We start from the raw sequence: 54,885 nt of genomic DNA, 5'->3' as shown, positions 1-54,885 counted from the left end.
TTTTTCGCCGCGGGCGTGACCGTCACCGGAGGGATCGGTCAGATGCTGACGAACCCCGCCGCCATCGGCGTTATCGCCGGCCTCGTGCTCGGCAAGTTCATCGGCATCTATGGCGGCGTCGTCTTCTTCGCTCGCTTCACACCGCTGAAGCCCGGCGGCGGTGTCAATGTTGCAGATCTGCTCGGAGTCAGCTTCCTGGCAGGTATCGGCTTTACCGTCTCCCTGCTTATTTCCGAGCTCTCCTTCCCCGGCGACCCGGCCGTCGATGCCGCGAAGTTCGGCGTCATGGTTGCCTCGCTCCTGGCGGGCATGCTTGGTGCGTTCTTCCTGACGCGCCGTCGCAAGCAGCTGAGCCGCGGCGGTGATTCGGGCCGTGGCAAGCCGCATACGACGGGACGATTCGGACGCCATACGGGCCGGGTGCGCCGGAAGGCGGCCGCGATCCGCACCCGCAAGCGCCGTGCCCCCCGATTTAGCTAGCCGATCATCAGTTCGCACGCGGGCTCGGAAGTGACTGGGGTTACAAATTCTATTGCCAATTGCTTGAGTTGACCCTCATACTGGTGCGAAGCGGGTCATACGGTGTGGCTGGCTGTAAGACAGGGGGACTCACGAAGAGGTTTTTTGCTGCGATAGTGGGGGCGCTACTTGCGTTCGTTCCGGCTGCGGTTCACGCCAAGGAAATTGATCCGGCTGGTCCAATCCACTGTGCACCGATGTCTGTCGCTCCTCTTGCGGAGACATCATCAAGTAGTCGGCCAGAGGCTGAGCTCCAATGCGGGACGAGCAAGATACCCGCTCGGTTGATGGTGGGTGGAAAGGTCAACCTCAAGGTGTTCACCGTGAAGATCAAAAACGGATGGCGTGAGCCTAAGGGCCAAGGTTGGTGGATCGAACGAGATCGTGGCGGCCATGCAGAGAAGTACTGGAAACTGAAGAAGCCCCACAATCAAGGAAAAGTCGTCGCGTCGCTCTACCCTGATGGCAGAATTTTCACAGGCAAGATGAGGCCTGAGGTCCGGTAGCTTGGAGGGCTAGTGCAATGGTAGAGATTATCGCTACGTCGTGGCCAGTGTGCGAGGAGGATAGTGGTGCGCCTCGGCGTCGGCCGCTGTTCACTCATCCAGCTGGGTATTTCATGGTGGAGCTGGACGAGCATACTCCGATCGGGCCGCGATACTGGCACAGCTACGGAGTAGCGCATGAGTGGCTGGAATGTGAGGCGATGGGGTCGCCTTATCAGATCAGTTATGACTTACCCGGTGACCAGGGCTGGAAACTCCTGGTGACCCATGATGACGAGCCGTGGAGCGAAGAGCGTGTGGTGGGCCAGTGCCACGTCACGCGTGGTGGCGAGATCGTATTGTTCGACTCGAACAAGGATTGTGTCGCGGGGCGTTACGCCGAAACGGTGATGCGTAAGCTCGCTGAGCCCACCGATGTGGCGACGTTTCGTGGTGACCAGCCAATGGTCCTTGCGGGGCCGTTTGGTTTGACGTCCTTCCACGTGCCGTTGGAGGGCACGGTCTTCCGTGTCCTGGAAAAGTCGCCGATTGAATTCGATGACGGGTCTACTCGGGCCCGACGCGCCATGGTGGTGCGTGATGACATGCCGAGCTACTGGGAGGGGCTCCTGGTGTGGGGCGCTGCGGGGCAGCCGCCGAAGCTATGGCCGGATGGCTCCCACCCTCTGCTCGATGAGCCGGTGACCTCCCACCCGTTGCTCGCGGCGCTCGCGGATATCTTGGTGCCGACGCCCTAGGCTCCGGGCTCGAGCTCGCCGCCGGATTCGCGCAGGTAGCACTGGGCGCACAGCGATTCGTAGGTGACGTCGACCCCGTCGATGGCGACCTGGGAGCCGGAAAAGACGAAATCCTCGCCGATTCGTCGGCCGTTGAACATGGCTTTGCGGCCGCAGCGGCAGATCGTCTTGAGTTCTTCTAGGCTGTGCGCGATCTCGAGCAGGCGGCGGGCACCCGGGAAGGCGCGCGTCTGGAAGTCGGTGCGAATGCCGTAGGCGAGGACGGGAACGTTATCAAGGATCGCAATGCGCAAGAAATCGTCGATTTGCTCCGGGGTGAAGAACTGGGCCTCGTCGACAAGGACACACGCGAGCGGCGCGATGTCGACGTGCGGGACGAGGGTATCGGGTGCGTCGCCGGCGGCGAGGGCGGAGATGATCTCGCGGGCGTTGTCGTCGGGGCCGAGAAGGAAATCCACGGGGCGGGCGACCCCGAGACGGGAGACGATCGTGTCCTCGCCCTTGGTGTCGATGCGGGGCTTGCCGAGCAGGACGCGCTGGCCACGTTCCTCGTAGTTGTAGGCGGCCTGCAGCAGGGCAGTGGATTTGCCGGAGTTCATCGCTCCATAGCGAAAATACAGCTTGGCCACGGGCGTCCTTTGGATCGTGAGGGTGGGGCGTCGGCCCCAGTGTACCGGCGTGGGCGATAATGGGGCATGACCTTAGCGACGCTGCGACCGCTTCAGCTCCAGGATGCCGGCGATGTCCTCGCCGCGTTCTCATCCGCGCCCGATATGGCGCGGCAAGGCGATGTTCGCGATGAGGCGAGCGCGGCGGCATATACGCGGTGGGCGAGTGGTGTCGATTCCGCGACGCGCGCCTTCGGGATCGTCGTAGTGGACCACGTCGTGGGCTGCGTGGGGATCAGCATCGACCGCGTGAACCTCGTCGGCTGGGTCTGGTACTGGATGCACGCCGAGCACCGCGGCAAGGGACTGACCTCGCGCGCCACGACGACCGTCGCCAACTGGGCGCTTGGCGAGGGCGGGCTCGAACGCCTGGAGCTTGGCCACCGCGCGAACAATCCTGCCTCGGGCCGGGTGGCGCTCGTGGCCGGCTTCACGTGGGAGGGGGTCGAGCGCGGCAAATTCCTCATCGACGGCGAGCGCCTCGACGTGCGCACCTACGGCCGGCTGCACGATGACCCGGTTCCCACGTGTGAGACGCTCGCGGCGGATACCTCGACCTGGCCGCCCCTGATCGGGGAGCACAGCTGAGATGGATCCGCGCGTCAGCGACGCCTTCACGGCAACTCCTCGCCAGGGGTTCCTGCCCGAGCGATCGCGTGCGCACGCCACCTGGGATATGCCCATCCCGATCGGGCACGGGCAGACGAACTCGCAGCCGCGCACCGTTGCCGACATGCTCAACTTGCTCGAGGTCCCACCCGGTGCCCGGGTCCTTGATGTGGGGGCCGGCAGCGGGTGGTCGACGGCGCTGCTCGCTCACCTCGTTGGGCCGGTCGGACTCGTCATCGGCACCGAACGCGTCACCGAGCTCGCCGAGTTCGGCAGCGCAAACCTAGCGGCGATGAATCGGCCGTGGGCGAGGATTCGCCTTGCTGAGCCGGGCGTACTCGGCGCTCCGCAGGAGGCGCCCTTTGATCGTATCCTCGTGTCGGCCTCAGCTCGTGAGCTGCCGAGCCAGCTCATCGACCAGCTCGCGCCCGGCGGCATCATGGTGATCCCGGTGGGCACGACGATGGTGCGGGTGCGACGCGATGACGACGGCGAGATCGCGATTAGCGAGCACGGTGCCTACACCTTCGTGCCCTTGCTGTAGGCCGAAAGCGCCTGGCCGGTGAGGGTCTCGGCGGCCGCGAGCTCACGCGGCGTGCCGGTGAAGACGATCTCGCCGCCGTCATGTCCGGCGCCGGGGCCGACGTCGATGAGGTGATCGGCCTGCGCCATGACAGCGAGGTTGTGTTCGATCACGACGATGGTGTGTCCGGCCGCAACCAGCCGGTGGAGCATCTCGATCAAATGCGCGGTGTCGGCCAGGTGCAGGCCCGAGGTTGGCTCGTCGAGCACGTAGATAGCGGCTTCGGGACCGAGCTGCGTCGCCAGCTTGATCCGCTGTCGCTCACCGCCCGACAGCGTCGAGAGCGGCTGGCCCAGGCGCAGGTAACCGAGGCCCACGTCGATGAGGGTAGCGAGGATCTTCTTCGGCTTGCCGCTCGTGAAAACCTCCGCGGCGCGCTCCACCGTCATGTTTAGGACGTCGGCGATCGTGTGCCCGTCGAGGCGATAGGTCAATACTTCTGGCTGGAAGCGCCGGCCCTCGCATTCGGGGCACGTCGTCGCGACGCCCGCCATCATGGCGAGGTCGGTGTAGATGACGCCTTGGCCGCTGCAGGTGGGGCAGGCGCCCGCCGAGTTTGGCGAGAAGAGCGCGGGTTTGACGCCGTTAGCCTTCGCAAACATCGTCCGGATGGGATCGAGCAGGCCGGTATATGTCGCGGGGTTGGAGCGCCGCGAGCCCTTGATTGCGGACTGGTCGACGACGAGAACGTCCTCGCGGGCCGCGAGCGAGCCGTGGATGAGGGAGGACTTCCCGCTGCCGGCGACGCCCGTGACGACGGTGAGCACGCCGAGCGGGATATCGACGTCGACGTCCTTCAAATTGTTCGTCGCGGCGCCACGAATCTCGATGACGCCATTCGGCTTCCGAACCTCCGTGCGCAGCGGGCTGCGGGTAGCCAGCGAGCGGGCCGTGATGGTGTCCGTTGCCGTCAGTTCGGCGAAGCTGCCCTCGAACGTCACCTTGCCGCCCGCGCTGCCGGCGCCGGGTCCGATGTCGATGAGGTGGTCGGCGATCTCCATCACCTCGGGCTTGTGTTCGACGACGAGGACGGTGTTGCCCTTGTCGCGCAGCCCCAGCAGCAGCGAGTTCATCCGAGCAATGTCGTGGGGGTGCAGTCCGACGGTTGGCTCGTCAAAGACGTAGATGATGTCCGTTAGCGCCGAGCCGAGGTGCCGGATCATCTTCACCCGCTGGGCCTCACCACCCGAGAGCGTGCCTGACTCGCGGTCGAGACTGAGGTATCCCAGGCCGACATCGACCATCGCCGCGAGGATCGCCGAAAGCCCGGTGAGCACGGGAGCGATCTTGGGCTCGGCCAGCTGATCGGCCCAGACCTTAAGTGCATCGACCTGCATCGCGCACAGCTCGGGCAGCGTCGCGCCCGCAACGGTCGCGGTGCGCGCGGCCTCGTTCAGCCGGGTGCCGCCACACTCGGGGCAAGGCGTAAACGATGCGGCCCGCTCGATGAACGCTCGCACGTGCGCCTGCTTGACCTCGGTTTCCTTGTCCAAAAAGACGCGACGAATCTTCGGGATGAGGCCCTCGTACGTCGTGTTGATCCCGGTGCGGAGCTTGATCTTCTCCGGCTCGCCGTACATGAAGTAGTCGTACTGCTCGGCGGTGAAATCCTTGATCGGGGTATCCGGGTCGAGCTTCGGGGACTCACCGTAGTAGACCCAGTACCAGGTCCCGGGCCCGAAGTTCGGGGCGAGAATCGCGCCCTCATTGAGCGTCTTGTCCCGATCGATGATCGCCTCGAGGTTGATATCGGAGACGCGCCCCAGGCCCTCACAATTCGGGCACATCCCGCCGATGATTTCGAAGTCCTTGCGCTCGGCCTTCGCCTTGCCCTTGTTCACCTTCAAAGCGCCGTGACCGGTCGCGGAAGCGACGTTGAAGGAAAAGGCCGTCGCGGGCCCGACGTGCGGGGTTGAAAGGCGAGAAAAGATCAGCCGCAGCATGTGCAGGGCATCCGTCGCGGTCCCGACGGTGGAGCGGGCATTAGCGCCGAGCCGCTCCTGATCGACGGCGATCGCCGCCGAGAGGATTTGCAGGTCGTCGACATCCGGGCGAGCAGGGGCTTGCATGAAGCCTTGGACGAACGCCGGATAGGTCTCGTTGATGAGCCGCTGGGATTCGGCCGCGATCGTGCCGAAGACGAGCGATGACTTGCCCGAGCCCGAGACGCCCGTGACGACGGTCAGGCGGCGTTTGGGCAGATCAACGTCGATATCTTTCAGGTTATTGACTCGGGCGCCTCGCACTTTGATGAGGTCGTGGCTATCGGCTGCGTGCATGGGGGTCTCCACTTCATTCGCTCCGGCTAGGTAACTGTACTCTGCCGTCAGCCCCGGGGGCGGGCGGCCAACTAGGCTGAACCAATGGACTCCTCCCAGGTGCGTGAGCGCCTCGCCCGCTCGAGGCTCGGGCCCATTGTTGACGAGCTTGGTTTCGATACCGAGGACGTCGCCGAGCTATTCGCGGCCCTTGCAGGCATCCTTTCGGACGACGCGGAAGTGAGCAGGATCGGGCAGGCAGCGGGGGCGCTTCATCGAGCCGTCGGCCTGGAGACGGAGCCAGCGCCACTACCCGCGGGAGGCCTCACCGCACTTGTTGCGCACCTCGTCGCAATCGAAGCGCCGCGCGCGTTTCATAGGTCTCGCGGGATCACTTCGGCGCGGTCGAGCGAGGCGCTCGCGGACCTGGCGCAGCAGGTGCGCGTGCACCGCAGAACGTTCGGTGAACTCGGTTTGCATACGCTGCCGTGGACCTCGCTGCTCTATACCGGGAGGCTGTACACGCTTGGGCGGCTCCAGTTCGACCTGCACCGCGGCCCCGATGGCCGCTGGCGCCTTGGCACGCACATCCCAGCGACCGGGCCGCTGCTACCTGAGGCTGTCAACGACTCGTTTGCTGAAGCGAGCGAGTTTTTTCCTCGTCACTTTCCTGATCTTGCGCGCGGCAATCCCGAGTTTGCTCGCACCTTTTGGTGTGACTCCTGGCTGCTAAACCCCGCACTTGAGGAGATCACTCCAGGATCCAACCTCGCTCACTTTGCGCGGCGCTGGCGGATCACTGAGAGTGTCGAGGATGTCGACGGGGTGGTGTTCTTTGTCTTCGATCGCCGTCCGCCCTACGACCTGGAGGACCTGCCTTCAACGACCCGACTCGAACGAGCCATTCGCGAACGGTTACTCGATGGGCGCGGGTGGCATCGAGGGATCGGGACCTACACGCCCAACCCTTGAGCGCGCCGTCACCGCGCGACGTCGCTCGAGCTAGCCCGAAAAAGGAGGGTCTGCGTGTCGTAGTACGCGGTGCTCAGGCCAATTTCTCGCATCCCGGCGCGCTTGGCGACCGCTTGCGAGGCCACATTGTCCGGATGGGTGACCGCTACGACCTCGTCTAGTCCCGCAGCGAAGAGGGCTGTGATCACGGCCCTGGCAGCTTCGCTCATGTACCCGTTCCCGCCGTGGCGCTCCATGACGCGCCAGCCGATTTCCGTTTCTGAAGGCGCTGCGCCACCGGAAGGCGGAATGGGTTTGACCAGGATCATTCCCACGGGTTCGGTCGTGCCGCCCCGGTCCCGGCGCTCAATCAGCCAGTAGCCGTGCCGGGGATCCTCATGTCCGGACATGAATCGCTGGAGGTGTCGCTTTGCAGCGGCCTCGTCAGGAGTGATGGCGGATGGGATGAACTGGGCGAGCAGCCGATGCTGATGCAGCTTAAGAACCGTCGCGAGATCTCGCGGTTCGAACTCTCGTAGTCGCAGCTGCGTAGTCTGAAGTGAAATCACATTGCCGGGGTGAGAACTAACCACAGGTCACGCCGGTGGCGTGAACCGGGCAGTATCCGAACGGGTTTTTCTTCAAGTAGTGCTGGTGTTCTTCTTCGGCCAGCCAATACTCGTGGGCGCCGGGTTCTTCGACCGTCGTCGTGATCGGCCCGTATCCGGCCTCGGCTAGGCGCGGCTCATAATCGGCGATGAGCTGGCGAGCAGTTGCGGCCTGCTCCGTCGTCGTCGGGAACACAACCGAGCGGTACTGGCTGCCAACGTCATTGCCCTGACGATCGCCCTGAGTCGGATCGTGGTTTTCCAAGAACACCTTGAGGATGTCAGCGACATCGATCTGCTCCGGGTCGTAGGTCACCCACACGGTCTCTGCGTGCCCGGTGCTGCCGCTACATACCTGGCGGTAGGACGGATGGGAAGCGTCGCCGCCCATGTAACCGACGGTCGTCTCGCTTACCCCGTCGAGGGAATCGAGGAGTTTTTGGGCGCCCCAAAAGCAACCGAGGGCGAGACCAATAGATTCCTGGGAGGCTGGAGAATTCGACATAGCGTGATCGTAACTCAGCATGTCAATCCGACTGAAGAGGGAGCGATACGCCGCTGGCGTAGCGCGAAGGAGTGAAATCTTGCTGCGCGCCCTGATTTGCGGCGCCGCAAGTCAATGAGCTGAGTGGCGCGCCGTAAACTACAGTCGTATCCAGTACCGATTATTCGTCGAAAGCGATGCTCACCATGTCACCTGCGACCCCGAATTGGATTCGCACGATCGCCCGCACCTCGAAAATGAAGATGGTGGAGTCGGCTGAGCGAGTGCGCGTGGCTGGCAACGCCAATCGTTTTCCGGAAGAGGCACTCGTCTCCGTCAATGCGAAAACCGATGACGATCCCGACGCCGTAGTTCCCTGGAGCGTACGGGCGGCAGCTGAGTGGTCATGGCGCCTGCTGATCATCGTGACGGGGCTCGCTGTCCTCGTCTACGCGCTGTACTGGATGCAGATCATCGTCGTTCCGCTGCTGGTCGCGACCCTGATCGCGGTCTTGCTCGAACCCATCAACCAGTGGCTTCGTCGCTACCTGCGTTTCCCGCGCGCCCTTGCTGCACTCACGACCGTCGTCGGTACCCTTGCGGCGATCGCCGCGCTGCTGACCTTCGCTGGCCAGGCACTCGTCGACGGTTTCGCGGATATCGCGGATTCCGCCGCCGCAGGTTTTGACCGGTTGCTCACGTGGCTGTCCGAAGGGCCGCTGCATATCGATGCGACCAAGATCAACGAGTTCCAGGCGGAGCTGGTCTCCAAGGTTCAGGACAACGCGACCGCCCTGGCTTCCGGCGCTCTGAGCATTACCTCCTCGCTCGGCCAGGTCCTGTCCGGCGCACTCATCGCGATTTTCTGCCTGTTCTTCTTCCTGATGGAAGGCCGACGGATCTGGCTGTGGTGCGTCCGCCTGCTGCCGGTCAGCGCTCGCGAGCGCACGCACGAAGCCGCGATTCGCGGCTGGCTATCGCTTCGCGGCTACGCCCGCACCCAGATCCTGGTGGCGGCTGTCGATGCGATCGGTATTGGCGTCGGTGCCTGGCTGCTGGGTGTCCCGCTGTACCTCCCGCTCGGTGTGCTCGTCTTCCTCGGCTCCTTCGTGCCGATTGTTGGTGCCCTTGTCACCGGTACGATCGCTGTTCTCGTTGCGCTCGTATCCCACGGCTTGTCGACCGCGGTCTTCATGCTCATCGTGGTTCTCGCGGTTCAGCAGATCGAAGGTAACGTGCTGCAGCCCTTCCTCATGGGCCACGCGGTTTCTCTGCACCCTGTTGCGGTGCTGCTCGCGGTGGCGGGCGCGACGTATATCGCGGGCATCGTGGGTGCCCTGTTTGTCGTGCCGTTCGTCGCCTTCTTGAACACCGTGATTTTGTACTTCAACGGTCGAGATAAATTCCCGGCGCTCGCCTCCGACCCGGCTCGGCCCGGAGGGCCACCGGGAGCATTCTCGGAACAGATCGAAGGCACGTTCGGGGACTCCATCGATGTTGCGGAGCACCGCGAGGCCGCCGAGATCGTCGATGGGATCAACGAGGACGAGATCGAGGACCTGACCGAATCAGAGCGCGCCGCGATTCGCGCCGAAAAAGCCAAGGTCAAGGCCGCGCTGGCCAAGCAAAAAGCCGCATCCGCGAAGGCTGATGCCGAATCTGCTACCGATCATGCGGAGCAGGCGGAAGCCCACGCGGACGCGGCCGATGAGCGCACCAAGGGTGCGCCCAGAGATTAACTAGCCACGGAACGGCTCGACCTCGGTGATCTTCACCTTCACGGTCGAGCCGTTCGGTGCTTCATAGGACACGCTGTCGCCGACCTTGTGGCCGATGACGGCTGCGCCGATGGGAGAGGACTCCGAGAACACCTTCAGGGCCGGGTCCACATCGACGGCCGCTTCCCGCGAGCCGATGAGGAACGTCATGTCCTTGCCATCGACCTTCGCGTGTACGACGGTGCCAGGCTCTGCCACGCCGTCGTCGGCGGGCGCTTCGCCAACCTGCGCGTCGCGCAGCAGTTCGGTCAGCTGCTGGATGCGGGCCTCGAGCTTGGACTGCTCGTCCCGGGCAGCGTGGTAGCCGCCATTTTCCTTCAGATCGCCTTCCTGACGCGCGGCATCGATGCGAGCGACAACTTCGGCGCGGCCCTCCGTGCTGAGGTGTTCAAGCTCAGCGCTCAGGCGGTCGTAGGACTCTTGCGTCAGCCAGGTCTCAGTCACGATTCCTCCATACAAAAAAGACCACCCCGGCCCTTCGCCGAGGTGAAACATCGCTACACAGCTGTGAAAATCTGGTAGCTCAGCGGTTGATCGCTCGATTATAGCACCGCGACTTTTCGCAGCGCTCGCTGAATTTCCGCTATTTGAGCACGATGCAGTCGGTGACATCCCCGCGAGCTGCTCGCTGGGTCGTCATGAGTTCGACCTCCACGGTGGTCGGTTGCGTCTCGATTGTGGTCTCGACCTCGTTGACGCCGACCTCGATGGAGTTTTCATTGAACGCCCGTACGGTGCAGCGGACGGTGGCATCCAGATCGCTGGTGACGTTGTATCGCACTGTGATTGAGGAGTCCGAGTTCACGGTCGAGCCAAGGACGTCGGAGTGTGCTTGCGGGCTCGTGATCGCAACAGCTTGCGAAATCAACCAGATAGCAATAAGGAGACCCGCGATGGCGCCACCGAGCCAGAGTAACCGGTTCTTTCCCTCGGGCGAGCCGTAGCGGTCGCGCAGGTATTGATCGGTGGAGGTCATGGCCTCATCCTAGCCAGACTTCAGCTCACAGCTGACCTGGGGGCGCGTGCGGTGAGACCTTCCGAGTAAGATCACTTGGAGTTAATCGGACATGTCCTATGTGAGGTGACACCTATGCGGATGATGGCAGTGCATGCCCATCCTGATGACGAGGCGAGTAAGGGGGCCGGCACGATGGCGAAGTATGTCGCCGAGGGCCACCGGGTTCGCGTTGTCACCTGCACTGGCGGTGAACGCGGCGACATTCTTAATCCCCGCCTCGAAAACGATGCCCAGATCATCGATAACCTCGTGACCGTGCGCCGCTCCGAAATGGCCGCCGCAGCCCGGGCGCTTGGGATCGAGCACGCCTGGCTGGGGTTTGTCGATTCCGGTCTGCCCGAGGGTGATCCGATGCCGCCACTGCCGGAAGGCTGCTTTGCATTGGCGCCCGATTCGCAGACCGTGCCCGCGCTCGTGGCCCAGATACGAGATTTTCGGCCGCATGTGCTCACCACATACAACGAGATCGGCGGTTACCCACACCCCGATCACATTGCCACCCACAAGATTTCGCTTGCCGCGGTCGATGCCGCAGCGGACCCGGACTACCACCCGGAATTGGGCGAGCCGTGGCAGGTCTCAAAGGTCTACTACGACGTCTCGTTCAGTCAGGATCGGCTGGTCGCGATTCACGACGCGATGATCGAACGGGATCTGGAGTCTCCCTTTATGGAATGGCTCAAGAGCAGGGGTGATCGCCCGCAGCGCACCGCGACCGCTCGGATCGAGGTCAGTGACTACTTCCCGCAGCGAGACGCTGCGCTGCGCGCACACGCCACCCAGATCGACCCCGAAGGGTTCTTCTTCCAAGTGCCACGCGATCTCGAAGCGGAAGTCTGGCCGTGGGAAGAATTCGAGCTGGCTCGCACGGTCGTAGACGTCGCCGAAATGGAAGATGACCTGTTCGCCGGAATCGACGATGACGCGGACAGCGACAAAGTCCGCTGACATAGACTGAAGACAGCAGAAATTCGCGATCAAAGGGTGTGCCCCGTCCATGATTTGGCTAAGTGTTGAGCCCTCGCCGCCGGCGAAGATCGATCCGTACCTCGTGTCGCCCGGCATCTACGGATTCATGACCTTCCTTGTGCTCGCGATCTGCGGCTGGCTGCTGTTCAGCTCGTTTTCGCGACACATCCGCAAGGCCACGTTCCACGCTGATGAGCGGGAAGAAGAGCTTTACGGTGAAGCATCAGGAGACCGGCGTCGCCACATTCCGATCGACCCGAATCTCAAGCCCACCCAAGGGCCTTACGCGCAGACCGTCCTGGGGCAACGTGCTCCCGAATACGACCCGGACAGTGAAGCGCGGGAAGAGCTCGAGCGCCGCGGCGACCTAGCGTCCACTCCCTTCCCCCGCACTCCGGACGGCATTCCTTCCGTGTGGGGCGGAGACGAGGGACGCTTCAGCGAACCGTATGAGAAGCGTGCCGAGATCGTCTGGACCACGCTCCAAGAGTTGGGCCTGTCGCCATCATTCGCGCTGGCCGGTAGCGAAGACGGCGAGGTCATCATGGCCCGCGATGATGCGCGCGATGAGGAACACCTCGTCGTCGTGATCGAGGACCCGAGCGAGCATGAACTCATCGACGCGCGAATCGCTGACGGCACCCTCGCTAGCTGGCTGCGAGAGAGGTTCGAAGGCTAGGACTTCTTCTTTTTCTTGTCCTTCTTAGCCTTCTTATCTTTCTTGGACTTCTTGTCCTTGTCCTTCTTCTTCGACTTTTTATCGTCGTCCTTTTTCTTGGATTGCTTCTTGTCTTCGGACTTTTTCTTGTCCTTCTTTTTCTGCTTGTCTTTTCTGCCGTCGTCCTTAGAGTCGATCGGCTCGTAGTCGTCGACGAAGTCGGCGACCATTTCCTGCAGCTCTTCGCGCTCGGCCTCGGTCTTTGCCTCGGCCTTCGGCGCGTTCTTGTCCGCGAGCTCGATCGTCTCGGGCTCCATGGTCTCCTTCAACCGCCGCTGCTGGACATCGACGTGCCAGCGCGGAGTGGGCCACTGCAGATCCAGGTCCAGCAGGGCCTTGGTCAGCAACTCGGTGATCACGAGTCGCGAGTACCACTTGCTGTTTGCGGGCACGATGTACCAGGGCGCTTCGTCGGTGGTCGTCCTTTGGATCGCATCCTGGTAGGCCTGCTGGTAGTCCTCCCATTTGGAGCGCGCATCGATGTCATGCGGGTTGAACTTCCAGTGCTTATCTGCCCGGTCCAGGCGCTCCATGAGGCGCAGCCCCTGCTCCTGCTTGGAGATATGCAGCATCACCTTAATCACGGTGATACCGCTATCGACCGCCTTCTGCTCGAACTTCACGAGCTCCTCGTAGCGTGGCTCCCACACCGTCTTCGGTTCGAGCTTGTCGACCCGCACGACGAGGACGTCCTCGTAGTGCGAACGGTCAAAGACGCCGATCTTGCCCGCCGGCGGCAGGGCGCGGCGGATTCGCCACAGATAGTGATGCTTCTTCTCCTCTGCCGTCGGCACTCCAAAGGAGCGCAGCGCGACACCCTGGGGGTCAACCATCCCAAGCACGTGTCGGACGACGCCGCCCTTGCCCGAAGTATCCATTCCCTGCACGACCAGGAGCACGGACTTGTCACCGCCGCTGCGACCGTTGGCGTAGAGCCGTTCTTGCAGTTCGGACAGCAGTTCGCCGCGCGCCGCCATGAACTCTTCAGCGGCGGATTTGCCCGCGTCCCAGCCGGGCGTGGCATCGGGGTCGATATCGGCCAGGACGGTATCGGCGCTCGCGCGGTGAAGCTCCCAAGGGGGAGTGAGGAAGGTTGACATCGGTGGCTCCTTTCGATGCCACCAGCCTAGAGCTCCGCGCGTCACCACGCGCGTTACCTCGCTAGCGCAAGGTGAGCGCAGCCATGAAGACCGCGACGCAGTGGCAGGCGTACCCGATGACCGTGCAGACGTGGAAAATCTCGTGGAAGCCGAACCAGCGTGGTGCGGGATCCGGCCACTTCAGCGCGTAGACGACGGCCCCGAGCGTGTAGGAGATGCCGCCGGCGACCACGAGCCAAACGATCGCGGGCCCACCGGCGTGCCAGAACTGCGGCAGGAACCAGACGGCCACCCAGCCAAGGGCAATGTATAGCGGCACGTACAGCCAGCGTGGGGCGTGCAGCCACAGCACGCGCAGCAGGATTCCGGCGAGGGCGCCGCCCCAGACAACGGTGAGCACCGTCGTCGCGGTGGCGCGGTCGAGGAGGAAGAGCGAGAGCGGGGTATAGGTTCCGGCAATGAGCAAGAAAATGTTGGCGTGATCCATCCGGCGCAGGATCGCCCCGACCTTCGCGGACCACGTGCCGCGGTGATAGACCGCCGAATGCCCAAACAGCACGACGGTGCTGGCGGCAAAGATGGAGACCGCGATCTTGCCCATGGCGGTCGGGGTCAGCGCGATAAGGACGATGCCGGCGGCGAGCGCGAGCGGAGCGGTGACGGCGTGGATCCAGCCGCGGAAGCGGGGCTTGACCTGTTCGAACATATCCTCCATCCGATCAGCCATGCGGGCAGACGTGGATGACGTCGAGCGAATCTTCACGTGATGAGTCATGAACCCTCCTAACTTACGCACTCGTAACCTACGCCATCGTAACCACACGTGTTGGATAGAGTCGAGCAGAAGAAGTCCATCTCACGTCCCTATTTTCCTGACACAATGACGGAAGGGAAACCCGCCACGCACCCGCGAGGAAGGAACGCACATGGCTTTGAGCTCGCTGCTGTATCCGATGTACGAGCGACGGCTTGCGCGCCAGCTCGACAAGCACAACGTTCCGCGGCATATCGGCGTTATTTTGGACGGCAATCGGCGCTGGGCCAAGGCCCTCGGCACACCCGCCTTCCACGGACATCAAAAGGGCGCCGACAAGATCTCCGAGCTGCTCACCTGGAGCGCGGATGCGGGCGTCGACGTTGTCACCCTGTGGATGCTGTCCACCGATAACCTCTCGCGCTCCAGCGACGAGCTCAGCCAGCTGCTCGACATCATCTGCGGCGCCGTCGACAAGATCGCCGACGACGGGCGGTGGCGCCTGCGGGTCGCCGGGGCGCTCGAACTGCTGCCCGAGGCGGCCAGCACCTGTTTGGCGGAGGCCGAAGCGCGCAATCGCCGCAGCGGAGTGGCGAAGGACGCGATGGTCGTCAACGTGGCCGTCGGCTACGGGGGACGGCACGAGATCACCGACGCCGTGCGAAACTTCCTGCGCTCCCAGGCCGCGAGTGGCCGCGAACTCAGTGAGGTCGCCGATTCGCTCACCGTCGAGGACATCACCGCGCACCTGTACACTGCGGGTCTACCCGATCCGGACCTCGTCATCCGCACGAGCGGGGAGCAGCGCCTCGGCGGCTTTTTGCTGTGGCAATCCGTGCACTCTGAGTACTACTTCTGTGAGGCGTACTGGCCGGATTTTCGGCGCACCGATTTCTTGCGCGCGCTGCGTGACTACGGGCAGCGCGAACGGCGGATGGGGCGTTAGCCGAGCGCGTCGATCGCCTCGAGGTAGCCCGGCCAGCCGCGGCCGACGATGTGGGCGCTCGTCACGTCGCGGATGACGTTGATCTTGCGGAAGTCCTCGCGCGCCTCGACGTCGGAGATATGCACCTCGATGATGGGGCAGCTCAGCGCGGCCAGGGCGTCGCGCAGCGCATAGGAGTAGTGCGTCCACGCGCCGGGGTTGATGATGAGCGCATCGAAGTCGCGCTGCTCGAGCCGGTCGATCGCGCTGCCTTCGTGATTGGACTGGAAATCAGCGAGCTCATGGCCGCGCCCGGCGGCGTGCTCGCGCATCTCCGCGATGATCTCGGCAAGGCTCATCGAGCCGTAAATCTCCGGCTGGCGGGTGCCGAGCATCGAAAGGTTCGGGCCGTTGACGACGAGGATACGCATCGCTACTCCGAGATGGCCGCGAGGGCCGCATCGATTTCGGCTTCACTCACGTCATCGGCCTGGACGACCTCGCCGAGCGCCATCGGCAGGATCCAGCGCACCTTGCCGCGGTGCGATTTCTTGTCGCCCTTCAGGGCGCTCGTGACGACGGCGGGATCGAAGCGGCGGGTGAGTTCGAAACCGAGGTCCGCCGCGACGTCGTCGATGCGCTGAATGAAGGCCGGATCGGCGCCGCGCCCGCGGGCGATGTGGGCGACGGCGCGCAGGCCCAAGATGACGGCGCGGCCGTGGGGCAGGCGGTAGCCGGATTCGATCTCGAGCGCGTGGCCGATCGTGTGGCCGAGGTTCAGGTTGCGGCGCTCGCCCTCCTCGAAGGGATCGCGCTCGACGACGCCGAGCTTGAGCAGCGCGGACCGCTCGATCATGGCGTAGCGCGCCGCCAGATCGGGCTCGCTCGTCGACAGGGCGGCGCGGCCCTTGGCCTCGACGAGGTCAAAGAGCCAGGGATCGCCGATGAGGCCCGACTTCAGGGTTTCGCCCATGCCATCGAGCAGGAGATCGCGCGGCAGCGAGGTCAGCGTGGACACGTCGGCGATGACGGCGACGGGCGGCCAGAACGCGCCAGCCGAGTTCTTCGCGGCCGACAGGTCTACGGCGACCTTGCCGCCGATCGCGGCATCGCTCATCGCGAGCCACGTCGTCGGCAGTTGGATGAGCGGCGCGCCGCGCATGTACAGCGCCGCGGCGGTGCCGACGAGATCGCCCGTCGTGCCGCCGCCGAGCGCCAGCCAGGCGTCCTTGCGTTCAGCGCGCACGCTCGCGGCGAACTCCAGCAGCGCTTCGGCGGTGGCGAGGCGCTTGTTTTTCTCTCCGGCGTCGAGCAGCCACTGCCGCGAGCTCGGCAGGATGCTCATGAGGTCGGGGTGCGCGGCGGCGGGGTTCTTATCCGCCACGAGCACCGGCGTGCCGGCCGAGGCGTCCGCGAAGAGATCGGACAGGAAGGCGCCGGGCAGCCGGTCGGCAAAGGCGATCGTCGCCTGCGCCGGGCCCATCGGGTGATCTCGGCGCGTCATCATCTTGAACAGCAGGCGGCCCGGATCGGGCCGGCCGGCAGCGCGCGCCCGGCTGAGATCGGCGAGCTGCTCGGCGATGTGGGCGGCGATCCGCTCGGCCTGCGCCGTCGAATCGACGTGGATATCGGCCGCGCGGTAGTAGGGCAGGCGCTGGGTGCGGCGCTCGGCTAGCTGCTCGGCCGTCGTCGTGAGCGGCCGCTGCGTTTCATCCATCGACAACCGGTTGCGCAGCACGTGATCGGGCGCGTCGAGCCAGACGACGGTGCCCGCATGCCACAGGTGCCAGCGTGCGATCGGATCGACGACGGCGCCGCCGCCCGTGGCATAGACGGCGGCATCGCCGGTGACGACGCGGGTGATGAGCGCGCTCTCGCGGGCGCGGAAAGCAGCCTCGCCGTGGGCGCGGATATAGTCCGCGGGGCTCGCGTTCTCCTCGCGGGCAAAGACCTCGTCGAGGTCGATAAAGGGCAGGTTAAGCGAGCGCGCGAGCTCGGTCCCGACGGTCGTCTTTCCGACGCCGGGCATTCCGACGAGGATGACACTAGACATGGCTGGCTCCCAGGGTTGTCAGCAGGGCGGTAAGCATAGGGCGCACCGGGACCTCGGTTCCCGTCCAGATCTCAAGGGCGCGGGCGCCCTGGCCGGCGAGCATCCCAGCGCCGGCGCGCGCGGGTGCGCCGAGCTCGCGGGCGGCGGCCACGAGCGCGGTGGGCGTGGGCCGGTAGACGAGATCGAAGACCGCGAGATCGCTGCGCAGCAGGTCCCGATCGACGGGTAGCTGATCGGACTGCGTGCCGATTGGGGTGGCGTTAATGAGCAGGTCGCAGCGCGGCACTTCGGCCGCAATCTGCCCCCACGTGCCGGTCCGGCGCGCGAGCGTTGTGGCCTCGATACCGCGCTCGGCAAGGGCCAGGGTGACGGCGCTCGCGGCGCCGCCCGCACCGAGGACGGCGGCCCGGCGGGGCTTTGTTCCGAGGGCGTCGAGCTCGTCGAGGATCGCGGGATAGTCGGTGTTGTGGCCGATGAGGCGGTCCCCGTCGACCTCGATCGTGTTGACGGCGCCCAGGCGCGCGGCCGGGCCGGTGAGTTCGTCGACGAGTTCGGCGGCGCGCTGCTTGTGCGGGACGGTGACATTGGCGCCGCCGTCGGTGCCGCGCAGCGCGTTCAGTGCGGCGGGAAAGTCCTCGGGGCTGACGTCGCTCAGCGTGTAGCGGTGGGGCATGTCGAGGGCGGCAAAGGCCGCGGCCATGATCACCGGGGAGGCCGAATAGCCGATGTGATGGCCAAAGAGAGTGAACGTGCGCCCGGTCATGCGCCTAGTATCCCCCGGATCACTGCTGCGGCGCGTCGCGGCGTTCAGTTACCGCGGCGAGATCGGCCGCGAAGCCGGGATAGGAGACCGCCGCGCAGTGCGGATCGTCGGCGATGATCGCGCGGGGCGCCAGCTGGCTCGCGGTGAGGATCGCGGCGGCCATGGCGATGCGGTGATCGCCGTCGGTCCGGATCGTTACGGGCGGTGCGTCGGCACTGGGGTAGCGGCGCGGCGAGCCCGTGATGCGCCAGCCGTCGGGAGTTTCGGTGACGTCGATGCCGGCGGCGGTGAGCATCGCGCAGGTCAGGGCGATGCGGTCGGATTCCTTGACGCGCATCTCGGCGGCGTCGCGAAGTTCGCTGGTGCCGCCGGCGCCCGCCATCGCGAGGGCGAGGATGGGCAGTTCATCGATGAGGTCTGCGGTCTCGGCGCCCGCGATGGTGATGGGGGACAGCAGCGGTGCGGAGCGGACCTCGATCGTGCCGGAGGGTTCCGGACCGGTCGTGTCATCGGGAGTGACGGTGATGTCGGCGCCCATGTGGCGCAGCGTGGCGATCAGGGCCGTGCGGGTGGGGTTGAGGCCGACGGAGGGCAGCGTGAGGTCGGCGTCGGGGTGGATGGTGGCCGCCACGAGCCAGAAGGCCGCGGAGGACTCGTCGCCGGGGACACTGAATTCGCGCAGGGCAAGGCGCGCGGGCCCGGTGATCGTCGTGCGGGTTTGCGGGGCGCCCTCGCGGCGGATATCGACGCCACAAAAGGCGAAGAAGCGCTCGGTGTGGTCGCGCGAGGGTCCGGGCAGCGTGATGCGGGTGGTGCCGGGGGCGGCCAGCGCGGCAAAGCACAGGGCGGCGAGGACTTGGGCCGAGGGCACGGGCAGCTCGATATCGATGGAGTGCAGCGGGGCCGGGCCGGTGATCGTGACGGGGGCGGTGCCCTTTGATGTTTCGATGCGAGCACCCATCTCGCGCAGCGGCGCGGCCACCCGCTCCATGGGCCGGCTCGACAGCGAGGAATCCCCGGTGAGGGTGACGGCGCCTTCGCGATCGGCGAGCAGGCCGGCGAGGGCTCCCATGAGCAGCCGCATGCCGGTTCCCGAGTTTCCGCAATCGAGAACGAGGGGCGAGTCGGGGGCGCCGAGGGTTTCGGGGGCGCCATAGCAAGTCGCGACCAGCAGGTCGTCGGTCAGAACGTCGATGCTCAGGGCGCCGAGGTCCGCCATCGCGTGCGCGGTGGAGACGATGTCGGCGCCGGGATTCTCGATGCGCAACTGCGGCGGATCGGCGAGGCGCTCGCCGGCCAAGGCGGAGGCAATGAGGGCGCGTTGGGCCACCGATTTATTGGCCGGAACCGTGATCGTTCCGGCGAGGCGCGCGGGCCGCAAGCTCATGATTTCTCCTTCGTCGCTGCCCCTATTGTGGCGCAGCGCAAAGGTGGCGGCCGCGCTGTCCGAGTAGCGGCGAGGTGAGCAGCGGGCAAACTCTTGGCGGCCTTGCCGCCCGTTGGCGCGGCGAGCATGCACGCAGCCGGCTTGCCGGTTAGGTTTCAGATATGACGTCCACACCGCTCATCGAACGTCGAGAGGGTGTGCGCACCTATCTCATCGACACCTCCGTTCTCCTGTCCGATCCCGGCGCCCTGCAGCGATTCGCGGAGCATGATGTCGTGCTTCCGATCATCGTGGTCACGGAACTCGAGCTGAAACGCTCCCACCCCGAACTCGGCTACTACGCCCGCCAGGCCCTGCACGCGCTCGATGACCTGCGCGTCGAGTTTGGCCGGCTGGATATGCCGGTTCCCGTCGGCGACGGCGGCCGGTTGTGGGTCGATTTGCAGCACGAGAAGTCCGATGCGCTGCCGTCTGGGCTCCAGCTCGGGGACAACGATTCGCGGATCCTGTCCGTAGCCGCGCAGCTCGCGGCCGACGGCCACGACGTCGTCGTGGTCTCCAAGGACCTGCCGATGCGTGTGAAGGCCTCTGCAGTCGGCCTCGCATCCGAGGAGTATTTGGCGCAGCAGGTTATCGAGTCCGGCTGGACGGGAATGACGCGGGCCGAGCTGACCGAAGAGGAAATGTCGCAGCTGTGGGAACACGGCGAGCTCGAGATCGATAACCTGCTGGCCGGCGATGAGCTGGCCGACCAGCCTATCCATACCGGGGTGATCCTGACCTCCGCGCGTGGTTCCGCGCTCGGCACGGTCGGGGCCGACGGCAAACTGCGTGTCATCCGCACCGATCGCGAGATCTTCGGACTGCGCGGGCGCAGCGCTGAACAGCGGGTTGCGATCGAACACCTCATGAACGATGACATCGGGATCCTCTCCCTTGGCGGTCGGGCCGGAACTGGTAAGTCTGCGCTCGCCCTGGCGGCGGGCTTGGAGCTCACCCTCGAGCAGCGCAAATACCGCAAGATCATGGTCTTCCGTCCCCTATATGCCGTGGGCGGTCAGCAACTGGGCTACCTACCCGGCTCGGAGGCGGAAAAGATGGACCCGTGGGGCCAGGCCGTCTATGACACCCTGTCTGCCGTCGTTGCTCCGGAGGTGACCGAAGAAGTGGCGACACGCGGCCTGCTTGAGATCCTGCCGCTCACCCACATTCGTGGCCGCACCCTGCACGATGCCTTCGTCATCGTCGATGAGGCACAGTCGCTGGAGCGCAACGTCCTTTTGACGGTCCTATCGCGCGTGGGTCAGAACGCGAAGGTGATCCTCACCCACGACATCGCCCAGCGCGACAACCTTCGCGTGGGGCGTCACGATGGCGTCGTGGCAGTGATCGAAAAGCTCAAGAACCACAAGCTCTTCGCGCACGTGACGCTTACGAAGTCGGAGCGAAGCGAGATCGCTGATCTCGTGACAAGCCTGCTGGACTAGAGCCACTCCACCAGGCCGCTGTGCAGGTGGTATCCGGCACCGAGCACGCGGATCTTGCCGGCCTTTTCGGCTTTCGTGATCACCTGGGAGCCGCGGAGCCGATCGACGATGCGCGAAACCGTGGGGAAGAGCGAACCGTCGTCGTTGACGAGATCGGCGATGACACCGTTGGTCAACACCGAGGTTGAGCCGGGTAGGTCGACGTCCTCGCCAGCGCGGATCACTCGCGCGAACTCCAAGGCCTTGCAGCCCTCGTGGCCGAGAACGACGATGAGGGAGCATTTGGCGACGACGTGCGCGAATTCGGCTGAGGCGATGACGACATCGGTGGGGATGTGGCCGCCGTTGCGCACGACGAACATGTCGCCGAAGCCCTGATCAAACAGGATTTCCGGGGGGACGCGCGAATCCGCGCAGGAAATCACGCAGGTGTGCGGTGTTTGGCCATTCAGGAGCGTGGCGCGCGCGGCGGCGTCCTGGCGGGGGTGGTGCGGGTGCCCGGAGGCGAAGCGAGTGTTGCCTTCGATCAGGAGCTGCAGGGCCCCGTCGGGGGTGTGCCACGCATTCGTCATGGTGGCAGCTTACCGATCCTAAAAGGGGGAGGCGATGTCCCGCTCAGATAGGAAGTCCCGAACCTCGGCGGTCGTTGGCGGGTTCGCGCCGTCGCGCGATACCGTGATCGCAGAAATCGCGCTCGCCCACGTCACGACCTTGGAAAGGTCATCCTGGCTGATGGCCTTGAGTTCCTGGCGGCGGTGGGCCCCGAGCAGGTCGAGGCGACCGAGCGCATCGATGAGCCCGCCCATGAGCGAATCGCCCGCGCCCACAGTATCGGCGACGGTCGTGGAAAATGCGGGCTGGGACGCCTCACCGCTGGCACTGTAGACGCTCACGCCGTCGGCCCCTTTGGTGATGACGACGAGGCCTGCCCCGCGATCGAGCCACTCCTGGGCCACGGCCGTGACAGGGCTACCGCCGGTGAACCAATCCACGTCCTCATCGGAGGCCTTGACGATGTCGGCATTGACGAGCAGCTGGGAGATTTGGGCGAACGCCTCGTGAGGTTCACCCATGAGGGTCGGCCGGGCGTTGGGGTCTAGGGAGATCGTCGCCTGGGAGCGCAGGGCAGCGACCAGGCGCTCGACCGTGGCGGCACCGGGCTGGATCACGGTGGCGATCGATCCGGTATGGACGTGGAAGACCTCGGAGAAGTCGCCATCGGGCTGCGGGTCCCACGAGAGCTGGAAATCGTAGGTCGCGGCGCCCGCCTCGTCGAGCGTCGCGATGGCGCGGGAGGTGTCTGCCGCGGTGCGGGTGCCGGGAAAGATCTCAACCCCGGAGTCCGTGAGGTGATCGCTCAGGAGCTCGCCGTCGGCGTCGCTGCCCCATTGCGATAGGAGCGTGACCTCGTTATCGAGGCGAGCGAGACCGAGCGCGACGTTGGCGGGCGAGCCGCCCGGATGGCGGGCGACGTCCTCGCCGCGGTGGACTTCGTCGATCAGGGCCTCGCCGATCACGAGAATGGTGCCGGTCATGAACGCTCCTCGGTTGAATCCTCGGGCTGATCGCGGCGAGTCTTGGCTTCCGCGAGGCGCTCCCGCGCGCCGGCGAGCCACTCCTCGCATCGGTTGGCGAGGGCTTCGCCGCGTTCCCACAGCTGTAGTGATTCTTCCAGGCCGGCACCGCCGGACTCCAGTTGTTGGACGACGCGGACTAGTTCGTCTCGCGCTTGTTCGTAGCCGAGGGAGGCAATATCGGGGCGTTGGTCTGTCATGAGGATCCTTCCGTGAAGCTCTCGGTGGTGGCGGCAACGACTTCGACGCCGATCCGGCCGCGATGGACGATGACGTCATAACGGTCACCGACGGTGACCTGTTCGGCGTCGGTGATGACGTGGCCCTCGCGGTCACGCACGACGGCGTAGCCTCGCTCCAAGACCGTCGCGGGGGAGAGGTCCCGCACCCGTGAACGCAGCCGGGTGATATCGGCCGCGGCGAGGTCGATGAGATGAGCGACGTGCCGGGAGAGGCGCTCGCGAGTCGAAACCAGGAGCTCGGCCTGCCGGTCGAGCATGACCTCGGGGCGGGCCATGACGGGATGGCGGCGCAGCGCCGCGAGGCCTTCGGCTTCTCGCTGCAGCCGCAGCTCAATTGCCTGGTTGAGGCGCGCTTGCGCGACGGACAACTGCCGGCGCTCCTCAGCGACATCGGGCACGACGCGGCGGGCCGCGTCCGTGGGTGTGGAGGCGCGAAAATCGGCGACGAGATCGAGTAGCGGGGTATCGGTCTCATGCCCGATGGCGGACACGAGGGGAGTGACGCACGCGGACGCGACCCGAACCATGCGCTCATTGGAAAACGGCAGGAGGTCTTCCACGCTGCCGCCGCCGCGCGCGACGATGATGACGTCAACGGCTGGATCGGCATCGAGCGATTCGATCGCCTCGCATACTTCGGCCACCGCGTAGGCGCCCTGCACGGCGACTTCCCGGATGTCGAATTCGATTCCGGGCCAGCGCGCCCGGGCGTTCACGACAACGTCGTGTTCGGCCTTTGATTCCCGCCCGCACACAAGCCCGATGCGGCGCGGCAGGAAGGGTAGTGGGACCTTGCGCTTGGGATCGAACAGTCCTTCGGCTGCGAGCAAGCGCTTGAGTTCTTCTAGCTTCGCGAGCAGCGCCCCGAGCCCGACGGAGCGAATCTCCTTGGCCTGCAGCTGCAGGGAACCGCGCTTGACCCAAAACGTCGGCTTGGCGTGCAACACGACGTGTGCCCCGTCATCGATCGGCACCTCGATGGCGTCGAAGTCCCGAGCGAACATCGAGACGTTCATCGACATATCGGTGTCGGTATCGCGCAGCGTCATGAAGACCATGGCGGCGCCGGGACGGCGATTGACCTGGACGAGTTGGCCCTCCACCCACAGCGGGCTCATCTTTTTGATGTACTCATCGATCTTGGTATTGAGCAGGCGCAAGGGCCACGGGTTCTCTGCGGAGGTCTCCCGTGCGGTAGCGGCAAGCGAGCGATCGATTGGCGGCATGACTTAAGCATGTCAGAGTGCACGGACATGGCAGGGCCGATGAACGTGTCACACCCCAACGCGGCAAATTGGTCGTCACGGTAGCCTAGGGATCGTGACTACTCCGACTTCGCTTGCAGGTGCGTCCGCGTTCCCCGATGAGATCCCGGCGGTGACTCCGGGAGTCGATGCCGATCCCGATCGCAAGATCTTGCTCGCCGCCCCGCGCGGGTATTGCGCGGGCGTCGACCGTGCCGTCGACGCGGTCGAAAAGGCGCTCGAACACTACGGTGCGCCGGTGTATGTCCGCAAGGAAATCGTGCACAACAAGTTCGTTGTCGAGACGCTGACCAAGCGCGGAGCGATTTTCGTTTCGGAAACCGATGAGGTTCCCGAAGGCGCGCGGGTCGTCTTTTCCGCCCATGGTGTCTCCCCGCAGGTCCATGCGGAGGCGGCCCAGCGCCAGTTGCAGACCATCGATGCCACGTGCCCGCTGGTGACGAAGGTCCACAAGGAGGCCGTGCGGTTCGCCAACGGCGACTACGACATTCTGCTCATCGGTCACGATGGGCACGAAGAAGTCGAGGGCACACACGGTGAGGCCCCCGACCACATCCAGGTGGTCAATGGCCCGCATGAGGTCGATAAGGTCGAGGTTCGTGATCCCGACAAGGTCGTGTGGCTTTCGCAAACGACGTTGAGCGTTGACGAAACGATGGAGACCGTCGACCTGTTGCGTAAGCGGTTCCCCAAGCTGCAGGACCCGCCCTCGGACGATATTTGCTACGCGACACAAAACCGCCAGGTTGCGGTGAAGAAGCTGGCACCTGACTGCGACGTCGTGATTGTCGTCGGATCGGCGAACTCGTCAAACTCGGTGCGCCTCGTCGAGGTGGCCCTCGAGGCTGGGGCACGCGCCGCCTATCGCGTCGACAAGGCCGATGAGGTCGACCCGGAGTGGGTCAAGGATGCGAAGACCGTCGGCCTGACGTCGGGCGCTTCGGTGCCCGAGATCCTGGTCCGCGAGGTTGTCACTCGCCTCGGCGAGCTGGGGATCGGCCGGGTTGAGGAAGTCCGCACCGCCACGGAGGACATCATCTTCTCGCTACCAAAGAACCTGCGCGCCGACCTGAAAGCTGCCGGCTACCAGCCGGACCGCCCGCACAAGGTGCGACGCAACGACTAATCCTCGTCCTGGTAGCTGACCGTTCGGGGCGCGACCTCGACCTGGCGGACCTGCGGAACGTCGGCAACGCCGAGGTCAGCGAGCGCCCGTGCGTGCACGGTAAGTCTCGAATCGAATGATCCCACCGCCTTGTTATAGGCCTTGATCGAACCGTCGAGCGATTTTCCGACCCCATCGAGGTGCTGCGCAAACGTGGCGAGGCGTCGCACCATTTCCTGGCTTGCCTCCAGCAATTGGCTTGCCCGCTCGCTCACTTCCTCCCGGGACCAGGTGGCGGCGATATTGCGCAGAATCGCGAGCAGCGAGACCGGGGTGGCGAGCGAGATTCGTTTCCGCAGGGCGTATTCCAAGAGCGTTGGATCCGTGGTGCACGCGGCGGCGAGAAGGGGCTCGGCAGGAACAAACATGACGGTCAGGTCGATTCCGCCATTGAGCGCCTCGGGGTAGTTGCGGGCAGCGAGCGCATCGATGTGCCGCTTCATTGACTTTGCGTGCTCCTTCAGCAGCTCCGTGCGCCGGGCTGCGGCCTCGGCGCTCGGGTCCTCCGCGAGTTCGGTCGCGAGCAGATAGGCATCGAAGGGGACCTTGGCATCGAGCGCGATGGCGGCGCCGGCGGGCAGGTGAATGATCATGTCCGGTCGAGCGCCACCGGCGAGCCCCGTTTGCGTCGTGAAGTCGGTGTGCCGCTGCATTCCGGCTGCTTCCACGAGCCGCTCGAGTTCCACCTCACCCCACATGCCACGGCTCGAGGCGTTGCGCAGCGCCCCGGCGAGCATCGAGGTGCTGCGGGAGAGCTCGGCTCCGGTGAGCGCATGTGCCTTCAACTGCTCGCGCAGTTCGGCGGCGGCAGCCGCCTGGTCCCGCTCGGTGGTGGTGACCTGGCGATGAAGCTCGATGAGCCGCGTCTCCAGTGGACCGACCATGCGCTGCAGGGACCGATAGCCGGCCTCGTCTTCGGCCTGGCGCTCGGCCAGCGCGGTCAGCTCGGCGACTTTGCCTTCGGCGGTCCCGATCCGCATGGCCATCGCGGTCTTCTCCGCCGAGTCCTTCCGGCCCGCGAGCAGGTAGCCGAGTGCGCCTCCCACGGCCAGCGCGAGGACAACGAACACGAGAGTTAAGGCATCCATGCTCCCAGCATGACGCACCGTACCGACACGATCGCCGTCTAGTCGGAGAACCCCTCATACAGGTGTCCGCCTGGCGGTTGATGTTTCTACCAGATCCAAACACAAGAATTTCATAACGTGGATATAACGAGTACCCCGGTGATTGCCGGCGCCATCATCATCACCCTGGCGATGACGGCGCTCGCGATCTTCTTGATCTACCGTGCGCCAGGCGGCCGCTTCTTGAGAATTCTCCAGCGCCTCCTTGCGATCGTCGCCGCCTGCGTACTTGCGGTGACGACGGGCGCACTCATGGTCAACCGGCATTTTGACTTTTTTAAGCAGGCGGGCGACGCCTTTGAGTACTTCTCGGTTTTCGTGCCGAAAGGAGCTCCTACCGAGGTAGTTGCGGACCCGATCGAGCCGAGCAGTACGCCGGAGGATTCGCCCTACAAAGTCAACTTTGTCGACTCCGATGAAGAAGGCATTAAGAAGGTCAGCTTCACCGGCCCGACGTCGGGCATTACGGAAGAGATTCGCGTGTGGACGCCGCGCGGGTACGACCCTTCGAAGGGGCCGTACAACGTCATTTATTTACTCCCCGGAAACCCGGGACGGGCCGGAGCGATCCAGACCGCGATCGGCGTACAAAAGTGGGTCCAGGAAGCGATCGATGCGGGAACGCTGCCGCCCACCATTGTGGTGAGCACGTCCATGAATATCTTCGGTCAGGCCACCGACTGCGCCGACTTCACGGGCCGACCGAAGGTCGAATCGTGGATCGTCAACGACGTCCCCAACGTGATTCGCGCGAACTACAACGTCTCGACGAACAAGGATGACTGGACGATCACCGGCGTTAGTGCCGGGGCGTACTGTTCGACGAGGCTTGCCCTCACCCATCCCGACGTCTTTGGCGCCAACGTGTGGTTCCACGGCTACAACACGCCGATCGACGGCGGCCTGGCAAACAACCCGAGCGTGCGCGATGCCAACAAGCTGACGGCACTCGTCGCGAACAAGGACCGCGAGATTCCCGTCCGTCTGCTGCTGATCGGCTCGAAGGAAGACCCGGGAACGATTGAGGATGCGAACGCAATCAAGGCGAAGGCCAAGCCCGGCGACCGCATTGACGTCTTGCCCTATGACAAGGGCGGCCACGGCTGGAAGAACTGGTACAAGCAGTTCCCCGCCGCGCTGAAGTGGATCGGAGAAAACAGTGTTCGCAACTGACCTCATGTGGGGGCCAGCAACGCCCCTGGGCCTGACCTCTGCCAAGCTGGCGACGATCGTCGGTGTGCTGACGCTGGTCTGCCTGCTGATCGCGATCATCGGCCCCGAGCTCGCGCGCGATACTGAGCCGACCTCCAAGCGGCGGTGGCTGCAACGGCTGGCTCCGGCCGCAATGGTGCTGGGACAGCTCCTGTTCTGTGCCCAGGTCTTCCTGTTCGTTAACCGCATCGGCTGGTTCTACAGCTCATTTGCGGACCTGTTCGGCTAGGAACGCGACAGCAAGCCCAGCTCGAGCGCCCGCAAGACGGCCTTCGTCCGATCGCGCACGCCGAGCTTGTCCATGATCGCCGAGACGTGGTTCTTGACCGTGCCTTCCGCAAGGTGAAGCGATTCGGCGATATCCCGATTCGGCCAACCGGCCGCGAGCAGCCTGAGCACATCCAGCTCGCGGTCGGTCAGGCGCGGGATATAGGCGGGCGGCTCAGCCGGTTCCGGGTCGGCAAAGTGCGCGACGAGGGTGGCCGTAATCGCGGGCTGAATATAGCGCTGCCCGGCCGCAACCTGCCGCAGCGCAGCCGTGAGCTCCTCGAGCGTGACGTCCTTCAGCAGATAGCCGCGCGCCCCGGCGCGCATCGCGGCGACAACCTGCTCATCGTCGTCGAAGGTGGTCAATACGAGAACGGGCGTGGGGTCCTGGTCCTCCCGCAGCCGCGTCAGGACGCCGATGCCGTCGAGGCGGGGCATGCGAAGGTCGAGCAGGAGCACATCGGGCCGGTGGCTCGCGACGAGCTTGAGGGCCTGCTCGCCATCGCTTGCTTCCGCGACGACGTCGATGCCGGGATCGAGCCCGAGCAGGGAGACGATCCCGGCGCGCACCAGGAATTGATCGTCCGCGAGGAGAACTCGAAGCCGGTTAGACATGCACGCTCCTAGCGGCCGGGGCAGTGAGCTCGACGGTAAAGCCGGGCGGGTCCGGATCGAAGTGGGCGCTGCCGCCGATCGCGCTCATGCGTTCGACCATGCCCCGCATGCCATTGCCCACCGCGAGTTCGCTGACGCCATTGCCGTCGTCGGTAATGCGAAGCCGCAGCAGGTCGCCCTCGCGCACACCGCGAACCCGGATCGCGGAGGCATCCGCGTGCCGCACCGCGTTGGTGATCGCCTCTTGCGTGGCAAGCAGGAGGTCCCCCACGAGCTCCGGATCGACCGTGAAGTCCGGCGCGATATCGACAATCAGCCTGGGGGAGGGAATGCGGCGGGCGAAGGCCTCAAGCCGCGCGAGGAACGGGTCGTCGTCATCGCCGCGAAGCTGGGAGACGACCTCCCTGATCTCCGACAGCGCGCGCTTGGCGAGCAGGCGGGATTGTTCGACGTGGTCATGAGCCGGCGCGCCCGCCGTCAGGTGGCTCGCCGCCTCGAGGTTCACCGCGAGCGCGGAGAGCTGGTGCCCGACGCGGTCGTGAAGGTCGCGAGAGATCCGCAGGCGTTCGGCAGCGCGCGTCGTCTCGGCCAGTTTGGATTGCGCGGCAGCTAGCTCGGCGCGGGCCTCGGCCTCGCGTAGCAGCAAGCCAGAGACGAACACCGCGAACAGCGAGAGCAGAGCAATCAGCAGGACGTTGATCAGCCAGTTGAGGCCGGGGTTGGCTAGCGCCACGATGCACTGGGCCGCGACGAAGACGTAGCCAGCGCGCTGCGAAAACTGGAGCGCGACGACGGCGGCGGCAATCACGAGCGCCGCAAAGGCGAGGCCGCCCGCGACGTCAACGAACGGCAGCGCGAGGGTGCTGAGCGCAATGACGACGGCGGCCGCCCGCTCCACCGTCATGTTGCGCGCAACGAACATGACGAGATGCCCGAGGAGACCAATCCCGTAGCAGACCCAGAACAGCACGGGTAGGGGCGGCAGCAGGCTCGCCGCCGCGATTCCGATGAGGCCATAGGCGCCGATGCCGACCCAACCGAGGCCGCGTTCGAGCGGATCGATGGCGTCGGCAGGGGGATTCATGACTCCACCGTAGCGGGCGGCGCGATCGCCCACAGGTGCCACAAGTCATGGGTGGGCACACGCGATACTCGTGACCGCGGACCCTGCCCAGCGCCGCGAGCCGCCCCTAGCGTGAAAGACATGAACACCGCAGTGCTCGCCACCGACCTCACCAAGATCTTTTCGGCCCGCAGCTCCCGCACGACGGAGGAGATTCGGGCCGTCGACGGCGTCTCCTTTGACATCGCTCGTGGCACGACGACGGCGATCCTCGGGCCGAATGGCGCCGGCAAGACCACGACGATCGAGATGATGCTCGGGCTGCAGTTGCCGACGAGCGGGTCCGTGCGCGTGCTTGGCGGCTCACCAACGGATCGGGCGGTGCGCGCCCGCGTCGGCGCGATGCTGCAGGATACGGATGCGCCCACCTCGCTGACCGCCGCCGAGATCCTCGACCTCGTCGGCCACTATTACCCGGCGCCGCTGCCCGTCGCGGAGGTCCTCGACTTTGCCGACCTCACGGCCCACCGCACCAAGACCGTCGGCCAGCTCTCTGGCGGTCAGCGCCAGCGCCTGAGCTTTGGCATCGCCATCATCGGCGATCCCGACGTCCTCTACCTCGACGAACCCACCGCCGCCCTCGACGTCATGGCCCGGCGGCGATTTTGGGAGGGCCTTGCCGCCTTCACGGCCCGCGGTGCGACGGTCATCTTCTCCTCCCATAACCTCGCGGAGGTCGAAGCCAATGCCGAACGCGTCATCATGCTCGCGGGCGGCCGGATCGTCGCCGACGGCAGCCCAACTGAGCTCGCCGCGAAATCCGCGCGCATGGTCCTCGCCTTCCAATCCGACGCACCCGCCGAGCGCTTCGCTGAGCTCGCCGGCGTCATCGGCGTCGAACAGAGCGCCGACGGGCTGCGCCTTGCCGCCACCGACGCTGACGCCGCCGTCGCGGCGCTCGTCACCTCCGGCCTGCCCTTCAGCCAGCTCACCGTCACCCGCGCCTCCCTGGAGGACGCCTTCATCCACGTCGCGAACAACCAGAAAGTCGAGGCCCACGCATGAGCGCCCTGGCCGCCCAAGTCCGCGCCGAAGTCACCCGCTTTCGTCGCCTGCCCGAATACGTCGTCGGCGTCGTGCTGCTGCCGGTCATCCTCTTTGCGATGTTCGGCCTGACTAACCGCGATAACGTCCTGCCCTCGGGCCTTGCCGTGCCCGGTATCCTCGTCGTCTCCTTTGCGGCCTACGGCGTCGTGAGCCAGTCGCTGTTCTCCTTCGGATCGGATCTCGCCACCGAGCGCGCCCAGGGCTGGCTGCGCCGGATGCGCGCGACCCCGATGACGATGACGACGTACTTCGGCGGCAAACTCGCGATGAACATCATCTTCGCCATCGCGATGGTCGCCCTCCTGCTCGCCACCGCGAGCCTGTTCGGCAAGGTGGACTTTCACTGGCCGCGCGCCCTTGCCGCCGCCGCGATCTGCGTCAGCGGCGCTATCTGGTTCGCGCCGTTCGGGGCGGCCATCGCCTACTGGGCGCGCCCGGGAGCGGCGACGACGATCGTTAACCTCGTCTTCTTGCCGCTGTCCTTCCTCTCCGGCTTCTTCATGCCGCTCGCCCAGCTGCCCGAGGTCTTCCAGAAGGTCGCGCCCTTCCTGCCGACCTACCACTTCGGCGCCCTGGCCTGGCGTACGCTCGCCGAACCGGCTGACCTCGAATTCATCATGACGGACCCCGCCATCAACCTGTGGCTCTCGGCGGGCATTGTCGCCGCGTGGTTTCTCGCCGCGAGCGTCCTCGCGATAGCCGGTTACCGGCTGGAACAGCGCCGCGAGCGTCGCTAACGGCACACCACTTCCGCCCTAGCAAGGAGGTAAAGTGGGACGACGTGGCCTTAACTATCGGAATCGCAGGACTGCCCAACGTCGGCAAGTCGACCCTCTTCAACGCCCTGACCCGCGCGAGCGTGCTCGCCGCGAACTATCCCTTCGCGACGATTGAACCGAACGTCGGCGTCGTCCCGCTGCCGGACGAACGGTTGAAGGTCCTGGCCGAGATCTTCGGCTCGCAAAAAATCCTGCCCGCCACGGTCTCCTTCGTCGACATCGCCGGCATCGTGCGCGGCGCCTCGGAAGGCGAGGGTCTCGGCAACCAGTTCCTCGCCAACATCCGCGAGGCCGACGCCATCTGCCAGGTCACCCGCGCCTTTTCCGATCCCGACGTCGTCCACGTCGACGGCCGCGTCGATCCCGCCGCCGATATCGAGACCATCGCCACCGAGCTCATCCTCGCCGATCTGCAAACCCTGGAGCGCGCCATCCCGCGGCTCGAAAAGGAGGTCCGCGGCAAGAAGGTCGACAAGGCCGTCCTCGACACGGCGCTCGGCGCCAAAGACCTGCTCGAGCGCGGCATCCTGCTCTCCAAGGGTGCGGCCGAGGCGGGCCTCGATCCTGAGCATCTCGCCACCTTCCAGCTCATGACGAGCAAGCCGTTCATCTTCGTCTTCAACACCGACGACGAGGGCCTCGCAGATACCGAGATGCAGGAGCGCCTGCGCGCCCTCGTCGCCCCCGCCGAGGCGATCTTCCTCGACGCGAAGTTCGAATCCGAGCTCGTGGAACTGGAGGAGGACGAAGCCGCCGAGATGCTCGCCGAAGCCGGCATCACCGAGTCCGGCCTGGACCAGCTCGCGCGCGTCGGCTTCGATACCCTCGGCCTGCAGACCTACCTCACCGCCGGCCCCAAGGAGGCCCGCGCGTGGACCATCCGCAAGGGCTGGAAAGCGCCCCAGGCCGCCGGCGTCATCCACACCGACTTCGAAAAGGGCTTCATCAAGGCCGAGGTCATCTCCTTTGCCGACCTCGTCGAGCAGGGCTCGATCGCCGAGGCCCGCGCCCACGGCAAGATGCGCATGGAGGGCAAGGACTACGTCATGGCCGACGGCGACGTCGTCGAATTCAGGTTCAACGTCTAAGGCGTTGGTATTTCAACGATCTGCGTCCAGTAAGAACCTACTGGACGGGGCGGTTACTGGAAGTTATTGGAAGATTACTGGACGCTGAGAGGTAAGAGCGATGGACCCGAACACGGTTGCGGCAGTCGTCGCGGCAATCGGCGCTGTCGCAGCAGCCGTGGCGGCGTTCGTTGCGCTCAGACCCGCGAACAAGGCTGTTGAACAGTCGAAGGAACAGACCAAGATCCAGCGGGATCTGATGGTTCAGGCGGCACAGCCTTACGTGTGGGCGGACATCCAACCGGACAATCAGCAAGGCACGATGCTTCAGTTGGTGGTCGGCAACGTCGGACCAACGATGGCTCGCAACGTCAAAGTGGTCATCGATCCAGCGATCCCTGAGCATCCCGCGTACTCGGGTGCCACGGCGGTGGCTCAGGAACGGCTGCGCGACGGCATCCTCTCTCTGGCACCGCGACGAGTGATCCGATGGTCTCTCGGTCGCAGCTTTGACCTTCTCGAAGACAAGGATGACGCGACCATCTATCGCCTCCGTGTGACTGCGGACGGTCCCTATGGTGCGCTGGAGCCGGTCGAGTTTGAGGTTCGACCGAGAGACTGGCGTGAAGCACGGGACGCACCTGACGGCTCGCTCCACCACGTTCGCAAAGAGATTAAGAAACTGGCTGATGAAGCCAAAGGACTACGCACCTACATCCAGCAGGCGGGGATCGTGGCTCTCGTGAGGAGTGACATCATCGAGACCACACTCGCTGACTCCATCGTTCAGCGTCACCCAGAAGAGATTGAAGCCGCCACGACGGGCGAAGAAGAGGGTCAAGTTGAAGTACAAGACTGACGTTGATGTCAAGAAGGCGCTGGGGATTGAATCCTTCAGGAACCTGTCAAAAGAGAACGTCATGAGGTTCGCGGCAATGATGCCCGATATGGACAAGGAAGTCGCTCTCAAGGTAGTAGCGCAGTTCCCCGAGTTCAAAGCATTCGCACTGGAAGCAATAAACACGATCCAGACGGCTCAGGAGAAGTCCTTAGCGAGTAACAGCGAGAGCCAAGCACAGGTTCATCAAGCGTGGTCCGATGTGCGTGCGATCCTGAAGGGGCAACTCGATGATGATGAACTCACCTGGGAACAGAAGAAGGACATCCTTGATCTGATCATGGAGACTGCCCGACAAGAGTCAGCGAAGGACTCCGAGAACAAGCAGTTTCTCAAGGACCTCACCAAGTATGTCGCGTACGGAGTCGCCGGGGTTGCAGCCGCTGCCGTGGTCTTTGTCGGGGGACGTGTCGGTATAGATCAGTTCCTCAACAAGGATGACGAAGAGGCGTAGGTAACAAGACCTTTCACAGTCGCCACATCTTCCCTGTGAAGGGCTGCCCTTCGCGGTCGAGCAGTTTGACGAACTCAACCTTCGAACCGATCCCAGCGTCCTTCGCAGCCTGATGTACCTTGCGAGCGAACGCCTCGCTCTTCATCACGTAGATGATCTTCTTGAACTGTCTGTCCTGGGCGTAGGCGGCCATCACCTGTCTCAACTCTTTCGGAGACTTTCCTGAGATCTCCACCTCGACGGCGAACGACACAGGCTCAGCACTCGTCCTCAGGTGCTCACGGTTGATCACGAAGTCAGGGCGGTGGGTCTTGCCGGTGCCCTTGATATCCACCGGAACCCACAACGACGGGTAGAGAGTTGCGACCTCAGACCAGGCGACTTTGCCCGCCTCGGCGGCTCTGTAGGCGTCACGGAGCACAGAGACAGCCATCACAGCCTGGTCTGCCGAACGTTGCTTGACGACATCCATGAACGCGCGCTCGATGGCGGTCTCACTCAGAACCTCAGCCAGTTCGATCCTTCCCACCGACGAGCCGAGCGACGAATACAAGCCAGTCAGGATCGCTTGGTTGATGCTCAGCGTGTGCTTCACATAGATCGGGTTGATGTCCGAAGCCTTCAACGAGACGACCTCGAACGGCTCCAGGTTGCCTTCATCGAGCAAGCGCTTCAGACCGTTCTTGCCCAAAGTCCAGAGCGTGCGACCATCGAACAAGGTCGTTCCATTGACCATGTGCTGCCACTCGTTGAGACCACGAAGGCGATGTGCAGCTGAACTGTTGGTCACTCCAAGCAACTGTCCGACCTGTGCTGCGGTAGCGAAGCGACCCTTGCCAAGGAACTCGAACACGGCGATGTCACGCTCAGTGATCTTCTCTCGGAGTGCCCGTCCAAGGTCTCGACGTGCTGGCAGGTCAGTTCCACGCGCCAGGTGGCGCTGCGGTCGATGTGCAATGAGGGTGGGTATAGGAGCTGTCGGAGCTCATCGCGCTGAGTCGGCGAAAGTGGCGGGAACGGGCAGCACAGATGGCAGTGCTCCACCCTGTTGTTCTCGAGACGCCAAACCCCCATGTTGCATGCCGCGTGCTCGGCTCGGAACTCGGCATTGTCGGCGTCGATCAGCGCAAGGCTCTCTTCATCAGTCCCCAGGGCTGCCTCACCGAGAAGGGCGCGCCCACAGGCGCGACGTGGCTCGCCCGCTGCATAGGCTTCGTACGTCAGCTGGGGGTCGTTGCCTGCCCATTCCATCCGCTTTGCCTCCGCTGCTTGGGCCCACGATTCCGAGAGCAACGCGCGGCTACGCGGTGTGTGCAGGACGCGGGGGAGAGCTGTCGAGCTCCCGTCGGGGATCTGCTGCGAATCAAACATCGTCACGCTCTCTTTTGAGGTCTGATGTAGTTGCAGCGCGAGTCGTGCGTGACCCAACTGGACCGCAACTGGAAGCGATAACTTCCTGGAAGTCATGACTACCAGACCTGAGGCTGGTTGGGTGACAGAACCGCTGAAAAAGGTGCTCGGAGCGCAGGTACGCGATCTGCGCCTTGCGCGCCATCTGTCGCAGGAAGGTCTCGCCGAAGAGCTCGGTGTCTCGACTCGGTACCTCGCCGGCATCGAGCGCGGCGAGCGCAACCTCGCCCTGGATTCCGTCGACGCCCTCGCCGAGCAACTCGGCGTCGAGGCGCGATCACTGATCATTCAGCCTTGATGCCCGCTGCGTGAGCTGGAGGGTCACGGCGTCACACCGGAGACCGACGCACTGCTCGATCGCCCGGTCACGATCCCGATGATGGGTAGCGTCGACTCGTTGAACGTGAGGGCTGCAGCGGCTGTGGCGTTCTACGCGACGCGGTGATGATGCGGGAGGCCCGAGTGTCAGGGGCACGCGATATCGTGAGAGCAACAACCCAACATCGTGATTGCGCAGTGGCGCGAGGAGAATGACCCATGGCACCGACCACCAAAGAGGCGCAGCGAGCTGAGTTGCACAAAACGATCTGGCGGATCGCGAACGACCTGCGTGGCAGCGTCGACGGGTGGGACTTCAAGTCCTACGTGCTGGGCATGCTGTTCTATCGCTTCATCTCCGAGAACCTCACGGCGTACCTCAACAAGCACGAGCACGATGCGGGCGATGCGTCGTTCGACTACCGGCTGACGGCGGATTCCGACGCGGAGTTTGCGCGCGACGAGGTTGTCGCGGAGAAGGGGTTCTACATTCTGCCGTCCGACCTGTTCGCCAACGTTCGCAAGCGTGCGGCGCGGGATGAGAACCTCAACGAGACGCTCGAGCGGGTCTTCAAGAACATCGAGGCGTCGGCGCTGGGTACCGACAGTGAGGAAGACATCAAGGGTCTGTTCGACGACTTGGATGTCAACAGCAACAAGCTGGGCTCAACTGTTGCCAAGCGCAATCAGAAGTTGGTGAAGCTGCTGGACGCGATCGGTGATCTGCCGCTGGGGCGGTGGGAGGACAACTCGATCGATCTGTTCGGTGATGCCTACGAGTACCTGATGCAGATGTATGCGGCCAACGCGGGTAAGTCCGGTGGTGAGTACTACACGCCGCAGGAGGTTTCGGAGCTGCTGGCGCGCATCACTGTGGTCGGCAAGAAGCAGGTCAACAAGGTCTACGACCCGGCCGTCGGATCGGGGTCGCTGCTGCTGAAGTTCGACAAGGTGCTCGGGAAGAACAACGTCCGTCAGGGTTTCTACGGTCAGGAGATCAACCTGACCACCTACAACCTCGCCAGGATCAACATGTTCCTGCACGACGTGAACTACGAGAAGTTCAACATCGCCCACGGTGACACCCTCACCGACCCCGCCCACTGGGATGACGAGCCGTTCGAGGCGATCGTCTCCAACCCGCCGTACTCGATCAAGTGGGACGGCGATGCCAACCCGCTCTTGATCAACGATGAACGGTTTGCGCCGGCTGGTGTCCTCGCGCCGAAGTCGAAGGCCGACCTCGCGTTCACGATGCACATGCTCAGCTGGTTGGCGGTGAACGGCACGGCAGCGATCGTCGAGTTCCCTGGAGTGCTGTACCGCGGCGGGGCGGAGAAGAAGATCCGCCAATACCTCATCGACAACAACTACATCGACGCGGTCATCCAGCTTCCGCCGGACCTGTTCTTCGGCACGACGATCGCGACCTGCATCCTCGTGCTGAAAAAGTCGAAGAAGAGCAGCGACGTGCTGTTCATCGACGCGTCGGCCGAGTTCAAGCGCGTTGGCAACAAGAACAAGCTGCTTGAGGAGCACCAGAAGAGAATCCTCGACGCATTCACCACGCGCGAGCCCGAGGACTACTTCACCACCGTCGTGAGTAACGAGGACATTGCCGCCAACGACTACAACATCGCGGTGTCGTCGTATGTAGAGGCCGAGGACACTCGCGAGGAAGTCGACATCGCGGAGTTGAACGCCGAGATCGCGCGCATCGTCGAGCGCCAGGCCGAGCTCCGCACCGCAATCGACGAGATCGTGGCGGATCTGGAAGGTGAGCGGTCATGACGGACATGCCCAATTGGGAAGGCTTCATGATCCCGACGCTCAAGGTGATGAGCGATGGCATCATCCGCCACTGGCGCGAATTTCAGCCTCTCGTAGCTGATCAGGCGCAGCTCACCGATGAACAGAGGAAGGAGATGCTTCCGTCCGGGAGCGCGCTCAAGTATGAGAACCGCATCGGCTGGGGCGTCTCGTTCTTGACGAACGTCGGCGCGCTCAGGCGTCCGAAACGCGGTCACTACCAGATCACTGATGCCGGCAAGCAGCTCATCGAGCTGTTTCCGGACGGTGCCAAGGAACGTGACATCAAGGCGCTCGGTGCGGATCCCAGCTCGCCGATCCGCGAGTACGTGGCGACCACGACCCGCAAGACGAGCGATTCTGCAACGACCGCTCCGACAGAAGAGTCGTCGATGACTCCTACCGAGCAGGTGCAGAGCGGCATCGAGCGCATCCACGACGAGATCGCGGTCGAGCTGCTCGCCCGGCTGCAGGACAAAGACCCAGGCTTCTTCGAGCAGGCGGTTGTTGATCTCCTGCTGTCAATGGGCTACGGCGGCACCACCGGGGCGGGCAGCGTCACCCAGCTCAGTAACGACGGTGGCATAGACGGTGTCATCGATCAGGACATCCTCGGCCTCAACCGCGTCTACATCCAGGCCAAGCGTTACCAAGACGGCAACACTGTCGGACGCCCCGACCTCCAGGCGTTCGTTGGAGCACTCAGCGGCAAAGCCGACAGCGGCGTTTTCATCACCACCAGCCGCTTCTCCGACGGCGCGCGTACCTACGCCGAGAACGTACCGACCCGCATCATCCTGATCGACGGAACGCGCCTCACCAGCCTCATGATCCGGTACGGCGTCGGCGTGCAAGTGAAAGAGACCTACAAGGTCATAGAGATCGACGAGGACTTCTTCGCATGAGCCGCATCGATGAGCTGATCCAGGAACTATGCCCGAGCGGAGTGGAGTACAAACAGCTTGGTGATGCCGGCAGGGTCGTGCGTGGGAAGCGTTTCGTCAAAGACGACATGATCGACGAGGGTGTCCCGTGCGTTCACTATGGCGAGATATATACCAAGTACGGCATTTCTGCGGTTCAGAGCATCTCCTACGTATCGCACGAACGCGCACGCACACTTCGCTTCGCACAGCCGGGCGACGTGATCATGGCATCAGCTGGCGAGACGATTGAAGACATTGGAAAGTCTGTCGCATGGTTGGGGAACGAACCGATCGCGATTCATGATGCGTGCTATTCGTTCTCGAGCTCGATGGACCCCAAGTTTGTGTCGTACTTCTTCGCTTCCCGCTCGTTTAGAGACCAGATTAGGCGAAGCATCTCCTCCTCAAAGATCTCGTCGATCTCGACGCAGAACGTTGCGAAGGCACGCATCCCGATGCCGCCTCTCGAGGTGCAGCGTGAGATCGTGCGAGTATTGGATAAGTTCACTGAGCTGGAAGTGGCGCTGGAAGCGGAGCTGGAAGCGGAGCTGGAAGCGCGGCGCGCCCAGTACAAGCACTATCGCGACGAACTCGTGGGTGCCAACGGTAGGCGAAGAATCAGGCTCGCCGATCTAGGGACGTTCGTTCGAGGCCGCCGGTTCACCAAGAATGACGTCGTTGAGTCGGGTATCCCAAGCCTCCACTACGGAGAGATCTACACTGCCTACGGGACTTCTGCGACACAGGCCTTGCGGAATGTTCGAGCTGAGCTGCGGGATCAGCTTCGTTATGCGCAACCCGGCAGCGTTGTGTTCGCTGGCGTCGGCGAGACAGTCGCAGACGTGGGGAAGGCAGTGGCTTGGCTCGGTGAAGAGCCGATCGCGACGCACGACGACACGTTTACTTTTAGCTCCGAGCTCAACCCGAAGTACGTGGCATATGCGGTTCAGACTGCTGATTTCCATCAGCAGAAGGAGCGCCACGTGTCGCGCGCAAAGGTCAAGAGGTTGTCGGCGATGGGTCTTGGCGCGATTGAGATCCCTGTGCCATCGCTAGAGGAACAGGAATCAATCGTCCGCTCGCTAGACAAGTTTGACGCTCTTGTGGGCGACATCGTTATCGGTCTCCCGGCCGAGCTCGCTGCCCGTCGCAAGCAGTACGAGCACTATCGTGACCGGCTGCTGACGTTCAAGGAGCTGGCGTCGTGAGCGATGCAGCGGCGCGTACGTACGGTCCGATCGCTGTCTCGTCGGAGAGTACGGTTGTCGCGGAGTACGTTCACGACCCGTCGCAGGCTGATGCGTATCAGTCGGAGTCCGCGCTCGAGAAGGAGATGATCCGACTCCTCCAGGGGCAGGCCTACGACTACCTGCCGATTACCTCCGAGGCGGACTTGGTCGCGAACCTGCGCGCGCAACTCGAGAGGGTCAACAGGATGACCTTTTCGGATGCCGAGTGGGAGCAGTTCTTCACGACGAAGATTGCAGGTGCCAACGACGGCATCGTCGAAAAGACCGTGCGTGTGCAGGAGGATCACGTCCAAATCCTCAGGCGCGACGACGGGACGACGAAGAATATCACGCTGGTCGACAAGACGAATATCCACAACAATCGGCTGCAGGTCATCAACCAGTACGAGATCGCGCGCGGTGAGGGCGACGCTGTCGAGGGTGGGGCGAAGTACGCCAATCGCTACGACGTGACCATGCTCGTCAACGGGCTGCCGATGGTGCACATCGAACTGAAGCGTCGCGGCGTCGATATCCGGGAGGCCTTCAACCAGATCAACCGGTACCAGCGCGACAGCTTCTGGGCGGGCTCAGGTCTGTTCGAGTACGTGCAGTTGTTCGTGATCAGTAACGGCACGCTCACGAAGTACTACTCCAACAGCACCCGTAACAGGCACCTGGCCGAGCAGAAGAAGTCTGGCGGTGCTGGCAAGGGCAGGAAGACCAGCAACTCGTTCGAGTTCACCAGCTGGTGGGCCGATGCGAACAACAAGCCGATCGCCGAGCTGACGGCGTTCGTGAAGACGTTCTTCGCGAAGCACTCGCTGTTGAACATCCTGACGAAGTACTGCGTGCTCACCGCGGATCGGGACCTGCTGGTGATGCGGCCGTACCAGATCGTCGCGACCGAGCGGATCTTGCAGAAGATCCAGATCTCGACGAACTACAAGACGCTCGGCACACTCGATGCCGGAGGATACGTCTGGCACACCACTGGTTCGGGTAAGACGCTCACTTCGTTCAAGGCAGCGCAGCTCGCATCGAAGATGCCGAGTGTGGACAAGGTGTTGTTCGTCGTGGATCGCAAGGACCTCGACTACCAGACGATGCGTGAGTATGACCGGTTCGAGAAAGGGGCGGCGAACTCGAACACGTCCACGGCGGTACTGAAGAAGCAGCTCGAGGACCGGGGTGTGCGGATCATCATTACGACGATCCAGAAGCTCTCGACGTTCATCAGGGCGAACAAGGGCCACGAAGTGTTCTCGGGCCACGCGGTGATCATCTTCGATGAGTGCCACCGTTCGCAGTTCGGCGACATGCACACCGACATCACACGCGCGTTCAAGAAGTACAACCTGTTCGGGTTCACCGGTACGCCGATCTTTGCCGCGAACGCCGGCAGCGGCGGGAACCCACAGTTGCGTACGACCGAGCAGGCGTTCGGCGACAAGCTGCACACGTACACGATCGTCGACGCCATCACGGACAAGAACGTGCTTCCGTTCCGGATCGACTACATCAACACCATCAAGGTCGGAAACCCCGACGACTCGCAGGTGTCAGCGATCGACCGTGAGCGAGCTCTCCTGGACGTGCGTCGGATCCGGGACGTCGTGGCATACACCCTGGAGCACTTCGATCAGAAGACGAAGCGCTCGTCGAGTTACGAGCACGGAGTCGTGACGAACGTCGCCGACTCAGTGCGGGGCCGGCGTCAGGCGGAGGCGCTCAAGGAGCGGAAACGAGTTCGCGGATTCAACGCGCTGTTCGCGACCGCGTCGATCGATGCCGCACGCCGTTACTACAACCAGTTCCAGCTGCAGATGGAGGAGCTGCCACCGGACAAGCGGCTGAAGGTCGGGCTGATCTTCAGCTACGGCGCGAATGAGGCCGAAGCTGACGGCATCCTCGATGATGAAGCGTTTGACACCGATGCGCTTGACCTTGACTCGCGCTCGTTTCTGGAAGACGCGATTCAGGACTACAACGACATGTTCGGGACCAGCTACGACACGAGCGCCGACCGGTTCCAGAACTACTACAAGGACCTGTCGCAGCGGATGAAGAACCGCGAGATCGACCTGGTCATCGTGGTGAACATGTTCCTCACCGGCTTCGACGCGACGACGCTGAACACGCTGTTCGTCGACAAGAACCTGCGTGCCCACGGACTGATCCAGGCGTACTCGCGCACGAACCGCATCCTCAACTCGGTGAAGACCTATGGCAACATCGTCGCCTTCCGCGACCTCGAGGAAGAGACGAACGCCGCGCTGGAGCTGTTCGGCAACAAGGATGCCCGCGGCGTTGTCCTGTTGAAACCGTACGGCGACTACTACGGCGCGTACGTCGACAAGGTCACCGAACTGCTCACGCACTTCCCGATCGGGCAGCAGATCGTGGGGGAGCAGGCGCAGAAGGACTTCATCCAGCTGTTCGGCGCAATCCTGCGGCTGCAGAACATCCTCACATCGTTCGACGACTTCGACGGCAACGATCCACTCACTGAGCGACAGCGGCAGGACTACACCAGCATCTACCTGCGGCTCCGCGACGAGTACACGCGAGACCGCGACAGCGACAGAGAAGTCATCAACGAGGACGTCGTGTTCGAGATTGAACTCGTCAAGCAGGTCGAGATCAACGTCGACTACATCCTTATGCTCGTCGAGAAGCTCCGCGCCGAGAAGGGCGACGGCGAGGACAAAGAAGTCCGCGCCGAGATCACGCGCGCTGTCGATGCGAGCCCGACCCTGCGAAGCAAGCGCGATCTGGTCGAGGACTTCGTCGAGTCGGTATCGCTGCAGGGCGCGGTCGATGAGCAGTGGCAGGCGTACATCGCCGCGAAGCGCGAGACCGAGCTTCAGGAGCTCATCGAAACGCACAAGCTCAAGCTGGAGGAGACGCAGTCGTTCGTAGATGCGGCATTCCGGGACGGCCAGCTGCGCACGGCCGGAACTGAGATCACCCGCATCCTGCCGCCCGTGTCACGGTTCAACCGCGAGTCCAACCACGGCGACAAGAAGAAGCGGGTCATCGAAGCGCTCACCGGATTCTTCGAGCGGTTCCGAGGGCTTACTACTGGGAATGAACAGTCTAGGGCCTGAGGCCAGCAACGAGTGGGATCATGGGCTCATGACCGAGGACAACTCCGATCGCGCGTCGAGGATCACTCGCTGTGAGCACTGGTCCGAAGATGCTGGTCGATATTACGGCTGGCACCACCATGAAGGTCCCCACGCGTGCGACTGGAGGAACGACGACGGAGAGTGCCCCTACCAGGCGAGCGTTGGCAGTAAGGCGAACATGTAGGTCCACCTTGCAGATCTGAGCGGGCGTGCGTGAGGGCCAGCTTGCGACTTGCGCCGGCCAGTCCTCCATCGGCCAGCCAATCACCTTGGGTGCTATCGTGGTCAGCAGCCACCGACGGGTTGTGCATGCGAGGCCGCAACGCCCTTCAATCCCCAGGTCAGAGGCTCAGAAATCCGCTTTCCGGCAGCCCATGAGACAGCCTTAGCACTAAAGTTTCCGAAATCACCGGAATGCGGTCGAGTTCCGGTTTAACGTCTAGCGTTATTGATGGCTACCGTCATATACTGGATTCGTGATCAGATCCTTCGCCGACAAGCGCACGGCTCGGATCTGGGACGAGATCTACGTCCGCGCGCTGGATCCGAAACTCCAGCGCGCGACGCTTCGCAAGCTGGAGTACCTGCACGCTGCGCGAGATGTGGAGGATCTGCGCGTTCCGCCGGGAAACCGGTTGGAGCAGCTGAAGGGCGACCGGGCAGGTCAGTTCAGTATTCGCGTCAATGACCAGTGGCGTATCTGCTTTCGCTGGACCGATGGCGCGGCCGATGACGTCGAACTGGTCGACTACCACTGAAGGGAGGCAACATGACGAACGAGAAGATTCCCACCATCCATCCGGGGGAGATCCTGATGGAGGACTTCATCGAGGGTTTCGGGATCACGCAGAACAAGTTGGCGGTCTCCATCGGTGTTCCGCCCCGGCGGATCAACGAGATCGTGCATGGCAAGCGGGGCATTACGGCCGACACGGCCGTGCGTCTGGCCCGGTACTTCGGGACGTCGGCGGAGTTCTGGATGAACTTGCAGTCCCACTACGAGTTACGCATTCAGCGCGCCCAACTGGCCGACGAGGTTGCCGGTATCATCCCGCTTCAGCGGGTGTCGTGACGACGTGCGGGCCGCTGCGCCTGGGGCGTTACTTCGGCATCGAGCCGCAGTACTGGCTGAACGTGCAGTCGCGGTACGCCTTGCAGCGGGCCCAAGATCGCCTGGCCCGTGAGCTAGCGGAGATCGCACCACTGGAGGTCGCATGAGCCACGACGTGTGTGGCGGGGATACAGAAGCTGGCGAGTTCCCGGAGCTGGTACACACTGCCATCGAAGCGGTTGACTGCCGAGGACTGGCGGAGTTCTAGCGTCGTCTCCTGGGTTTGCGCTACCGCGAGGGGGATGAGCCGCCCCAAGGCAGCGCCGACACGGCTGATTGGCTTGTGCTCGTGAGCTCTGAAGGCCGTCGTGTCATGGCGATTCAGAAGAAGCGTGACACGGCCGCACCTACGTGGCCGTCGGAGGCGGTTCCGATGCAGATGCACATGGACTTCGCCGTCTCCAGCGTCGCCGAACTTGAGCGACATAGAGAACGTGCCGAGTCCATCGGGGCTCGGGTCTTGCTTGATCGCACTGACGATCCCGACGAACCGCTCTACGTGCTGGCCGATCCCGCCGGGCATCCCTTCTGTCTTCTCGTGAGATGAAGAGGTTGGCTGGTTTCGGGTTCACATAGACGACGTCCATCGTGATGCGTGCCGCCCTCCGATCCTCCAATCGCGAGCCCAGGGGGTCTGCTGCGCAGACTGCAATCGGTTACGGAACGCGGTCGAGTTCAGGTTCAACGTTTAGCGGGGTGCCCCGCTCATTGCAGTGTCTGCTGTCTGGTCTGATACTTGAAGCATGACATTGTGGAAAGTGTCTGATGACTGGTTTGATCGGCACACAACTCAAGACCTGGCATACCGAGTCCGGGTGCGTGTTTGCACCCCGGGTGCGCTGGACCCCGCGTGGGCGCGCATAGTTGAAGAACACGGCTCTGACGATGATGGCGTTGTGTCCATTGGCGGGGCCGCGCTCATCCGCGTCAGCGACTGCGAGGCTGATGCCATCAGCGGGGGAGAAGACGCCCTTGACTCTCTTGAGTGGGCGGTCAACGATGTTCTCGGAGAAGCGCTTCGGGGAGCAGGGGTGCTCGTTGTAAGCGAAGAGCGTTCCCTGGTTATCGACTAGGGAACGCTCTTCGGTCACTTCTGAAATCAGCTGTGCGGCTAGGGGTTCATGCCCGACGCCCGGTCAGCTTCTTCAGTGGTTCTGATGAACCATGCGTTTGCCTGCGGCAGCCAGAAAAACGCAATCAGAAGGGTCGAGATGATGGCCACTGCGATCGCTTCACCACCGGATTCGAGACCTGCGATGGTGAGGATGATCGAGTAGACGATGGTGAGCACTGTGATGGCTGTCAGGCCTGCTCGCGCCCATTCGGAGCCTTCCCTGATCTTCAGGGTGAGCGCCAGCTGCAGAAGCAGCATGATCAGCTGCAGGATCATCGTCGCGAAGAAGGCGATGACGACGCCCCAGCGGATTTCGCCGAAGAGACTCATCATTCCTGCTCCAACGAGGGTCAGCGAGCTGACGACAATGCCGATCACAATCGCCATGTTCGAAAAGAACCAGGCGATAATGGTCAAGACGCAGCCGACGAGCCAGATCCAGTAGCCGATTCTGGCATCCATGGGCATGTCAGCGGTCTTGAAGATCTTGCCGAATCCACCGCGCATTGACGGAAGCGCATCTCCTGCCGACTTCGGCCACGATGTGGGCATCCGGAACTGGTATCCAGTGAAATCAAAGTACGGGTTCTTCTGCGCTGATGCGTGCGCAGCGCCGCCGCCCGCGCCGTTCTGCTCTCGGTAGCCCTGGTGCTGCCCGTACTGTTCTTGGGGTCCCTGCTGCTCGTAATGCGGCTGCTGGCCCTACTCCTGCATCGGAGGTTGGTTCAGCTGCTGATCGGCAGGTGAATTATGTGATCCGTCGGGATACGGCGGAATGGACATGTGGGCTGTTCTCCTTGGCAAGGACGGCGTTCGCTGATTCCTCCCGGCTAAGGCGCCGAACGATTTCAGACGAACGGAATTCTGTTTTCGAAAGAATCTGCAGTTTTTTATCAAACAGTGGCCGACTCGCAGACATTTTTCAGTTCTCACCGTGAGGAATGGCTTTCGAATGAATGAATCGCATATCACCGGCGACGATGGGGTCATTCGTCCTGCATGGGCGGCCTCGACCTCCTCGAAGGTGGGCTGTCGCTTTGGGACCGCGAGGGCATTAACGTCAGACCGCAGAACCTTGATGCGGCCTCCAACCTTGACCGCAGGAAGCTTGTCCTGGGCGATGTATCGCCGAAGGGTCTGATACGCGCCGAAGCCAAGTTCGACGGCGTCGGTGAGGTTGAGGTAGTGGGTGAGGTCGGACGAGGGAGGCGGGGAGTACGCCATGACAACTCCAGACAGCTTGAACTGTCCGGAGACGGGGAATAGTTGTCCGGCTACTTTCCCGGTCGCCGTGCGCGATGCTCCACTCGGCCTTGGGGGGCCTCCGTGCCTTACGGGAGAAGTCATTCCCTGCCGGGTCGTCTGTATCTCAATCTCGACGTGGTTCACGGCGCTACTCGGTGCTGACTATGCGCTGCTCACCACCGCCCTCGTGGGGTGATCCCTCCTCGAGCACCTTGCGGTCGCGGCGCGGCTGGACGGTCGTACATACCTATGTAGATCAGTCGATCTCTGCCTCTAAGAAAGACGTAGATCGTCCTGGCTACGACGCGATGGTCGCCAGTTATGAGCGCGGAGAAATCGAGGCAATCATCTGCTGGGATTTCGACCGTCTCACACGACAGCCCGCACAGCTTGAAGAGTGGATCGACAGGGCCGAGCAGCATGGACTCAAGCTCGTTACCGCGAACGGCGATGCTGACCTCGCCACCGATGGCGGCAGAATCTACGCACGTATCAAAGCAGCCGTGGCCTTCAGCGAGGTAGAGCGCAAAGGGGCTAGGCAGTCCCGTGCTCAACGACAGCGTGCTGAGCAGGGTCGCTGGTGTTCTGGTGGCGTACGTCCTATCGGTTACACCTCTGCCGGCGAGGTTATCCCTTCTGAGGCTGAAGCTGTTTTAGGTATTTACCGTGCTCTTGAGCGTGGTAATTCCATGCGCGACATCGCCCGCGCCCTGTCTGGCTCAGACCAGCCGGGCTTGCCGGATATTCCGACCACTCCACGGCATATGCACACCGTGGTCAAGGAACGCAACGCCCGCCGCCGCGCTGCAGGCCAGGCAGAGAAACCTGTTCCCGGCGCGCAACCGTGGGCATATACATCACTTCACTCCATTGTGCGTAACCCGGTTTACGCTGGGTATTCCACTTATAAGAAGGCCAGGGGTAAGGGCGTGAAGGATAAGTACATCCGTCACGCCAATATCGTGCGTGATCCTGACACCAACGAGCCTGTCGTAGGACAGTGGGAGCCGATTGTTCCGCCCGATCTTTGGTGGCGCGTGCAAGAAGAGCTCGATAGTCCCGACCGATTGACCAATAAAGAGCGTCGTAACACGCGCCGTCATCTTGGTTCTGGCCTTTATGTCTGTGACGAGTGTGGTCAACCAATGCGTACGCACTCCGATCGCTACCGATGTGCTGCGTGTGGTTTAGTGCGCTCTCACGGTGTCGATGATTTCGTGCTGGCCGTTATCCGTGCTCGCCTCGGTCGTGACGACCTGGCGGACCTGCTGCCTCAAGCCAACAAAGGTGACGTTGCCTCCATCGACAAAGAACTTAGTGACCTTCGTGCAAAACTCGCTCGCGTCCAGGCTGACTATGACGAAGGATTGCTTGAGGCGCGTGACTTGAAGCGTGCGCGCGACCGCTATCAGCCGCTTCCGAGACGTGCTACAGCGTGAATATGAACAGGCAGCGACAGGGATCACCCAGCCGAGCACTCGCGCTGTTCGTGCTGCACTGAAGTGCTTTACTACACCGCGCTTGCGCGCCACTCGGAATCGCTCATGGCGTAGACCATGTTGTCGTCCCATGCGCCGCGGCACCAGAAGGACTTTGGAGACAGACATTCGAGATGCATGCCGAGTTTTGCGAGCAGAGCGGCGGATCGGGCATTTTTGGGGGAGAGCTGGCCAAAAATCCGATGGCAGCCTAGACGTTCGATGAGATCGGTGATGAGTGCATGCGCCGCTTCATGCGCAAAGCCTCTGCCCTGGTATCCCGCTCGCAATGTGAAGCCGATTTCTGCCACGCCACCGTGTTCGTCGAGCCCGACATACAGATCACCGATGAGCTCGCCGTCGTATTCGATGCCGATATTGCATGGTTCGCCGGGAACGATATCGGTCCAAGTCGACATCCTGGCGACCTGACGGTCGACTCTTTCGCGCGTTACCGGAAGCTCCCAATCCTGAAATTCTGCGATTTTTGGGTCATTGCGATACTCGGTGATGACATCGATGTCCTCCTCGACCAGGCGTCGCAGGAGGAGCCGATCAGTGCGAAGGGGATAGACAGTCCTCATCTGACAAGGCTAACGGCTGGCTGACGCGCAGGGTGGCACGCTTCAGCGGCAATGTAGGGGTTATTGCGATTGCTCGTCTGCGATGATCGCAAAGGCCCTGCGAGCAAGTTCAGCACTATGCCATCGTGCGAACTTGGCAGATGTCGAGGACCTCATCAGCATGAGTACTAGCTTTCGCAGCGACGCTAGAACTGTGGGGTGTTGGAGCGCGTCATACACACGACCTAGGGGGACGATGAGGTGAGTCACCGGGCCCGACGCGCGGTAACTGGTGAAATTTGGAGCCGTGTATCCTCCGGCGATGCGACATGGCAGACGGTCATCGGGTGCGACGTTAAGGATGGCTGCCAATCCCGAGTGATCCCCACGCGAACGAGGAAAGAAGAGGATTTCCATATCACCGACATTCAACGTGGCGAACCGACCACCTGATGTCGCGGGGTAGTCCGTAATCGTCCAGTAGGTTCGCTCGGTGCTCACGACTTCGGGAATGCCGCTTTCGATGACACTTGCAAGGTCGAGGAGCACAGCTTCCGCAACCCGTAAACCGGGATAGAGCTGAGTGGAGCCGAGAGTCGAATTCGTGAGTTTTGTTGGGCGTTCAGTGTCCCTCTTCGCGGCGACAACCAGCTCAGCCAGATCGTACGAAGCATTGCCGAGTGCCCAATGATGCTGTTCGACAACGGGCAGCACATCATCGAAAGTGCTGGGCTGAGCATGACCCGGATTATGTTTGACGTTGCGCAGCTTCCAACCCGCCGCCCGACGTTGTCTAATTGTGGCGCGCTCGATGCTGTCGAGGTCCTCGTAGGCGACATCACGAAAGAGAATTGCTGAAACATCGCCCCAGCGCCGGACGTGGGTTGTGAGCCGCTGGGTGGGATTCGTTGTTTTCCCGACGTAGTACTCGCCGTTAGCGAACTCGAGGACGTAGATGCCGGCTCCGCGGGCTCGGAACACGGGGGCGGGCGAAGCGGCATGGGACAAATCGAACCGCTCCCATCGATCAGCGCTACTCACGACTTCCTCGCGGTACTAGGCGCTTTTGGAGCTCTTCTTCGTCGTCTTCTTGGCGGGCTTCTTGCGCTTCTTATCGAGTGACGCTTTAAGCGCCTCCATCAGATCGACGACTTCGGCATCGTCCGCCGACTCATCGTCGGGGCGCTCCCCGAAGGTTGCTTCGGTATCGATGGTGTCGCCGGCTTTGAGTTTGGCGTCGATGAGTTTGCGTAGCTCGATCTGGTATTCGTCTTCGAACTTCTCGGGCGTGAAGTCTGAGGCGAATTGGTCGACGAGCGCACCCGCGAGCTCGAGTTCCTTATCGGAGATCTTCGCGCGTGACTTCGTGCCCTTGAAATCAACTTCGCGAACTTCATCGGCCCAGAGCAATCCCTGGAGCACGAGCACCTTTCCGCGCACCCGCAGGGCGCCGAGGCGAGTTTTGTGCCGCAGCGCGAACGTGACAATAGCGGTGCGGTCCGTCTTTTCCAGGGTTTGGCGCAGCAAGAGGTAGGACTTTGGGGATTTGCCGGCCGGCTCGAGGTAATAGGTGTTTTCGAGCATGATCGGATCGACCTGGTCCGATGGCACGAATTGGACGACCTCGATTTCGTCGTTCTCGGATTCCGGTAGTGACTCGAAATCCTCATCCGTCATGATGACGGTCTTATCGTCCTCTTCGAACGCTTTGTCGATGTTCTTGTACTCGACCTTTTTGCCGCACACCTCGCAGCGTCGCTCATAGCGGATGCGGCCACCGTCGGCATCGTGCACCTGATGGAAGGAGATGTCGTGGTCTTCTACGGCGCTGTATGCCTTGACGGGGACATTCACCAGCCCGAATGTGATGGCTCCGGTCCATATCGCTCGCATACCATGACACTACCGAGGAAAGGGCAGCGATGGCGCGGCAAGGCAAGACATTTCAGGTCGGTGATCGTTCACTGACCGTCACGAACCTCGATAAGGTGCTCTACCCCGAGACGGGGACCACCAAGGCCGACGTCATTCACTACTACCTCGCCGTCGCCGATGTTCTCATCCCGCAAATCACGCGACGCCCGGTGACTCGCAAACGCTGGGTCGACGGGGTTGGGACCGCGGAAAAGCCCGGAAAAGTCTTCTTCCGCAAGGACCTGGAAGATTCGGCGCCCGAGTGGATTCCCACCGGGAACATTAAGCACAAGAGTCGTACGAACACCTATCCGATTGCCGACGAGCCTGCGGTCCTCGCGTGGTTTGCGCAGGTCGCGGCTCTCGAACTGCACACCCCGCAGTGGCGATTTGGGCGCAACGGCCAGCCGCGCAATCCTGACCGACTCGTTCTCGACCTCGACCCGGGCGAGGGCGTTGGGCTCGCGGAGTGTGCGGAGGTGGCGTCGTGGTGCCGCGAGATCCTCGACGACATGGGCATGGCGACGTTCCCGGTCACGTCCGGTTCAAAGGGAATCCACCTGTATACAGCGCTCGACGGACGCTCAAATTCTGATCAGGTCTCCAAGGTCGCGCATGAACTCGCCAAGGCGTTGGAGGCGGACCATCCCGATGAGGTCATCTCCACCATGAAGCGAGCGGACCGGGCCGGGAAGGTCTTCATCGACTGGTCGCAAAATAGCGCGTCGAAGACCACGGTCAGCCCCTACTCGCTGCGCGGCCGGACCACTCCTATGGTCGCGGCTCCCCGAACGTGGGAGGAGATCGAATCGGGAGAGTTGCGTCAGCTGGATTACGAAGAAGTCCTTGAACGCGTCGCGCAGGGCATCGATCCGATCGCTGCTCTCGGGGCCGACCGGCTCGATACCTACCGCTCGATGCGCGATGCGACGAAGACCGCCGAGCCGGTCCCCACGACAAGGCCTCACGCAGCGGACAGCGACCAACCAAGTTTCGTCATTCAGGAACATCACGCTCGTAACCTCCACTGGGATTTCCGGCTCGAATATGCGGGCGTGCTGGTGAGCTGGGCGGTCCCCAAGGGAGTGCCACTGAGGCGCAACCTCAACCGGCTCGCCGTCCAGACCGAGGACCATCCGCTCGAATACGGCACATTCGAAGGCACGATCGCCAAAGGCGAATATGGCGCCGGCGAGGTCACCATCTGGGACGCGGGCACCTACGAACGCGAGAAGTGGCGTGAGGGCAAGGAGATCATCGCACTCCTGCACGGCAAACCGGATGGCGGGCTCGGCGGCGTGCCTCGGCGGTTCGCCCTCATCCGCACGAAAGGTATGGGTGGCGAAGACACGTGGCTCATGCAGCTCATGAAGGACCAACCCGAGACCGCCGATGAACCTGAGGCGCACACCTCCATCAGCGTCGCCGACCTACCTGAGCCAATGCTGTGCAGTGTCGGTAACCCCGCCGACATCAGCCTGGGGGAGAGCGACGGCGAGCGGTGGGCCTTCGAGATGAAGTGGGACGGCTACCGCATCATTGCTGGCGTCACGGAAGACTCGGTGACACTCGCGAGCCGCAACGGCAAGGACCTCACTGAGGTCCTTCCGCAAGCATCCGAACTGGTCGAATTGATCGATGGCGAGGCTATTCTCGACGGCGAGCTCGTCGCCCTCGATGAGGACGGCCGCCCAGACTTCAGCCTCCTGCAAGCCGTCCTGAAGGGCGATGAGGAGGTGCCCGACGACGCGGAATTGCGCTACATGGTGTTCGATATCTTGCGTCTCGGCGAGCGCTCGCTTCTCAAAGAAACCTACGAGGAGCGACGCAAGCTCCTGAAGGAACACGTCGCCGACGGCGAATACGTCGCTGTTCCGCCGGAGTTCACCGGCAACCTTGCCACGGCAAGCGCTGCGAGCCGCGAGCTCGGGCTCGAGGGTGTCGTCGCGAAGCGGATGGACTCGACCTACCTGCCCGGTAAACGGGCCACTGCCTGGCTGAAGCTCAAGACGCACCAGCATCAAGAAGTCGTCATCATCGGCGCTCGCGAAGGCAAGGGGGCACGCGAAGGAAAATCGGCTCCCTCCTTGTCGCGGTGCCAAGCGACGACGGCGAGTTGCGCTATGCCGGCCGCGTTGGCACAGGGTTCACCGACTCCCAACTAACCGAAATCGAGAAGACGCTCCGCCGAATTGAACGCAAGACCCCGCCCATCGACGACGTTCCGAAAGAAGACAGCAGCGATGCGTGGTGGGTGAGCCCCAAACTCGTTGGCGAAGTCGCACTTGCGGGCCGCACCCGGCACGGCCGAGTTCGCCAGGCATCGTGGCGCGGATTTCGACAAGACAAGGACGTCGCCAACGTGCGCTGGGAGGTTTAGACCGCGCGATTTGTGAGTGCTACCGCGCGCTCGACGGGCCCTCGATCACGACCTCCGTGACGCCATCTGGAATGCTGAACGGTTGACGACATCGGGGAACTGCTGGTCGGCGGCCGCATCGGCCGGTGACGTGGTGGCCGCCGACTGAGGAGAAGAGCTCGCGGCGTCGGGCTGTGTGCTCTGCTGTGAACAGGCGGCGAGGCAAAGGCTAAAGGCGAGAAGGAGCGCGGAGAGTCTCTTCCTCATGCTCGCCAGTTTACTGATAGCGCGGATTTCTCCTCGCTCCTGTTGTCAGGTTTCGAGCGATGGGTAGCGTGGAGGTCAGAACCACGTCGTGACGAAGGAGCGTTGAGCGATGACTTTCACTGTCTACCTATCCGGAGAGATCCACACCAACTGGCGAGAGGAGATCGAGCGCGGCGCCCGCGAGGCCGGACTCGACATCGTCTTCACCGCCCCCGTAACCGACCACCCCGCAAGCGATGCGGCAGGCGATCACCTCGGCGAAGTTCCCAGCGATTTCTGGCGCGATCATCAGTCGGCGAAGGTCAATGCGATTCGAACGCAAACGTTGATTGAGAAGGCCGATCTCGTCGTCGTCCGGTTTGGTGACAAATACAAGCAGTGGAATGCGGCATTCGACGCGGGCTACTGCGCAGCGCTCAACAAGCCGTACATCACGCTGCACGATCCCGATATCGTTCACCCCTTGAAGGAAGTCGACGCCCAAGCTCAGGCATGGTGCACCACGACCGATCAAGTCGTGGAGACCCTGCGCTACGTTCTGGCCGGCTGAGGGAGCGAGGGCTTCTCTCGCCGCCACCTCTAGACAGCGTGGTTCCATCGGCGGAGGATTGGCCAATGGAGACACACTCTCGCGCCAACTTCGACGGTGCAACGTTCATCCGATCGACCTTTAAGGGCGCAACTATCGCTCACTCCGACGTCAGCGGCATGAAGATGCGAAGCGTTGATGTTGATGGCTTAGATATCGACAGCCATGACCTATTCTTTGGCAGCCTCATCGTCAACGGTGTCGACGTTGTCCCATTTGTCGACGCAGAACTCAACCGGCAATTCCCGGGGCGTGAACTGCAAAAGGCACAGACCGTCACGGGTTTGGAGCAGGGGTGGGAAGCGGTCCAGCTTGCCTGGGCGGATCTCGTCGATGCCACACCTGCCGAACTCATCAATACGTGCGTCGATGATGAGTGGTCGCTGGCGGAGACACTGCGGCATTTGATCCTTGCGACCGACGCGTGGCTACGCGGCGGGATCCTCGAAGAGGACCAGCCCTTCCACGAGATCGGTCAGATCTTCACCGGGGCCGCCGAGATGGGGTTCGACGTGTCAATCTTCCGCGACGATGAGCCCAGCTTCGATGAGATTCTCGAGGTCCGCCACCAACGCCAACAGATGGTCACCGATTTCCTTGCTCAGGCCACGGATGACCAACTAGCCGAAGAACGGCGCAACCCGTGGGGTGGGGATGATTGGCGCCCGACCGTCGGCGACTGTATCCGAGTGATCCTAGAAGAGGAGTGGGCTCATCTGCGCTACATCACCCGCGATCTGGCGAAACTCACCGGATGATGTGGGGGAGCATCTTGGCTAATGCTCCGGCGTCGCTACGTGCCACTCGCCGTCGGTCAAGGCGATCTCCTGCGCCATATCGGTGAGGAAACGGACGACGACTCGCCGTTCGTCTGGGCTGAGTCGCGCAGCGGCATGAAGCCGTTTGGCGTGTTGCCGGCCAACGGTCAACATCGCGGTCCGCATGGTCTCGGGGGTTACCTTGATGACGATCGCGCGTCGATCCGTGGGGTGAGGCTCGCGGGTAATGTGGCCGCCATGCTCCAAGCGATCGAGAAGCTTGGTTGTGGAGGCCGTCGAGATTCGCAGATGAGCGGCAATCGCCCCAGCCGTGACGGCCGTTCCCATGTTGTGCGCGACGATGAGGAACCTGATCGCCTGCATGTCGGTGCGCCCAAGCTTCATGTATCGCTGGGAAGCCTCGAACAGGTCATCTTCGACTTGGCGCAGCTGGGCTAGCGCCGTCATAACCTCGGTGATTTGTCCGATCTCTTCTTCGGACAAGGCTCCGCGCTCCACGAGTTGCTCGTCGGGGTCGGCAGAGAACAGGTTGTAGAGCATCGCGGAGTTCGTCGCCGAAAACTCTTCGCTCATGACCCACACACTAGCGCACTAGCTGTAGTTCCTTGGGACGTTGCGAACGGTCGAGATGAGATGAAGACCTCCGGCAGGATGTGGGTTACCACACTCGCATCCAGTCACCGGAGGTCTTCATGTCTCACGCTAACGCACCCCTTACACCCGAAGGGCGCCGCCGTCTTGCCATCCTGATCGTGGACGAGGGCTGGCCAATCAGGCGCGCAGCCCAACGGCTCCAAGTCTCGCCCTCGACCGCACAGAAATGGGCGGCACGTTATCGCGCTGGTCTGCCACTCACAGACCGTTCCTCCCGCCCGCGCACCTCACCAAACCGGCTCCCAAAGAAGCGTGAGCATCGCATCCTCTCGCTCCGTT

Annotated in this window: 61 protein-coding genes (1 of these 61 only partly in view); 36 read left to right on the top strand and 25 right to left on the bottom strand. The window is 63.1% G+C overall.

Going from position 1 to position 54,885, the window contains the following annotated elements; all coding sequences use genetic code 11:
- The 3 genes from nhaA to BLU67_RS06575 all read left to right on the top strand — a co-directional run.
- Window positions 1-480, top strand: the 3' portion of a protein-coding gene (nhaA, locus tag BLU67_RS06580) for a Na+/H+ antiporter NhaA (protein WP_261977055.1). It extends 921 nt beyond the left edge of the window; only the last 480 of its 1,401 coding nucleotides appear in the window; its start codon lies off the left edge, out of view; its stop codon occupies window positions 478-480.
- A 59-nt stretch (window positions 481-539) separates the two neighbouring features.
- A complete protein-coding gene (locus tag BLU67_RS12090) occupies window positions 540-1,025 on the top strand; it encodes a hypothetical protein (protein ID WP_143027359.1) in 486 nt (161 codons plus the stop codon).
- Window positions 1,026-1,285: 260 nt separating this feature from the next.
- On the top strand, window positions 1,286-1,762 hold the full coding sequence (locus tag BLU67_RS06575; RefSeq protein WP_143027358.1) for a hypothetical protein: 477 nt from the start codon (window positions 1,286-1,288) through the stop codon (window positions 1,760-1,762).
- On the opposite strand, the gene BLU67_RS06570 is transcribed toward BLU67_RS06575, so the two are convergent.
- Complete coding sequence (locus tag BLU67_RS06570) at window positions 1,759-2,391, bottom strand: thymidine kinase (protein ID WP_092563952.1); 633 nt, start codon at window positions 2,389-2,391, stop codon at window positions 1,759-1,761. The genes BLU67_RS06575 and BLU67_RS06570 overlap by 4 nt on opposite strands.
- 66 nt (window positions 2,392-2,457) lie before the next feature.
- Here BLU67_RS06570 and BLU67_RS06565 point away from each other — a divergent pair, with 66 nt between their 5' ends.
- Together BLU67_RS06565 and BLU67_RS06560 are read left to right on the top strand one after the other, a co-directional pair.
- A complete protein-coding gene (locus BLU67_RS06565; RefSeq protein WP_092563949.1) occupies window positions 2,458-3,018 on the top strand; it encodes a GNAT family N-acetyltransferase in 561 nt (186 codons plus the stop codon).
- Window position 3,019: 1 nt separating this feature from the next.
- Window positions 3,020-3,583, top strand: a complete 564-nt coding sequence (locus tag BLU67_RS06560; RefSeq protein ID WP_092563946.1) for a protein-L-isoaspartate O-methyltransferase family protein — start codon at window positions 3,020-3,022, stop codon at window positions 3,581-3,583.
- On the opposite strand, the gene BLU67_RS06555 is transcribed toward BLU67_RS06560, so the two are convergent.
- Window positions 3,559-5,901, bottom strand: coding sequence for an ATP-binding cassette domain-containing protein (locus BLU67_RS06555; protein WP_092563943.1), 2,343 nt, complete (start codon window positions 5,899-5,901; stop codon window positions 3,559-3,561). The two genes, BLU67_RS06560 and BLU67_RS06555, sit on opposite strands and share 25 nt — an antisense overlap.
- Window positions 5,902-5,985: 84 nt before the next feature.
- Here BLU67_RS06555 and BLU67_RS06550 point away from each other — a divergent pair, with 84 nt between their 5' ends.
- Window positions 5,986-6,852, top strand: a complete 867-nt coding sequence (locus BLU67_RS06550) for an acyltransferase domain-containing protein (RefSeq protein WP_092563940.1) — start codon at window positions 5,986-5,988, stop codon at window positions 6,850-6,852.
- 8 nt (window positions 6,853-6,860) lie between these two features.
- On the opposite strand, the gene BLU67_RS06545 is transcribed toward BLU67_RS06550, so the two are convergent.
- Together BLU67_RS06545 and msrA are read right to left on the bottom strand one after the other, a co-directional pair.
- The gene (locus BLU67_RS06545) at window positions 6,861-7,400 is read right to left on the bottom strand and encodes a GNAT family N-acetyltransferase (RefSeq protein ID WP_176780719.1); all 540 of its coding nucleotides are present in this window, start codon (window positions 7,398-7,400) and stop codon (window positions 6,861-6,863) included.
- A gap of 16 nt (window positions 7,401-7,416) precedes the next feature.
- Window positions 7,417-7,944 carry a peptide-methionine (S)-S-oxide reductase MsrA gene (msrA, locus tag BLU67_RS06540; protein ID WP_222842408.1) on the bottom strand — a complete coding sequence of 176 codons (528 nt, stop codon included), beginning with the start codon at window positions 7,942-7,944 and terminating at the stop codon, window positions 7,417-7,419.
- A gap of 185 nt (window positions 7,945-8,129) precedes the next feature.
- Here msrA and BLU67_RS06535 point away from each other — a divergent pair, with 185 nt between their 5' ends.
- Window positions 8,130-9,662 (top strand): AI-2E family transporter, encoded by a 1,533-nt coding sequence (locus BLU67_RS06535; protein ID WP_222842407.1) that lies wholly within the window; start codon window positions 8,130-8,132, stop codon window positions 9,660-9,662.
- On the opposite strand, the gene greA is transcribed toward BLU67_RS06535, so the two are convergent.
- Window positions 9,663-10,148: a transcription elongation factor GreA gene (gene greA / locus BLU67_RS06530; RefSeq protein WP_410002422.1), complete on the bottom strand. Its 486-nt coding sequence runs from the start codon at window positions 10,146-10,148 to the stop codon at window positions 9,663-9,665.
- A 136-nt stretch (window positions 10,149-10,284) separates the two neighbouring features.
- Window positions 10,285-10,677, bottom strand: a complete 393-nt coding sequence (locus tag BLU67_RS06525; protein ID WP_092563928.1) for a DUF4307 domain-containing protein — start codon at window positions 10,675-10,677, stop codon at window positions 10,285-10,287.
- A 114-nt stretch (window positions 10,678-10,791) separates the two neighbouring features.
- Here BLU67_RS06525 and mca point away from each other — a divergent pair, with 114 nt between their 5' ends.
- The gene (mca, locus tag BLU67_RS06520; protein WP_092563925.1) at window positions 10,792-11,667 is read left to right on the top strand and encodes a mycothiol conjugate amidase Mca; all 876 of its coding nucleotides are present in this window, start codon (window positions 10,792-10,794) and stop codon (window positions 11,665-11,667) included.
- 49 nt (window positions 11,668-11,716) lie between these two features.
- A complete protein-coding gene (locus tag BLU67_RS06515) occupies window positions 11,717-12,367 on the top strand; it encodes a hypothetical protein (RefSeq protein ID WP_092563922.1) in 651 nt (216 codons plus the stop codon).
- Here the strand turns inward: BLU67_RS06515 and BLU67_RS06510 are convergent.
- On the bottom strand, window positions 12,364-13,506 hold the full coding sequence (locus BLU67_RS06510) for a PPK2 family polyphosphate kinase (RefSeq protein WP_092563919.1): 1,143 nt from the start codon (window positions 13,504-13,506) through the stop codon (window positions 12,364-12,366). The two genes, BLU67_RS06515 and BLU67_RS06510, sit on opposite strands and share 4 nt — an antisense overlap.
- Before the next feature lie 61 nt (window positions 13,507-13,567).
- Window positions 13,568-14,233, bottom strand: a complete 666-nt coding sequence (gene trhA, locus BLU67_RS06505) for a PAQR family membrane homeostasis protein TrhA (protein ID WP_092564144.1) — start codon at window positions 14,231-14,233, stop codon at window positions 13,568-13,570.
- A gap of 199 nt (window positions 14,234-14,432) precedes the next feature.
- Here trhA and BLU67_RS06500 point away from each other — a divergent pair, with 199 nt between their 5' ends.
- Window positions 14,433-15,206: an isoprenyl transferase gene (locus BLU67_RS06500; protein ID WP_092563916.1), complete on the top strand. Its 774-nt coding sequence runs from the start codon at window positions 14,433-14,435 to the stop codon at window positions 15,204-15,206.
- Here BLU67_RS06500 and BLU67_RS06495 read toward each other — a convergent pair.
- Genes BLU67_RS06495 through aroA form a run of 4 tightly spaced genes read right to left on the bottom strand, consistent with a single transcriptional unit; the run spans window position 15,203 to window position 19,388 of the window.
- Window positions 15,203-15,616 (bottom strand): type II 3-dehydroquinate dehydratase, encoded by a 414-nt coding sequence (locus BLU67_RS06495; protein ID WP_092563913.1) that lies wholly within the window; start codon window positions 15,614-15,616, stop codon window positions 15,203-15,205. The two genes, BLU67_RS06500 and BLU67_RS06495, sit on opposite strands and share 4 nt — an antisense overlap.
- A gap of 2 nt (window positions 15,617-15,618) precedes the next feature.
- Window positions 15,619-17,238 carry a bifunctional shikimate kinase/3-dehydroquinate synthase gene (locus BLU67_RS06490; RefSeq protein WP_092563910.1) on the bottom strand — a complete coding sequence of 540 codons (1,620 nt, stop codon included), beginning with the start codon at window positions 17,236-17,238 and terminating at the stop codon, window positions 15,619-15,621.
- Complete coding sequence (locus tag BLU67_RS06485; protein ID WP_092563907.1) at window positions 17,231-18,001, bottom strand: shikimate dehydrogenase family protein; 771 nt, start codon at window positions 17,999-18,001, stop codon at window positions 17,231-17,233. Before BLU67_RS06485 ends, BLU67_RS06490 begins: the two co-directional genes overlap by 8 nt.
- A gap of 19 nt (window positions 18,002-18,020) precedes the next feature.
- Window positions 18,021-19,388 (bottom strand): 3-phosphoshikimate 1-carboxyvinyltransferase, encoded by a 1,368-nt coding sequence (gene aroA, locus BLU67_RS06480; RefSeq protein WP_092563904.1) that lies wholly within the window; start codon window positions 19,386-19,388, stop codon window positions 18,021-18,023.
- A 161-nt stretch (window positions 19,389-19,549) separates the two neighbouring features.
- On the opposite strand from aroA, the gene BLU67_RS06475 reads away from it, so the two are divergent.
- On the top strand, window positions 19,550-20,875 hold the full coding sequence (locus BLU67_RS06475; RefSeq protein ID WP_092563901.1) for a PhoH family protein: 1,326 nt from the start codon (window positions 19,550-19,552) through the stop codon (window positions 20,873-20,875).
- Here the strand turns inward: BLU67_RS06475 and BLU67_RS06470 are convergent.
- From BLU67_RS06470 to xseA, 4 genes are read right to left on the bottom strand one after another with little or no spacing between them, the layout of a single operon-like run.
- Complete coding sequence (locus BLU67_RS06470; RefSeq protein WP_092563898.1) at window positions 20,872-21,447, bottom strand: carbonic anhydrase; 576 nt, start codon at window positions 21,445-21,447, stop codon at window positions 20,872-20,874. The genes BLU67_RS06475 and BLU67_RS06470 overlap by 4 nt on opposite strands.
- A gap of 18 nt (window positions 21,448-21,465) precedes the next feature.
- Complete coding sequence (locus BLU67_RS06465) at window positions 21,466-22,410, bottom strand: carbohydrate kinase family protein (protein WP_092563895.1); 945 nt, start codon at window positions 22,408-22,410, stop codon at window positions 21,466-21,468.
- Window positions 22,407-22,649, bottom strand: coding sequence for an exodeoxyribonuclease VII small subunit (locus BLU67_RS06460; protein WP_092563892.1), 243 nt, complete (start codon window positions 22,647-22,649; stop codon window positions 22,407-22,409). The genes BLU67_RS06465 and BLU67_RS06460 overlap by 4 nt, the downstream gene beginning before the upstream one ends.
- Window positions 22,646-23,917 carry an exodeoxyribonuclease VII large subunit gene (xseA, locus tag BLU67_RS06455; protein ID WP_092563889.1) on the bottom strand — a complete coding sequence of 424 codons (1,272 nt, stop codon included), beginning with the start codon at window positions 23,915-23,917 and terminating at the stop codon, window positions 22,646-22,648. The genes BLU67_RS06460 and xseA overlap by 4 nt, the downstream gene beginning before the upstream one ends.
- Window positions 23,918-24,059: 142 nt before the next feature.
- Here xseA and BLU67_RS06450 point away from each other — a divergent pair, with 142 nt between their 5' ends.
- Complete coding sequence (locus tag BLU67_RS06450) at window positions 24,060-25,082, top strand: 4-hydroxy-3-methylbut-2-enyl diphosphate reductase (RefSeq protein ID WP_092564141.1); 1,023 nt, start codon at window positions 24,060-24,062, stop codon at window positions 25,080-25,082.
- Here BLU67_RS06450 and BLU67_RS06445 read toward each other — a convergent pair.
- Window positions 25,079-26,209, bottom strand: a complete 1,131-nt coding sequence (locus tag BLU67_RS06445; protein ID WP_092563886.1) for a DNA recombination protein RmuC — start codon at window positions 26,207-26,209, stop codon at window positions 25,079-25,081. The two genes, BLU67_RS06450 and BLU67_RS06445, sit on opposite strands and share 4 nt — an antisense overlap.
- Window positions 26,210-26,326: 117 nt before the next feature.
- Between BLU67_RS06445 and BLU67_RS06440 the strand changes: the two genes are divergently transcribed.
- Together BLU67_RS06440 and BLU67_RS06435 are read left to right on the top strand one after the other, a co-directional pair.
- Window positions 26,327-27,421 (top strand): alpha/beta hydrolase, encoded by a 1,095-nt coding sequence (locus BLU67_RS06440; RefSeq protein ID WP_143027357.1) that lies wholly within the window; start codon window positions 26,327-26,329, stop codon window positions 27,419-27,421.
- Complete coding sequence (locus tag BLU67_RS06435) at window positions 27,408-27,689, top strand: hypothetical protein (protein ID WP_092563881.1); 282 nt, start codon at window positions 27,408-27,410, stop codon at window positions 27,687-27,689. Before BLU67_RS06440 ends, BLU67_RS06435 begins: the two co-directional genes overlap by 14 nt.
- Here the strand turns inward: BLU67_RS06435 and BLU67_RS06430 are convergent.
- On the bottom strand, window positions 27,686-28,342 hold the full coding sequence (locus BLU67_RS06430) for a response regulator (RefSeq protein ID WP_092563878.1): 657 nt from the start codon (window positions 28,340-28,342) through the stop codon (window positions 27,686-27,688). The genes BLU67_RS06435 and BLU67_RS06430 overlap by 4 nt on opposite strands.
- Entirely contained in the window at window positions 28,335-29,426 is a 1,092-nt protein-coding gene (locus tag BLU67_RS06425; RefSeq protein WP_143027356.1) for a sensor histidine kinase, read from the bottom strand. Before BLU67_RS06425 ends, BLU67_RS06430 begins: the two co-directional genes overlap by 8 nt.
- Before the next feature lie 120 nt (window positions 29,427-29,546).
- Between BLU67_RS06425 and BLU67_RS06420 the strand changes: the two genes are divergently transcribed.
- From BLU67_RS06420 to BLU67_RS06400, 5 genes are all read left to right on the top strand, one after another.
- The gene (locus BLU67_RS06420; protein ID WP_092563872.1) at window positions 29,547-30,470 is read left to right on the top strand and encodes an ABC transporter ATP-binding protein; all 924 of its coding nucleotides are present in this window, start codon (window positions 29,547-29,549) and stop codon (window positions 30,468-30,470) included.
- Window positions 30,467-31,249 (top strand): ABC transporter permease, encoded by a 783-nt coding sequence (locus BLU67_RS06415; RefSeq protein WP_092563869.1) that lies wholly within the window; start codon window positions 30,467-30,469, stop codon window positions 31,247-31,249. The genes BLU67_RS06420 and BLU67_RS06415 overlap by 4 nt, the downstream gene beginning before the upstream one ends.
- 44 nt (window positions 31,250-31,293) lie before the next feature.
- A complete protein-coding gene (gene ychF, locus BLU67_RS06410; RefSeq protein WP_092563866.1) occupies window positions 31,294-32,379 on the top strand; it encodes a redox-regulated ATPase YchF in 1,086 nt (361 codons plus the stop codon).
- Between the two features lie 100 nt (window positions 32,380-32,479).
- A complete protein-coding gene (locus BLU67_RS06405; RefSeq protein ID WP_092563863.1) occupies window positions 32,480-33,217 on the top strand; it encodes a hypothetical protein in 738 nt (245 codons plus the stop codon).
- Window positions 33,201-33,710 carry a hypothetical protein gene (locus BLU67_RS06400; protein WP_092563860.1) on the top strand — a complete coding sequence of 170 codons (510 nt, stop codon included), beginning with the start codon at window positions 33,201-33,203 and terminating at the stop codon, window positions 33,708-33,710. The genes BLU67_RS06405 and BLU67_RS06400 overlap by 17 nt, the downstream gene beginning before the upstream one ends.
- A gap of 13 nt (window positions 33,711-33,723) precedes the next feature.
- Here BLU67_RS06400 and BLU67_RS06395 read toward each other — a convergent pair whose 3' ends face one another.
- Window positions 33,724-34,563, bottom strand: a complete 840-nt coding sequence (locus tag BLU67_RS06395) for a hypothetical protein (RefSeq protein WP_143027355.1) — start codon at window positions 34,561-34,563, stop codon at window positions 33,724-33,726.
- A 639-nt stretch (window positions 34,564-35,202) separates the two neighbouring features.
- Between BLU67_RS06395 and BLU67_RS06385 the strand changes: the two genes are divergently transcribed.
- From BLU67_RS06385 to BLU67_RS12550, 10 genes are all read left to right on the top strand, one after another.
- Window positions 35,203-35,418: a helix-turn-helix domain-containing protein gene (locus tag BLU67_RS06385; RefSeq protein WP_092563851.1), complete on the top strand. Its 216-nt coding sequence runs from the start codon at window positions 35,203-35,205 to the stop codon at window positions 35,416-35,418.
- A gap of 6 nt (window positions 35,419-35,424) precedes the next feature.
- The gene (locus tag BLU67_RS06380) at window positions 35,425-35,565 is read left to right on the top strand and encodes a TrmH family RNA methyltransferase (RefSeq protein ID WP_222842417.1); all 141 of its coding nucleotides are present in this window, start codon (window positions 35,425-35,427) and stop codon (window positions 35,563-35,565) included.
- Between the two features lie 92 nt (window positions 35,566-35,657).
- On the top strand, window positions 35,658-37,229 hold the full coding sequence (locus BLU67_RS06375) for a type I restriction-modification system subunit M (RefSeq protein WP_092563848.1): 1,572 nt from the start codon (window positions 35,658-35,660) through the stop codon (window positions 37,227-37,229).
- Window positions 37,226-38,152: a restriction endonuclease gene (locus BLU67_RS06370; protein ID WP_092563845.1), complete on the top strand. Its 927-nt coding sequence runs from the start codon at window positions 37,226-37,228 to the stop codon at window positions 38,150-38,152. Before BLU67_RS06375 ends, BLU67_RS06370 begins: the two co-directional genes overlap by 4 nt.
- Window positions 38,149-39,381, top strand: coding sequence for a restriction endonuclease subunit S (locus tag BLU67_RS06365; protein WP_092563842.1), 1,233 nt, complete (start codon window positions 38,149-38,151; stop codon window positions 39,379-39,381). The genes BLU67_RS06370 and BLU67_RS06365 overlap by 4 nt, the downstream gene beginning before the upstream one ends.
- Complete coding sequence (locus BLU67_RS06360) at window positions 39,378-42,512, top strand: type I restriction endonuclease subunit R (protein WP_092563839.1); 3,135 nt, start codon at window positions 39,378-39,380, stop codon at window positions 42,510-42,512. The genes BLU67_RS06365 and BLU67_RS06360 overlap by 4 nt, the downstream gene beginning before the upstream one ends.
- Window positions 42,513-43,009: 497 nt before the next feature.
- A complete protein-coding gene (locus tag BLU67_RS06355) occupies window positions 43,010-43,291 on the top strand; it encodes a type II toxin-antitoxin system RelE/ParE family toxin (RefSeq protein WP_092563836.1) in 282 nt (93 codons plus the stop codon).
- Window positions 43,292-43,302: 11 nt separating this feature from the next.
- A complete protein-coding gene (locus BLU67_RS06350) occupies window positions 43,303-43,605 on the top strand; it encodes a HigA family addiction module antitoxin (RefSeq protein ID WP_092563833.1) in 303 nt (100 codons plus the stop codon).
- 262 nt (window positions 43,606-43,867) lie between these two features.
- Window positions 43,868-44,191, top strand: coding sequence for a VOC family protein (locus BLU67_RS06345; RefSeq protein ID WP_222842405.1), 324 nt, complete (start codon window positions 43,868-43,870; stop codon window positions 44,189-44,191).
- Between the two features lie 349 nt (window positions 44,192-44,540).
- The gene (locus BLU67_RS12550; protein WP_261977054.1) at window positions 44,541-44,717 is read left to right on the top strand and encodes a hypothetical protein; all 177 of its coding nucleotides are present in this window, start codon (window positions 44,541-44,543) and stop codon (window positions 44,715-44,717) included.
- 38 nt (window positions 44,718-44,755) lie between these two features.
- Here BLU67_RS12550 and BLU67_RS06335 read toward each other — a convergent pair whose 3' ends face one another.
- Entirely contained in the window at window positions 44,756-45,265 is a 510-nt protein-coding gene (locus tag BLU67_RS06335; RefSeq protein ID WP_176780718.1) for a hypothetical protein, read from the bottom strand.
- Window positions 45,266-45,757: 492 nt separating this feature from the next.
- On the opposite strand from BLU67_RS06335, the gene BLU67_RS12250 reads away from it, so the two are divergent.
- Together BLU67_RS12250 and BLU67_RS06325 are read left to right on the top strand one after the other, a co-directional pair.
- Window positions 45,758-46,024 carry a hypothetical protein gene (locus BLU67_RS12250; protein WP_176780717.1) on the top strand — a complete coding sequence of 89 codons (267 nt, stop codon included), beginning with the start codon at window positions 45,758-45,760 and terminating at the stop codon, window positions 46,022-46,024.
- 143 nt (window positions 46,025-46,167) lie between these two features.
- Window positions 46,168-47,442, top strand: a complete 1,275-nt coding sequence (locus BLU67_RS06325) for a recombinase family protein (RefSeq protein ID WP_261977060.1) — start codon at window positions 46,168-46,170, stop codon at window positions 47,440-47,442.
- Between the two features lie 71 nt (window positions 47,443-47,513).
- Here the strand turns inward: BLU67_RS06325 and BLU67_RS06320 are convergent, their stop codons facing one another.
- Genes BLU67_RS06320 through BLU67_RS06310 form a run of 3 tightly spaced genes read right to left on the bottom strand, consistent with a single transcriptional unit; the run spans window position 47,514 to window position 49,937 of the window.
- Window positions 47,514-48,065: a GNAT family N-acetyltransferase gene (locus tag BLU67_RS06320; RefSeq protein WP_092563827.1), complete on the bottom strand. Its 552-nt coding sequence runs from the start codon at window positions 48,063-48,065 to the stop codon at window positions 47,514-47,516.
- A gap of 60 nt (window positions 48,066-48,125) precedes the next feature.
- Complete coding sequence (locus BLU67_RS06315) at window positions 48,126-49,085, bottom strand: GIY-YIG nuclease family protein (protein WP_092563824.1); 960 nt, start codon at window positions 49,083-49,085, stop codon at window positions 48,126-48,128.
- 15 nt (window positions 49,086-49,100) lie between these two features.
- Window positions 49,101-49,937, bottom strand: coding sequence for a non-homologous end joining protein Ku (locus BLU67_RS06310; protein WP_092563821.1), 837 nt, complete (start codon window positions 49,935-49,937; stop codon window positions 49,101-49,103).
- A 29-nt stretch (window positions 49,938-49,966) separates the two neighbouring features.
- On the opposite strand from BLU67_RS06310, the gene ligD reads away from it, so the two are divergent.
- The 4 genes from ligD to BLU67_RS06295 all read left to right on the top strand — a co-directional run bounded on the left by ligD (window position 49,967) and on the right by BLU67_RS06295 (window position 53,931).
- Entirely contained in the window at window positions 49,967-52,123 is a 2,157-nt protein-coding gene (gene ligD / locus BLU67_RS06305) for a non-homologous end-joining DNA ligase (RefSeq protein WP_222842403.1), read from the top strand.
- A complete protein-coding gene (locus tag BLU67_RS12405) occupies window positions 52,054-52,338 on the top strand; it encodes an ATP dependent DNA ligase (RefSeq protein WP_222842402.1) in 285 nt (94 codons plus the stop codon). The genes ligD and BLU67_RS12405 overlap by 70 nt, the downstream gene beginning before the upstream one ends.
- Before the next feature lie 355 nt (window positions 52,339-52,693).
- The gene (locus tag BLU67_RS06300; RefSeq protein WP_092563818.1) at window positions 52,694-53,134 is read left to right on the top strand and encodes a YtoQ family protein; all 441 of its coding nucleotides are present in this window, start codon (window positions 52,694-52,696) and stop codon (window positions 53,132-53,134) included.
- Window positions 53,135-53,199: 65 nt separating this feature from the next.
- Entirely contained in the window at window positions 53,200-53,931 is a 732-nt protein-coding gene (locus tag BLU67_RS06295) for a DinB family protein (RefSeq protein ID WP_092563815.1), read from the top strand.
- Window positions 53,932-53,949: 18 nt separating this feature from the next.
- On the opposite strand, the gene BLU67_RS06290 is transcribed toward BLU67_RS06295, so the two are convergent.
- Entirely contained in the window at window positions 53,950-54,525 is a 576-nt protein-coding gene (locus tag BLU67_RS06290; protein ID WP_092563812.1) for a MarR family winged helix-turn-helix transcriptional regulator, read from the bottom strand.
- A 119-nt stretch (window positions 54,526-54,644) separates the two neighbouring features.
- Between BLU67_RS06290 and BLU67_RS06285 the strand changes: the two genes are divergently transcribed.
- A partial coding sequence (locus BLU67_RS06285; protein ID WP_143027354.1) for a helix-turn-helix domain-containing protein occupies window positions 54,645-54,885 on the top strand: 241 nt, incomplete at its 3' end.

It is taken from the genome of Bowdeniella nasicola (assembly GCF_900107735.1).
In the GTDB taxonomy this organism is placed as follows: domain Bacteria; phylum Actinomycetota; class Actinomycetes; order Actinomycetales; family Actinomycetaceae; genus Bowdeniella; species Bowdeniella massiliensis.
This window is presented reverse-complemented; position numbering and strand designations above follow the sequence as displayed.

What these genes read in the sequence shown, in the direction of transcription:
- BLU67_RS06565 (WP_092563949.1), top strand. Translation starts at nt 2,458, where the DNA reads ATGACCTTAGCGACGCTGCGACCGCTTCAGCTCCAGGATGCCGGCGAT.
- BLU67_RS06560 (WP_092563946.1), top strand. Translation starts at nt 3,020, where the DNA reads ATGGATCCGCGCGTCAGCGACGCCTTCACGGCAACTCCTCGCCAGGGG.
- BLU67_RS06555 (WP_092563943.1), bottom strand. Translation starts at nt 5,901, where the DNA reads ATGCACGCAGCCGATAGCCACGACCTCATCAAAGTGCGAGGCGCCCGA.
- BLU67_RS06550 (WP_092563940.1), top strand. Translation starts at nt 5,986, where the DNA reads ATGGACTCCTCCCAGGTGCGTGAGCGCCTCGCCCGCTCGAGGCTCGGG.
- msrA (WP_222842408.1), bottom strand. Translation starts at nt 7,944, where the DNA reads ATGTCGAATTCTCCAGCCTCCCAGGAATCTATTGGTCTCGCCCTCGGT.
- BLU67_RS06535 (WP_222842407.1), top strand. Translation starts at nt 8,130, where the DNA reads ATGTCACCTGCGACCCCGAATTGGATTCGCACGATCGCCCGCACCTCG.
- BLU67_RS06525 (WP_092563928.1), bottom strand. Translation starts at nt 10,677, where the DNA reads ATGACCTCCACCGATCAATACCTGCGCGACCGCTACGGCTCGCCCGAG.
- mca (WP_092563925.1), top strand. Translation starts at nt 10,792, where the DNA reads ATGCGGATGATGGCAGTGCATGCCCATCCTGATGACGAGGCGAGTAAG.
- BLU67_RS06515 (WP_092563922.1), top strand. Translation starts at nt 11,717, where the DNA reads ATGATTTGGCTAAGTGTTGAGCCCTCGCCGCCGGCGAAGATCGATCCG.
- BLU67_RS06510 (WP_092563919.1), bottom strand. Translation starts at nt 13,506, where the DNA reads ATGTCAACCTTCCTCACTCCCCCTTGGGAGCTTCACCGCGCGAGCGCC.
- trhA (WP_092564144.1), bottom strand. Translation starts at nt 14,233, where the DNA reads ATGGCTGATCGGATGGAGGATATGTTCGAACAGGTCAAGCCCCGCTTC.
- BLU67_RS06500 (WP_092563916.1), top strand. Translation starts at nt 14,433, where the DNA reads ATGGCTTTGAGCTCGCTGCTGTATCCGATGTACGAGCGACGGCTTGCG.
- BLU67_RS06495 (WP_092563913.1), bottom strand. Translation starts at nt 15,616, where the DNA reads ATGCGTATCCTCGTCGTCAACGGCCCGAACCTTTCGATGCTCGGCACC.
- BLU67_RS06490 (WP_092563910.1), bottom strand. Translation starts at nt 17,238, where the DNA reads ATGTCTAGTGTCATCCTCGTCGGAATGCCCGGCGTCGGAAAGACGACC.
- BLU67_RS06485 (WP_092563907.1), bottom strand. Translation starts at nt 18,001, where the DNA reads ATGACCGGGCGCACGTTCACTCTCTTTGGCCATCACATCGGCTATTCG.
- aroA (WP_092563904.1), bottom strand. Translation starts at nt 19,388, where the DNA reads ATGAGCTTGCGGCCCGCGCGCCTCGCCGGAACGATCACGGTTCCGGCC.
- BLU67_RS06475 (WP_092563901.1), top strand. Translation starts at nt 19,550, where the DNA reads ATGACGTCCACACCGCTCATCGAACGTCGAGAGGGTGTGCGCACCTAT.
- BLU67_RS06470 (WP_092563898.1), bottom strand. Translation starts at nt 21,447, where the DNA reads ATGACGAATGCGTGGCACACCCCCGACGGGGCCCTGCAGCTCCTGATC.
- BLU67_RS06465 (WP_092563895.1), bottom strand. Translation starts at nt 22,410, where the DNA reads ATGACCGGCACCATTCTCGTGATCGGCGAGGCCCTGATCGACGAAGTC.
- BLU67_RS06460 (WP_092563892.1), bottom strand. Translation starts at nt 22,649, where the DNA reads ATGACAGACCAACGCCCCGATATTGCCTCCCTCGGCTACGAACAAGCG.
- xseA (WP_092563889.1), bottom strand. Translation starts at nt 23,917, where the DNA reads ATGCCGCCAATCGATCGCTCGCTTGCCGCTACCGCACGGGAGACCTCC.
- BLU67_RS06445 (WP_092563886.1), bottom strand. Translation starts at nt 26,209, where the DNA reads ATGGATGCCTTAACTCTCGTGTTCGTTGTCCTCGCGCTGGCCGTGGGA.
- BLU67_RS06430 (WP_092563878.1), bottom strand. Translation starts at nt 28,342, where the DNA reads ATGTCTAACCGGCTTCGAGTTCTCCTCGCGGACGATCAATTCCTGGTG.
- BLU67_RS06425 (WP_143027356.1), bottom strand. Translation starts at nt 29,426, where the DNA reads ATGAATCCCCCTGCCGACGCCATCGATCCGCTCGAACGCGGCCTCGGT.
- BLU67_RS06420 (WP_092563872.1), top strand. Translation starts at nt 29,547, where the DNA reads ATGAACACCGCAGTGCTCGCCACCGACCTCACCAAGATCTTTTCGGCC.
- BLU67_RS06415 (WP_092563869.1), top strand. Translation starts at nt 30,467, where the DNA reads ATGAGCGCCCTGGCCGCCCAAGTCCGCGCCGAAGTCACCCGCTTTCGT.
- BLU67_RS06405 (WP_092563863.1), top strand. Translation starts at nt 32,480, where the DNA reads ATGGACCCGAACACGGTTGCGGCAGTCGTCGCGGCAATCGGCGCTGTC.
- BLU67_RS06375 (WP_092563848.1), top strand. Translation starts at nt 35,658, where the DNA reads ATGGCACCGACCACCAAAGAGGCGCAGCGAGCTGAGTTGCACAAAACG.
- BLU67_RS06370 (WP_092563845.1), top strand. Translation starts at nt 37,226, where the DNA reads ATGACGGACATGCCCAATTGGGAAGGCTTCATGATCCCGACGCTCAAG.
- BLU67_RS06365 (WP_092563842.1), top strand. Translation starts at nt 38,149, where the DNA reads ATGAGCCGCATCGATGAGCTGATCCAGGAACTATGCCCGAGCGGAGTG.
- BLU67_RS06350 (WP_092563833.1), top strand. Translation starts at nt 43,303, where the DNA reads ATGACGAACGAGAAGATTCCCACCATCCATCCGGGGGAGATCCTGATG.
- BLU67_RS06335 (WP_176780718.1), bottom strand. Translation starts at nt 45,265, where the DNA reads ATGCGCGGTGGATTCGGCAAGATCTTCAAGACCGCTGACATGCCCATG.
- BLU67_RS12250 (WP_176780717.1), top strand. Translation starts at nt 45,758, where the DNA reads ATGGGCGGCCTCGACCTCCTCGAAGGTGGGCTGTCGCTTTGGGACCGC.
- BLU67_RS06325 (WP_261977060.1), top strand. Translation starts at nt 46,168, where the DNA reads ATGCGCTGCTCACCACCGCCCTCGTGGGGTGATCCCTCCTCGAGCACC.
- BLU67_RS06320 (WP_092563827.1), bottom strand. Translation starts at nt 48,065, where the DNA reads ATGAGGACTGTCTATCCCCTTCGCACTGATCGGCTCCTCCTGCGACGC.
- BLU67_RS06310 (WP_092563821.1), bottom strand. Translation starts at nt 49,937, where the DNA reads ATGCGAGCGATATGGACCGGAGCCATCACATTCGGGCTGGTGAATGTC.
- ligD (WP_222842403.1), top strand. Translation starts at nt 49,967, where the DNA reads ATGGCGCGGCAAGGCAAGACATTTCAGGTCGGTGATCGTTCACTGACC.
- BLU67_RS06300 (WP_092563818.1), top strand. Translation starts at nt 52,694, where the DNA reads ATGACTTTCACTGTCTACCTATCCGGAGAGATCCACACCAACTGGCGA.
- BLU67_RS06295 (WP_092563815.1), top strand. Translation starts at nt 53,200, where the DNA reads ATGGAGACACACTCTCGCGCCAACTTCGACGGTGCAACGTTCATCCGA.
- BLU67_RS06290 (WP_092563812.1), bottom strand. Translation starts at nt 54,525, where the DNA reads ATGAGCGAAGAGTTTTCGGCGACGAACTCCGCGATGCTCTACAACCTG.